We start from the raw sequence: 57,439 nt of genomic DNA, 5'->3' as shown, positions 1-57,439 counted from the left end.
TACACGGTCACCGGCCCGGCCGCCAATTCGGCGGCCAGTGCGTCGATGTCGGTGGACTGCGCGACCAGGCCGCGCGATGCGAGCTCGTCGAGGATGCCGTTGGTGGTCACGGTGTCGATCTTCCCGTACTAGTCGCTGTCCCCCGGCGCGGGTGCACGAGGACTTCGCCGGTAGGCCGACACCTCGGGTGTGTCCCCCAGCCAGAAGCGCCAGGGTCGGTCGGCAGCTTTGCTGACACCGACCCGCGGCCCTGCCATGCCGACACATTCGTCGCCGAGGATCAGCCGGACCGGCCCGGACACGTCGAACAAGTCGATTCCGTTGTACGACATCGTGATTCCCAATGCAGAACACAGGTTTCCCGGACCACGCGCCAACGCCGCCTGCTTCACCGCGGGGCCGCGCCGAACGGCGGCGACCTCGACGCCCGATTCGATCACCGCGGCCCGCAGCAGTACCGCTGCGGCCACCTCGTCCTCGGCGCACACCACGTTGGCGCACACGTGGATGCCGTGGCTGCGATAGGCATACAGCCGCCCGGGTGGGCCGAACATGACCCCGTTGCGGGGACCGGGACCGCGATAGGAGTGCGCAGAGGCGTCCGGCCACGGCCCGCCGGGTGGCCCGCCGTACGCCTCCACCTCGACGATCCGCGCGGTGACATCGCGCCCGATCAGCGTCGCGCCGAGGAGGCGCCGCGCCGCGGTGACCGGGTCGACCGCGAGCACCTCGGCGGAGGGCGATTGTCGGACCATCGCTCGCATCCTACGAAGTCCTTGACGCGGCACCGTACCGCGGAGCATTATTCATCACATGATGAGTTCATCGCGCGATGAATTATCGGCGGGCACCGACGCCGCGGTGCTGATCGAGGGACTCCGAGTGGTCCGTGGCGACCGGCCGGCGATCGACGACCTCAGCGTGACGATCGCCGGCGGCACCATCACCGGCCTCCTCGGACCGTCCGGATGCGGGAAGACGACGCTGATGCGCAGCATCGTCGGAACGCAGATCATCACGAGCGGCACGGTCACGGTGCTCGGCCATCCCGCGGGCTCGGCCCCCCTTCGCCACCGGGTCGGATACGTCACCCAGTCCGCGACCATCTACGACGATCTGCGGGTGCTCGACAACGTCCGCTACTTCGGTGCGCTGTACGGCGCCGATGCCGACGACGCCGACACCGCGATCGCCGCGGTCGGGCTGGAGGATCATCGAATGGCCCTGTGCGGCAACCTGTCCGGCGGCCAACGCACCCGGGTGTCGCTCGCGTCGGCACTGGTGTGCCATCCAGATCTACTGGTTCTCGACGAACCGACGGTGGGCCTCGATCCGGTGCTGCGCGTCGAACTGTGGCAGCAGTTCCACGCGCTGGCCAAGGCCGGCACCACCCTGGTGGTGTCCAGTCACGTCATGGACGAGGCCGACCACTGCGACGACCTGCTGCTGATGCGCGACGGGCGCCTGCTCGCCCACACCACTCCGGCACAACTACGGGAGGACACCGGATGCACGTCACTGGAGGAAGCGTTCCTGTCCGTCATCCGGCGCAGCACCGAACGAAGAGCCGAAACCGGATAGCCGGACAGGCGTATCTCGCGACCACCGCCCGGATCCTGCGGCAACTGGCCGCCGACCATCGCAGCGTGGCGATGATCCTGGTGGTGCCGAGCCTGGTCATCGCGCTGATGTACTTCATGTTCCAGAACGCGCCGCACCCTCCCGGCAGCCCGTCGCCGTTCAACAACGCCTGCCTGATCATGCTCGGCGTGTTCCCGCTGGTGCTGATGTTCCTGATCACGTCCATCACGATGCAGCGCGAACGGGTGTCGGGGACGCTGGAGCGCATCCTCACCACTCCCCTGCGCCGGCTCGATCTGCTCGCGGCCTACGGCACCGCCTTCTCGGTGGCCGCCGCGGCCCAGGCGGTGCTGGCCTGCGTCGTCTCGTTCTGGTTGCTCGGCTTCGACACCGCAGGCAGCCCGCTGCTGGTGTTCGCCATCGCGATCGTCAACGCCGTGCTCGGCGTCGGCCTCGGCCTGCTCTGCAGCGCGTTCGCCCGGACCGAGTTCCAGGCCGTCCAGTTCATGCCCGTGGTGATCGTGCCGCAGCTGCTGCTGTGCGGGATCATCGTGCCCCGCCCCCTGCTACCCGAATGGCTGCAATGGATCAGCAACGTGCTGCCTGCCAGCTACGCCCTCGAAGCGCTGCGCGAGGTCGGCGCCCATCCCGACCTGACGGCCACCGCAGCGCGCGACATCGCCGTGGTGATCGGCTTCGCCGTCGTCGCGATGTGCCTCGCCGCGGCGACCCTGCGGCGAAGGACACCGTGACGGCTGACGACCGCGCAGGCGATCGCAAACGGCCGGGACGGCCCGCCGGGCCGTCGGACACCCGCGACCGGATACTGGCCAGCGCACGGGAACTGTTCGCGCGCAACGGCATCAACAACACCTCCATCCGCTCGATCGCGGCAGGCGCCGATGTCGACCCGGCGCTGGTGCATCACTACTTCGGCAACAAGAAGCAACTGTTCGCCGCCGCGATCCGGGCGCCGATCGATCCGATGGACATCATCACGCCGCTGCGTGAGGTCCCGGTCGACGAGATCGGCCATCTGTTACCCAGGCTGCTGCTACCGCTGTGGGATTCGGATGCCGGCAAGGGGTTCATCGCGACACTGCGGTCGCTGCTCGCCGGTTCGGAGGTCAGCCTGCTGCGCTCGTTCCTGCAGGAGGTGATCGCCGTCGAGATCGGCCCCCGGGTCGACGACCCGCCGGGCAGCGGACGGATCCGCATCCAATTCGTGGCATCGCAACTGGTGGGTGTGATGTTGGCCCGGTACATCCTCGAGCTCGAACCGTTCGCATCGCTGCCCGTCGAGCAGATCGCCGAGACCATCGGCCCCAACCTGCAGCGGTATCTGACCGGCGACCTACCAGGACTGGATCAGCCCTGAGCCCGGTCCAGCAGACGCTGGTGTTCTGCGTCGTCGGTGACGTCGGCCGCCTCGTCCACCAGCAACACCGGAATGCCGTCCTCGATGCGGTAGGCGCGCCTCAGCCGAGGGTTGTAGAGGAGCTCCTGGTCGATCAGCAGCAGCGGTCCGCGGTCCTGCGGACACACCAGGATGTCGAGCAACTTTTCGTCGACCATGCTGTCCGTCAGTTGTAGGGGTTGATGTCCCAGCCGGGAGTGAACTGGTTGCGGTCGTCATCGCCGCGCGGCGGTGCCCAGGCCGGGGCCTTGTTCGTCGGGCCGGCGCCGGGCTGGGTCGCAGCGGCATTTTGTGCCATCAGTTTGCGCTGGTAGGACAGCGTCTGCTGCAGCGCCGCCACCAGCGGTGCCTGATTCGGTCGGTGGCTCAACGCCTCCTGGATCGCCACCTTGTTGGCGTTGGACGGCATGAATCCCCGACCCCGGAGCGTCATGACGTCATCGACCAGCTTGGACAGTTGTCCTCCCCCGTCACCGAGGGCGTACTCGTTGTGGATGATCGCCAGCGCCTGGTCTGCGGTCATCGTCGGCGCTGCTTCGGCCTTCTTGCAGTCCTCACCGGTGCAACTCTTCGGCCCGTCGGCGGGCTGCGCCGACGCTGTCTGCGCCGCGACACCGGTCAGCAGGCCGGCGGCCAAAGCGCCACTGGCGATCCCGCTGATGACGATGCGCTTGACAGCGCTGCTGGTCAGCGACTTCATCGATCCTCCAGTACGCCTGCTGTGACGACGATCTGCCGTCATCGGGAGCCTAACAGTGTGGTGGTCGTGGGGCGCGGTGCGATCCGTGAGGTCACTGCTGCGCCCGGGGTTCGTTCTCCGCAGTACTGACATCATCGCCCGGTGCCCCCTGTCCTCCGGTCAATTCGGCACGCACGGCCACCGTCAGCCGCTTGTAACTGTTGGTGTCGGGATCGAGGTACCAGGCGTTACGGCGCGACGGCCTCGGGATGCCCGCGGCGCGCAACTTGCTGACCATCGGCCGGTACGTCGCGCTGAGCGTCAAGTCCGCGACGACGTGGACGACATCGGGCGGATTGCCCACCGGCAGGTTCAGCAGCGCCTCGGAGAGATCGGCCGTCGGGACGCTGCCGCCGGGTCTCAGCGTGAGCGCGGTGACCGCCAGCAGCTGGCCACCGGCCTCGACGCCGTAGGTCACCGCCAGGTCGACCGCGCCGAGCCGGGCGGCCGCCTGGTTGACGGTCGCGGCGAACACCGGCCCGCGGGCGGTGTGGATGATGGCGCTGCGGTTGTCCACGAGCCAGAAGTCGCCGTCGTCGTCGCGGCGGAACAGGTACTCGGTGGACACCCAGGTGTCGGCCGGAGCGAACACGCCCCGCTTGATCGAGGCGGTCGGATCCACCGGGCCGCGCGGATGTGCGAGCAGCACACCCACCTCGTTGGGGCGGGCCCGTCGCACGAAGCCCCGCTCGTCTTCGAGGATGAGGTCGTCCTCGGGGTCGTAGGCGGCCAGCTCGACGTGGCCACCGCCGGGCAGTGGCCGTCCGCTGCTGCCCACCTTGGAGCCCGAGACGTTGGCCAGCACAGCCTGCCCGTCAGTGGTGGCGAAGAACTCGACGACCCGGGCGGGCTCGAACACCTCCACCACCCGCCGCCACACGCCCGCGGGCATGCCCGAGCCGATGAACAGCCGCACCGGGTGGCTGCCGTGCAGCGCGAACGACGGGTCGTCGATGACTTCGCGCAGCATCGCCCAGGTGTAGGACACCACGGTCACGCCGTACTGGCGGATCTCCTGGACGAACCGGTCGGGCCGCAGGCCGCGCGACAGCGCGATCCTCGATCCGCCGACCACGGCGCCGCCGAGACTGACCAGCAGGCCCGACTGGTGATGCAGCGGCGTCAGGCAGTACACGGTGTCGCCGCGTCCGAGGTTCGCCGCCGACGCCGTGCCGAACGCCGAGAGCGCCCACCGGTAGTTCGTGATCTGGCGGGCGATGAGCTGCCCGCCGACGGTGCTGAAACCGACGAACGCGAGATCGCGTGCCAGCGCGGGGTTCGGCCGGTACCAGCCGGGCAGCTCGACGACGTCCGGGTCGATCTGCTCCATGTCGACGACGTCGACCTCGTCGGCCAGTTCGAGGTCGCGCGACTCGCCGCCGCCCAGCACGAGCACCCGCAGCGAGAGCCGGCGCGCGGCCTCGAGGTGGGTGGGATCGGTGATGACGTCGGAGACGGCCCCCAGCCGGGCCGCCATTCCGAGGTCGACGTCGGGCGGCATCAGCACCGCGACCGCGCCCAGCCGCGACAGCGCGGCGATGGCGACCAGCGCGCTCGGCCGGGTCTCCATCAGCACGCCGACGTGCGTGCCCTGGCGTACGCCGACCGCTATCAGGCCGCGTACGACGTTGTCGACACGACGGTCGACCGCCTCGTAGGTGTGCACGCGACCGTCGAACAGCAGGAACTCGCCGTTGGGTGCACCGCGGGCCTGCTCGGACATGATGCGGCCGAGCGAGATCCGGGTGTGGTCGTTGATCTGGCCGAGCCGGGCCAGCCTGGGCAGCGTGCGGACGGTCTCGACCGCCAGCGTCCGCGCCGACTTGTTCGCGGTGACCACGGCGCCGGCCGCCGAGCGCGCAAGGTCGAACGCCATCTCGGTGGCGGCCGTCGCGGTGTGCGTCACCCGTGAGCTCAGGGAGACACCGCTCTCGGCGTGTTCGGCGGGTTGCAACGCCATCGGGATGACCAGGTCGGGCATTTCGCCGTCGCCGTCGAGCCACTTCACCCAGGCCGCGACGGTCGGCCACGTCTGCGTCGCCGCCTTGGAGCCCACGACGAGGCCGAAATGTCCTGTCCGGATGTCGTATTCGTACACGTCGGCCTGTGGGGCTGCCCGCTTGATGCCCCGCACCGACGCGGGCTGGCCGATGTCGTCGACCTCGCCCACCACGGCGAGCACGGGGCAGTCGATGTCCGACAGCGTCACCAGGTCACCGCGGATGGAGAAGCCGCCGCTCATCATCCGGTTGTGCGCGATGAACTGCTTGAGCAGTTCCGCGATCGCCGGGCCGGACCAGGCGATCCAGCCCTCGGATGCCAGGAACCGGCGCTGCTGTTCGCGCGAGAGCAGCGCCTCGCGGTCGTGCAGCTGGCGCAGGAAGTCCAGCCGCGACTGTGCCGTCTTGACCGGGTCGAGCATCTGGAAACCGGTGCGCGCCAACCATCCCGGGATGTCGATGCGGCTGAACACGTGATCGGCCATGAAGTCGGCGGCCGCGGGGGCGAGGCTGGCGGGCAGGTTCATCGGCAACGCGGCGAGGGTGTCGACCGGCGCACCGAACGCGACGATGCTTGCCAGGTCCTTGGACCGGCGGTACGCCGCGGTCTGGTAGGCGAACATGCCGCCCTGGGAGTAGCCGGCGAGGTGGACGTCGCGCCCGCTGACGTCTTTGACGACGTCGATGGCCTCCGACAGCGCGACGACGTGGTCGGCGAGGTTGCGCTGCATGCCGCCCTCGACCTTGTCCGGCGACCCGAAGTCGATGACCCACGGATCGATGCCGGCCTTGTGCAGGATGCCGACGGCGCCCTCGTCGCGCGTGACGTCCCACATGTCGGCCGACATCATCATCGGGTGCACCATCAGCACCGGCGCTCCGGGCGGTGTGGCGCCGGGCCGGACGTCGGGCGGGAAGTAGCGGCGCAGCCGGTACATCGGCACGCTCTGCACGATCTGGAAGGGCGAGGGGACGGCGCCGGTCTCCAGGCCGCCGTACCGCAGGACCTCGAGACCGTTCTGCGCGGTGGCCACCAGACGCCCTATCGGTCTGGTGAACGCCGAGAGGTCAACCACCGCACACTCCCCTTTTCGCTGCCCATACGCGGCCCGTGCCCCCGAGTCGCCGACCGTGGTGCCCGTCATCATGGCACAGCGCACCCCTATCATCGGCGGCTGATGGCAAACCTGATCAACGTCGAACGAGCGACCGTCGCCCACGGCACGCGCACCCTGCTGGACGCCGTGAGCCTGGGCGTCGACGAGGGCGATGCGATCGGCGTCGTGGGACGAAACGGCGACGGCAAGACCACCTTGCTGAGCATCCTGACCGGCGTCGCCGACCCCGACTCCGGACGTGTCACCCACACGTCCGGCCTGTCCGTGGGCTATCTGCGCCAGGGTGACGACTTCGCCGAGGGCGCCACCATCCGCGAGGTGATCGTCGGCGGCAGGCCCGACCACATCTGGGCGGCCGAACCGGACACCCGCGCCGTGGTCGAGCATCTACTCGCCGACGTCGACCTCGACGCCCCGGTGGGCCGGCTGTCGGGTGGCGAGCGCCGGCGGGTGGCGCTGGCCGCGGTGCTCATCGCTGGGCACGACGCGCTCGTGCTCGACGAGCCCACCAACCACCTCGACGTGGAGGTGATCGGGTGGCTCGCCGGCCACCTGTCGTCGCTCAAGGCGAAGGCACTGGTGGTGGTCAGCCACGACCGCTGGTTCCTCGACGCCGTCTGCACCAGGACCTGGGAGGTGCACGACGGAGCCGTCGACGCCTACGAGGGCGGGTATGCCGCGTATGTGCTGGCCCGCGCCGAACGCATGCGGATCGCCGCGGGGACGGAGTCGCGGCGGCGCAACCTGATGCGCAAGGAGCTGGCGTGGCTGCGACGCGGTCCGCCGGCCAGGACCTCGAAGCCGAAGTTCCGCATCCAGGCCGCCAACGACCTGATCGCCAACGAGCCCGAACCGCGGGACTCCCTGTCGCTGCAGCGCTTCGCCATCGCTCGACTGGGTAAGGACGTGTTCGATCTGCACCGCGTCGATTTGGTGCTCGGCGAGCGGGAGATCCTCACCAAGCTCGACTGGTCTATCGGGCCCGGCGCGCGCATCGGCCTGGTCGGCGTGAACGGCACCGGCAAGTCGTCGGTGCTCAAGCTGTTGGTCGGCGAGCTGGAACCGACCGCGGGCACGGTCAAGCGCGGCAAGACGTTGAAGATCGGCTATCTCAGCCAGGCGCTGGTCGAGCTGGACGGGAGCCTGCGCGTCCTCGACGCGGTCGAGAAGGCGCGTCGCATCACCGAGCTGGCCGGTGGACGGGAGGTGAGCACCTCGACGCTGCTCGAGGACTTCGGCTTCACCGGCGACAAGCTGACCACGCGGCTGGCCGACCTCTCCGGCGGAGAGCGGCGGCGCTTCCAGTTCCTGCGCCTGCTGCTCGACGAGCCCAACGTGCTGCTCCTCGACGAGCCCACCAACGACCTGGACATCGACACCCTGACAGTGATCGAGGACTACCTGGACGGGTGGCCGGGGACCCTTATCGTCGTCACGCACGACCGCTACTTCCTCGAGCGGGTGGCCGACGTGACCTACGCCCTGCCCGGCGGCGGGCGGTGCGTGATGCTGCCCGGCGGCATCGAGCAGTACCTCGCCGAACGGTCCTCGGCGCCCACGCCCGTCACCCGCGCGGAGCCCGCCAAGGGCGAGACGGCTGCCGCCCGGGAGCGCCGCACCGGAAAAGAATTGGGGCGCATCGAGAATCAGCTCGGCAAGCTCGACGAGCGGATCGCCGCGCTGCACGAGAGGATGGCCGACGCGGCGGCCGACCACGTCCGGCTCGGTGAACTCAACGGCGAACTGAACGATCTGCAGGCGCGCAAGGACGAGCTCGAAGAGGCGTGGCTCGCGGCGGCCGAGGATTAGCCGACGACGTCGGTACAGTCGTCGTCATGGCCGAACTGTCCGACTTCACCGGACTGATATCCCGCGAACAGGGCTTGTGCGTGTTCAGCACGCTGCGGCGGGACGGCAGCATCCAGTCCTCGGTGGTGAACGCCGGAGTGCTGGCGCACCCCGTCACCGGTACTCAGGTGGTCGGACTCGTCGCCGTCGGCGGCTCACTGAAACTGCGCAATCTGCGCGCCGACCCGAGGGCGACCGTCGTCGCCCGCGCCGGATGGCAGTGGGCCGGCGTCGAGGGGCGTGCCGAACTCATCGGGCCCGACGACCCGCACGACGACATCGACGGCCCCGGTCTGCAGACCCTGTTGCGCGACGTGTTCACCGCCGCGGGCGGGACTCACGACGACTGGGACACCTACGACCGTGTCATGGCCGAGGAACGACGGACCGCGGTGCTCATCGCGCCACAGCGGGTGTACACCAATCCGGGCACGGGATGACTACCGGCGCAGTGCGATCCGCAGCCGGTCGGCGGTGTCGCGCACGACGTTGAGCTGCTTGGCGACCTGAACGGGCGCCGTGCCGCCGCGGGCGTCCCTGGAGTTCACCGAACCCTCGATCGTCAGCACGTCGCGGACCTCGCCGGTGAGCTCGGGATGGATGCCGCTCAGCTCGGCGTCCTCGAGCTCCTCGAGGCCGACACCGCGCGCCTCCGCGGCCCGCACTGCGGCACCCGCGGCCTCGTGCGCCACCCGGAACGGGACGCCGCGCCGCACCAGCCACTCCGCGACGTCGGTGGCCAGTGTGTAGCCCAGCGGCGCCAGTTCGGCCATCCGGTCGACGTCGAAGCGCAGCGTCGAGACCAAGCCCGCCATCGCCGGCAGCAGCAGTTCGAGTTGGGCCACCGAGTCGATGACCGGTTCCTTGTCCTCCTGCAGGTCGCGGTTGTAGGCCAGCGGCTGCGCCTTCAGCGTCGCCAGCAGACCGGTCAGGTTGCCGATCAGCCGACCGGATTTGCCGCGGGCCAGCTCCGCGATGTCGGGGTTCTTCTTCTGCGGCATGATCGAGCTGCCCGTCGACCAGGCGTCGTGCAGGGTGGCGTAGCCGAATTCGGTGGTGCTCCAGAGGATCAGGTCCTCGGCCAGCCGGGACAGGTCGACGCCGATCATCGCGAGCACGAAGGCCGCTTCTGCGGCGAAGTCGCGGGCGGCGGTGGCGTCCACGGAGTTGTCCGCGGCGGCGGCGAAGCCCAGTTCCGCGGCGATGGCGTCGGGATCGAGACCGAGCGACGAGCCTGCCAGCGCCCCGGATCCGTACGGAGACACGGCGGCTCGCCGGTCGGCGTCGATCAGCCGGTCCACGTCGCGCAGCAACGGGTGGGCGTGTGCGAGAAGGTGGTGAGCGAGCAGGATCGGCTGCGCCGACTGCAGATGGGTCTTGCCCGGCAGGATCGCCGTCGGGTGGGCGGCGGCCTGCATGGACAGTGCACCGACCACCTCAAGTGCGCCGTCGGCGACACGGCGGATCGCGTCGCGCAGCCACATCCGGAACAGGGTGGCCACCTGGTCGTTGCGGGACCGGCCTGCACGCAGCCGACCGCCGAGGTCGGCGCCGACGCGGTCGATCAGTCCTCGCTCCAGTGCGCCGTGCACGTCCTCGTCGGTGACCAGCGGGCCGAAGCTGCCGTCCGCGACGTCGTCGGCCAGGCTGTCGAGCCCGACCAGCAGCCCGTCGCGCTGCTCCTCAGTCAGCAGACCAGCCGAGAACAGCACGCGGACATGGGCTTTGGACGCCGCCACGTCATAGGGCGCCAGCACCCAGTCGAAGTGCGTCGACTTGCTCAGCGCGGCAAGCGCGTCGGCGGGCCCGTCGGCGAACCGTCCGCCCCACAGCGATCCCTCGTTGGTGCCGCCCCCGTCTCCGGGCGTCACTTGATGCCCAGGTCCCGGCGGGCGGAGATGCTCGACGACAACCCGTGCACGTGCACGAAACCCTTGGCCGACGACTGGTCGAACGTGTCGCCCTCGTCGTAGGTGGCGAGGTTGAAGTCGTACAGCGACTCGGCGCTGCGGCGGCCGTTGACGGCGATGTGCCCACCGTGCAGCACCATCCGGATTTCGCCGGTGACGTGCTGCTGAGTGTGGCCGACGAACGACTCGAGCGCGATCTTCAACGGCGAGAACCACAGCCCGTCGTAGACCAGCTCACTCCACTTCCGGTCGGTGGTGCGCTTGAACCGGCCGAGTTCACGCTCGAGCGTGACGTGCTCGAGTTCGGTGTGTGCGGTGATCAGCACCATCGCGCCGGGCGCCTCGTAGATCTCACGGCTCTTGATGCCCACCAACCGGTCCTCGACGACGTCCAGACGTCCGACACCCTGTGCGCCGGCCCGCCGGTTGAGCTCCTCGATCGCCTGCAGCACCGAGACCGGCCTGCCGTCGATGGAGACGGGTACCCCCTTGTCGAATCCGACGATGACCTCGTCGGGACTGCTCCAGTTGATCGTCGGGTCTTCGGTGTAGTCGTAGACGTCCTTGGTCGGGGCGTTCCAGAGGTGTTCGAGGAAGCCGGTCTCCACCGCGCGACCCCACACGTTCTGGTCGATCGAGAACGGCGACCGCTTACTCACGTTGATCGGGATCGCGTTCTCCTCGGCGAAGGCGATGGCCTTCTCCCGCGTCCAGGCGTAGTCGCGGACCGGCGCGAGCACCTCGAGATCCGGTGCCAGCGAAGCGAACCCGACCTCGAAACGGACCTGGTCGTTGCCCTTGCCGGTGCAGCCGTGGGCGACGATGCCGCCGCCGTGTTCGCGGGCCGCCTCGACGAGGTGCTTGACGATCAGGGGCCGGCTCAGCGCCGAGACCAGCGGGTAGCGGTCCATGTAGAGGGCGTTGGACTGGATCGCCGGCAGGCAGTACTGCTCGGCGAACTCGTCGCGGGCGTCGACGACGACGGCCTCGACGGCGCCGCAGTCCAGTGCGCGTTGACGCACCACGGACATGTCCTCACCACCCTGGCCGAGGTCGATGGCGACCGCCACCACCTCACGGCCGGTCTCCTTGCCGATCCAGCTGATCGCCACGGACGTGTCAAGACCGCCGGAGTACGCCAGGATGACGCGTTCGGACATGGGTGTGTGCTCCTCTTATCGCAGGTTCTCGATGGTGGTGGCCAGCTCGGCACCCGTCATGGGTTCGCGGGCCACCAACAGGATGGTGTCGTCACCGGCGACGGTGCCGACGATGTAGGGCAGCGCCGCGCGATCCAGGGCGGCCGCGAGGTAGTGCGCCGCGCCCGGCGGTGTGCGCAGCACGGCCAGGTTGCCGCTGGCGTCGGTGGACACCAGCAGGTCACCGAGCAGGCGGGTGACACGTTCGGTGCCGCCGGACACCCCCCGCACCGGGCTGCCGTCCTCGGGGACGACGTAGACGCCGACGCCGCCGTCGGCGCCGCGCAGCTTGACCGCGCCGAGCTCCTCCAGGTCCCGCGACAGCGTGGCCTGGGTGACGTCGATGCCCTCGTCGGCCAGCATCGCCGCCAGCTCGCCCTGGCTGCTCACCGAATTCGACGACAGGATCGTCACGATGCGGGCCTGACGGCCTGCCCGGGTCGCGGCGGACGTCATGAATGCGACCTCATCGCGACTTCTCCAGCAGCCACACCAGCAGTGCCTTCTGGGCGTGCAGCCGGTTCTCGGCCTCGTCCCACACCGCGCTGTGCGGCCCGTCGATCACCTCGTCGGTGATCTCGTGCCCACGGTGGGCGGGCAGGCAGTGCAGCACCACCGCGTCGGGGTCCGCGCGGTCCACGAGTGCCTCGTTGATCTGGAACGGCCGGAACGGCCGCACCCGGTCGAGGCCGTCGTTCTCCTGACCCATCGACGTCCACGTGTCGGTGACCAGCACATCGGCGCCGTCGGCCGCCGCGTGCGGGTCGGCGGTCACGGTGACCGTCGCGCCGGTCTGCTCGGCCCGCTCTCTTGCGGCCGCGGTGAACATCGGGTGCGGCTCGAACCCCACCGGCGCGGCGATCGTGACGTGCATGCCCGCGGTCACGCCGCCCAGCATCAACGAGTGCGCCATGTTGTTGGCGCCGTCACCGAAGTAGGACATCCGCAGCCCCGGAAGCGATCCGCGGCGCTCGGCGAGGGTCTGCAGATCGGCGAGCACCTGGCACGGATGGAACTCGTCGGACAGCGCGTTGACCACCGGCACGTCGGCCCCCGCGGCCATCGCGGTCAGCCGCTCCTGGGCGAAGGTGCGCCAGACGATGGCATCGACATAGCGCGACAACACTTTTCCGGTGTCCTCGAGGGTCTCCTCGCGTCCCAGCTGGGTGCTCCGCCCGTCCACGACCACGGCATGGCCGCCGAGCTGGGCGACGCCCACCTCGAACGAGAACCGGGTCCTGGTCGAGTTCTTGTCGAAGATCACCGCCACGCCGCGCGGACCCTCGAGCGGGCGCCGCGACATCGGGTCCTTCTTGAGCTCGGCGGCCAGGGTCAGCACCTCGGCCTGCTCGTCGGGGGTCAGGTCGTCGTCGCGCAGGAAGTGCCGGGTCATCTCGTCGCCTCCCCGCCGGTGTCGAGCACCGCGGGAAGTGCGGTGAGGAACTGTTCGATCTGCGCGTCGGTGACCACCAGCGGCGGCGCGAGCCGGATCACATCGGGCGCGGCGGCGTTGACCAGGAACCCGGCGTCACGTGCGGCGGCCTCGACCGCCTTGCCCGCGGGCGCGGTGAGCACGATGCCGCACAGCAGTCCGCGGCCCCGGACATGGTCGACCAGAGGGTGATTCAGCGACCCGATGCCGTCGTGCAGCGTCTTGCCGAGCTGGCCGGCGCGTTCGACGAGGTGTTCGTCGGCGAGAGCCTTCAGCACCGCCAGCGCCGCGGCGGTGCACACCGGGTTGCCGCCGAAGGTGCTGCCGTGCAGGCCGGGGGTGAGCAGGTCGCCCGCCGCCCCGACCGCCAGGCAGGCGCCGATGGGCAACCCGCCGCCGAGTCCCTTGGCGAGGGTGACGATGTCGGGGGTGACACCGTCGCGCTGGTGGGCGAAGAACGTCCCGGTGCGGCCCATCCCGGTCTGCACCTCGTCGAGCACCAGCAATGCGCCGTGCTGATGGGTGAGATCACGTGCCGCGGTCAGGTAGTGCGGTCCGGGGTCGACGACGCCGCCCTCCCCCATGATCGGTTCGAGGAACACCGCCGCGGTGTCGTCGTCGATCGCCGCGGCGAGCTCGTCGATGTCGCCGTAGCGGACGTGGGTCACGTCACCCGGCAGCGGCGCGAACGGCGCCTGCTTGCTCGGCTGGCCGGTCAGTGCGAGAGAGCCCATCGTCCGGCCGTGGAAGGCACCCTGCGCGGCAACGATTTTGGTGCGTCCGGTCAGCCGCGTCATCTTGAACGCGACCTCGTTCGCCTCGGTGCCGGAATTGCAGAAGAACACCCGCGCCGGCGCGCCGAGCAGCCGGACCAGTTCCTCGGCCAAGGTGATGCCGGGTTCGGTGGCATACAGGTTCGACGTGTGTCCGAGCGTGTCGAGCTGGCGGGTGACCGCCTCGATGACCGCGGGATGGCGGTGTCCGAGCACGTTGACCGCGATCCCGCCGAGCAGGTCGACGTAGGTCTTGCCGTCGGCATCGGTGACCACCGCGCCGTCGCCGCTGACGAGCGCCAGCGGCGGCGTGCCGTAGTTGTCCATCATGACCGCAGACCACCGCTCCTGCAGACTCTGCTGGGTGCTCATGCCGGTACCACCTTCGTGCCCGTCCCCTCGTCGGTGAACAACTCGCCCAGCACGCAGTGCTCCACGCGGCCGTCGATGACGTGCGCGCTGGGCACGCCGCCGGCGACGGCGCGCAGACAAGCCTCGATCTTGGGCACCATCCCGGCCTCCAGCCTGGGCAGCAGTTGGGTGAGTGACGCGGCGTCGATCTCGGAGACCAGCGAGTCCCGGTTGGGCCAGTCGGTGTAGAGGCCCTCGACATCGGTGAGCATCAGCAGCTTCTCGGCGTGCAGCGCCTCGGCCAGTGCCGCGGCGGCGGTGTCGGCGTTGATGTTGTGCACCACGCCGTCGACGTCGGGTGCGATGGTCGACACCACGGGGATGCGTCCGGCGCCGATCAGGTCGAGCACCGCGTCGGTGCTGACCTTGTCGACGTCGCCGACCAGGCCGATGTCGGTGTCGACACCGTCGACGAGCACGCTGCGCCGCACCGCGGTGAACAGGTGGGCGTCCTCGCCGGTGATGCCGACGGCGTAGGGACCGTGCGCGTTGATCAGCCCGACCAGTTCACGACCCACCTGGCCGAACAGCACCATCCGCGCGATGTCGAGCACCTCGGGGGTGGTCACCCGGAAGCCACCCTTGAAATCGCCTGGCACGCCGAGCCTTTTCAGCATGGCACTGATCTGCGGTCCACCGCCGTGCACCACCACCGGGTGAATGCCGCAGTTGCGCAAGAACACCATGTCGGCCGCGAACGCCGCCTTGAGCACGTCGTCGGTCATGGCGTTGCCGCCGTACTTGACCACGACGATCTTGCCGTGCAGTTGCTTGAGCCACGGCAGCGCATCGGCCAGCACCCGTGCCTTCACCGGCGTCTCCAGCGGGGCGACGTCAGGAGTGGTCATGAGCTGTAGGCCGAGTTCTCTTCGACGTAGCCGTGCGACAGGTCGGTGGTGCGCACCGTGGCGGCGCCGCCACCCAGCGCGAGGTCGATGACGACGTCGATCTCCTCGCCGGACAGATCGACGTCGCGAGCGCCCGGTGCACCGGCCCCGTCGACGCATGTCGGAAAACCGTTGAAGGACACGGTGATCCGATCCGGATCGATGACGAACGGCACCATGCCCACCGCTGCGAGCACCCGGCCCCAATTCGGGTCGGACCCGAACAGGGCGGTCTTGACCAGGCTGTCGCGGGCGACCAGCCGTGCCGCGGTCAGAGCGTCGGCCTCGGTGGGCGCGCCGGTGACGGTGACCGCCACCCGCTTGGTCACCCCTTCGGCGTCGGCCTGCAGCTGCGCGCACAGGTCGTCGCACACCCGCAGCACGGCGTCGTCGAGTTCGCTTTGCGTGGGGGTGATCTCACTGGCCCCCGAGGCGAGCAGCAGGACGGTGTCGTTGGTGGAACAGCTGCCGTCGACGTCGAGCCGGTCGAAGGTCAGCGCGGCGGCGCGGTGCAGTGCGTCGCGCAGGGCGTCGGAACTGGCCACCGCATCGGTGGTCAGCACGCACAGCATGGTGGCCAGTGACGGCGCCAGCATGCCTGCGCCCTTGGCCATTCCGCCCACGGTCCACGTGTCGGGGTGGTGCAGCGCCACCTGTTTGGGCACCGTGTCGGTGGTCATGATGGCGCGCGCCGCGTCCTCGCCGCCGCTCAATCCGCCCGCGAGTTCGTGCACCGCCTCGGTGACGCCGGCGAGCACCCGGTCCATCGGCAGGCGGTCACCGATCAGGCCGGTGGAGCACACGGCGACCTCGATGGCGCCGGTCTCGGTACCCCAGTCCGAGAGCGCCGCCGCGACGCCTTCGGCGGTGGCGTGGCTGTCCTGGAAGCCCAGCGGGCCGGTGCACGCATTGGCGCCGCCGGAGTTCAGCACGACCGTGCGTACCCGGCCGGTGGTGAGCACCTGGCGGGTCCACAGCACGGGCGCGGCCTTGACCTGGTTGCGGGTGAACACACCCGCGGCCGCGTGGTCGGGGCCTTCGTTGAACACCAGCGCCAGATCCGGTGCGCCGGACGCCTTGATGCCCGCGGCGATGCCGGTGGCACGAAAGCCGGCGGGCGCCGTGATGCCCTGGGTGCGCAGCAGCCGCGTCGTCGTGTCGTTCGTGGTCGTGGTGTCGTTCGTGGTCGTCGTGTCGTTCGTGGTCACGGCGCCACCCCCACGATCGACAGACCCTCGGTCTCGGGCCAGCCCAGCGCGAGGTTCATCGACTGCACCGCGGCGCCGGCGGTCCCCTTGACCAGGTTGTCGATGGCGGCGATGGCGATGAAAGTGTGCGCGTCCTCGTCGACCGCGACGGCCAGCTGCGCGGCGTTGCTGCCGATCACCGAGCCGGTGGTGGGCAGCCGGCCCTCGGGCAGCAGGTGCACGAACGGCTCACCGTCGTAGGCCTTCTCGTATGCCGCGCGCAATTCGGACAGCGGCGCGTCGGTACGCGCGGTGCAGGTGGCCAGGATTCCGCGAGAGGTGGGGATCAACACAGGGGTGAAGGACACCGTGACGTCCCTGTCGGTGACGGCTCGCAGACCCTGGGCGATCTCGGGGGTGTGCCGGTGCCTGCCGCCGACGTTGTAGGCGCGCGCCGAGCCGATGACCTCGGCGCCGAGCAGGTCGGTCTTGGCCGCCCGGCCCGCGCCGGATGTGCCGCTGACGGCGACGACGGTGACGGCGGGATCCACGAGATCGGCGGCGACGGCGGGCAGCAGGGCGAGCAGCGCTGCGGTCGGATAGCAGCCGGGGACGGCGATGCGCCGTGCGCCGCGCAGCCGGTCACGCCCGCCGGGCAGTTCGGGCAGACCGTAGGGCCAGCTGCCCGCGTGGGCGGACCCGTAGAACCGGACCCAGTCGTCGGCGTCGGTGAGCCGGAAGTCGGCGCCGCAGTCGACGATCAGCGTGTCGTCGCCGAGTTCGTCGGCCAGGGCGGCGGAGTGGCCGTGCGGCAGGCCGAGGAAGACGACGTCATGGCCGGCGAGCGCCTCGGCCGAGGTCGCCTCGAGCACCCGGCCGGCCAGCGGCAGCAGATGCGGATGGTGTTCGGCCAGGCTGGTGCCGGCACTGGCCGCCGCGGTCAGCGCACCGATGGTGAGCCGGCCGTCGGCGTAGGCCGGGTGCCCGAGCAACAGGCGCAGGATCTCCCCGCCGGCGTACCCGCTGGCCCCGGCGACCGCCACAGAAGTCATGCACGAAGCATGCATGGTTATGCAGTCGAATGCAAACCAATTCTGCCACGGGTGCTACGCCATCGCCAGCGGCGGCGCGGAGGGCAGCGTACCGCTCATACCCGTGATGGCCTCCTGGGCGGCCCGCTCTCCGGAACGCACGGCGCCGTCGACGAAACCCATCATCACGTCGGCCGACTCGGTGCCCGCCCAGTGGATCAGGCCGCAGGGTTCGCGCAACGCATGGCCGAACTCCGTCAGGACCCCGGGCGGCGCGTGACTGATCATGCCGCCGCCGGAGTACCGCTCCACCGTCCAGTTCTGTTCGGTGTAGTCGACGGGCGCATCGGCTCTGCGCCCGAATCTCGCGGTCAGCGTTTCCAGCACGGCCGACCGGCGATCGGCAACGGACATCCGGCACAGTTGCCGGGCGTGCGGACCCTCGGCGATCACGCACATCACCCCGGGCCTGCCCTCGTGCGAGCACGCGTCCAGAGTCACCGGGGCGGCGGTACCGGGAGCGGCGGACTGGCCGGTGAGCCCGTCGTCGCGCCAGAAGGGCTCGTCGTAGATGACATGGGTCTTCAGTACTGCGCCTGTCGGCATCCGTTGGTGCAGCAACGACCGGTCGATGGGCAGCATCGGCTTGTAGTCGATGTGGCTCGCGATGGCCAGCGGCACCGTGACGATCACCCGCTTCGCCCGCACCGACGACCCGTCGGAACGGACCGTCACACCGTCGGCATCCTGCCGGATCGAGCGGACAGGCTGCTCGAGGTGGATGTCGCCGGCGACGTCGGCGGCGACCGCGCGGTAGATGGCACCCATGCCGCCGACCGGGCGGGCGTCCTCGGCCCCGTTCTGGACCCCGAGGACGAAGTCGGGACCGCCCGCGGAGGCCAATTGAGCGACGACGAACAGCATCGAGATCTCCGACGCCGCCGAGGTGTAGGTGCCGGCGAGCGCCATCTCCAGCAGTTGCCGGGCCTGGCGCATCGGCACCGTGCGGTCGAGCCACTGTGCCAACGTCGTGCGATCCCACCTGTCGGCCTTCGGCGCCGACCACGGCGCGTGCACCGGAACGGCTCGGCACATGCGCCTCAGTTCGAGGAAGGCCGCACCGAGATTGACCGACACCAACGGGTTCATGTTCCACGGAATGGTTCCGCTGTAGCGGTACTGCCTGCCGTCGACGATCATCATCGCCTCGCCGTCGACGAACTGCTTGAAGGCTGGGACGCCGAACTCCTTCATCAGCGCGTACACCCGGTCCTGGCCGGGGCCGACCCAGGTGCCGCCGTGGTCGAGGTAACTTCCGTCGTCGCGTTGCTCGGTGAAGGTGCGGCCACCGATCCGGTTGCGCGCCTCGAGCACGGCCACCGAGTGACCCGCCTGCTCGAGGCGGCGTGCCGCCGTCAGACCGGCGAACCCGGCACCCACCACACAGACGTCCACATCCGGCATGGCCCGCTCCTCACCCAGATTCGCGGGACGCTACGCCTGAATTACCGCAAACGTCAATAGTTCTTGAATGGGCGAAGAGCGGGCGCGAATCTCGTTCTACCGGAGCGCGATTCGAAGTTCGGACCAGTTCGGCATGCCGCAGATACTTCGCTCGGCAAGCATCGCCAGAGGGGACCGGCCGTCACCCCAGCCGGAGGCCTGGCGCCAGCGCTGGTCGGGTGCACGTGTACACGGCGTCGGCCGGCTGGCCGCCGGGGTGGAGCCGGTGCTCACCAGCAATCGCCATCCGTCCATCGCGCCGTACGGGGTGTTCGGGTGTGCAGACGCCGATATCGTGATCGCCGTCGGGTCGGAGTCGCTGTGGCGCAGGTTCGCGCCGATCGTGGACCTCGACGCCGACCGGACCGGCGACCAGGACGAGGTCTTCGCCGGCTACGCACCCTCGGGAGGATGCCGATGACCCAACGGACGGCCGTGATCGGCGGCGGCATCGTCGGTGCCGCCGTCGCGCGCGAGATCATGGCCCGCAGGCCCGACGCCGAGGTCACGGTGTTCGACAAGGAGGACCGCCTCGCGTCGCACCAGACCGGGCGCAACAGCGGCGTCGTGCATGCGGGGCTGTACTACCAGCCGGGCTCGCAGAAGGCGCTGCTGTGCCGGCGCGGGGTGCGCCTGCTCGAGGACTACTGCGCCGAGCGCGGGATCCGCCGGATCACCTGCGGCAAGGTGCTCGTCGCGCTCGACGAGGCGGAACGGGCCCGGCTGTCCGGCATCGAGGACCGTGCCCGCGCCAACGGCGTTCCCGGGATCCGGATCATCGGCCCCGGCGAGCTGCGCGATCTCGAACCGCACGTCCGCGGCGTCGCCGCACTGCACTCGCCGTCGACGTCGATCGTCGACTTCGCCGAGGTGACCCAGGCGCTCGCCGCCGATGCCGTCGCCGCGGGCGCCAAGATCCTGCTGGGCCACGAGGTCACCGGGATGCAGGTCCAGGGAGCCGAGGTGGTCCTGACCACGCGGACCGCAGGCGGAACCGACCGCACCGCCTTCGACCAGGTGTTGGCGTGCGGCGGCCTGCAGAGCGATCGGTTGGCCGAGATGGCCGGCGACGGCCCCGATCCGGTGATCATGCCGTTCCGCGGCGAGTACTACGCACTCAAACCGGAGCGTCGCGGACTGGTCAACGGCCTGGTGTATCCGGTGCCCGACCCGCGCTACCCGTTCCTCGGCGTGCACGTCACGCCGCGGGTCGACGGTGAGGTGCTGATCGGTCCGAACGCGGTGCTCGCGCTGGCGCGCGAGGGCTACACGTGGCGCCACGTGTCCCCGGCCGACCTCGCGGGCGTGGCCCGCACCCCGGCGTTCTGGCGATTCGCCCGGCAGCACTGGCGCACCGGCATCCGCGAGATGTACGGCTCACTGAGCAAGCGGCGGTTCGTCGCGGCCGCCCGGGCCTACGTCCCCGAACTCGACGACGACGATGTGGTCCCGGGCCGGGCGGGGATCCGCGCGCAGGCACTCGACGCCGACGGCGGACTCGTCGACGACTTCCGGATCAGCATCCGCGACCGCATCGTGGTGCTGCGCAACGCGCCCTCGCCCGCGGCCACCTCCGCGCTCGCCATCGCCGAGCACGTCGTCTCCACCCTCGAGGGCCGCCCGTGACCGACGTCATCGCCGGCGGCCTCTGGGGAGTGCTGGCCACCCCGTTCGACGACCAGCTCGACATCGACCTGGAATCGCTGCGCAACGAGGTCGCGTCGTTCGCCGAGGACGGCTGCGGCGGCCTGGTCGCGCTCGGCGTCTTCGGCGAGGCGGCGTCGCTGCGACCCGACGAGGCCGACGCCGTGGCGCAGACCGTCGCGGCGGCCACCGACCTGCCGTACGTGCTGGGGCTTTCCGAACGGGACCCCGACGCCGTGGTCACGCAGGCGCAGCGGCTGCTCGGGGCGGTGCCCCGGCCGCCGGTGGCGCTGATGGCCCAGATTGGCGACGCCGCCCCCGCCGTGGCCGCCGACGCCATGCGGCGGCTGTACGACGGCACCGGTATCGGTGTGCTGGTACAGGACTACCCCGTCGTGTCGGGCATCCGCGTGACCGACGAGCAGGTGGTGGAGCTGGTGCGGGCGTGCCCCTTCGCGGTCGGCGTGAAATCCGAGACGCCGCCCACGTCGGTCGCGATCGCCCACCTGGCGCCCCGGCTCGACGTCCCGGTGTTCGGCGGGCTCGGCGGTGTCGGACTGCTCGACGAACTGGCCGCCGGTTCGGCAGGCGCCATGACGGGCTTCAGCCATCCCGCCGCGCTGGCGGCGGTGCTGCGCGCCCACCGCGACGGCGGATTCCGCGCCGCCCGGGAGGCATGGGCGCCGTGGTTGCCGCTGGCCAACTTCGAGGGGCAGCTGCGCGTAGGCCTGGCGATCCGCAAGGAACTGCTGCGCCGGCGCGGGGTCATCGCTTGCGCGCGCGTCCGGCCACCCGCCACACCGCTGCCCGCATCGCTGGTGCCGCTGCTGGAACAGCATCTGAGCAGTGTGCCCGCAATCCAATCCGCGCCTCGCTGAAGGGAATTCGACATGGATCTCGGCATCACCGGACGCACCGCCCTGGTGCTCGGCGGCAGCGGCGGGTTGGGCGGCGCGATCGCCGTCCGTCTCGCCCAGGAGGGCGCGAACGTCGCGGTCACCGGTCGTTCCGAAGAAGCCCTTGCCGCCACCGCCGCGAGGGTCGAGGAAGCCGGCGTCAAGGCGCTGCCCCTGGTGTGGGACCTCGGCGACGCCGACCGGCGGGAGCCCACCGTGGCCGAGGTGGAACGCACCCTCGGGCCGGTCGACATCCTGGTCAACAACACCGGCGGACCGCCGCCCACCCCGGTCGCCGGCCAGGACGACGCCACGTGGCGGGACAGCTTCGAGAAGATGGTGCTGTCCGTCATCGCGCTGACCGACCGGGTGGTGCCGGGCATGCGGGAACGCGGCTGGGGCCGCATCCTGACCTCGACGTCGTCGGGCGCGCTGAGCCCGATCCCGAACCTGGGGCTGTCCAACACGCTGCGCGCGAGCCTGCACGCCTGGTCGAAGACCCTCGCCGACGAGGTCGGGCGCGACGGCATCACCTCGAATGTGATCGTGCCGGGCCGGATCGCCACGGACCGCACCCAATTCCTCGACGAACGCCGGGCCGCCCGCGAGGACCGCAGCGTCGAGGACGTCGCACGCGACAGTGCCGCCACCATGGCGCTCGGCCGGTACGGCAGGCCCGACGAGTACGCCGACGTGGCGGCATTCCTGTGCAGCGACCGCGCGTCGTACATCACCGGCGCGGTGATCCGCGTCGACGGCGGCCTGATCCGCAGCGTCGTCTGACCAACCACAACACTTCGTCCGAGGGAGTTCCGTTGCGCCTCCGTACTGTTCGACTCGACGACCGACCTACCGCCTGCGTCGCACTGGCCGACGGACGCCTGGCCCGGGTGGACCGTGTGCTGCGCGGCGCACCCGGCGACCTGATGGCGCTGCTCGAGGCGGGCGCACTGGACGCACTCGCCGCCGCCGTGGCCGCCGGTGTCTCCGACGACGCGTGTGCCGACCCCGCCGCGCCGGTGCTCGCGCCGTGGACACGCCCCCGCAAGATCCTCGGCATCGGGCTGAACTACGGCGCACACGCCGGCGATCTCGGCGAGCAGGCGCCACGCACGTCGCCGGCGTCGTTCATCAAGGGCGACCACACCATCGTCGGTCCGGGAGAGCCCATCGTCGTGCCGCCCGGGATCGGCAAGGTGACCTCGGAGGCGGAACTCGGACTGGTGATCGGGCGGACGTGCTACCAGGTGGGGGTCGACGAGGCGCTGTCCTACGTGGCGGGCGTGGTGCCGGTGCTCGACCAGACCGCCGAGGCGGTGCTGCTGGAGAACCCGCGCTATCTGACCCGGGTGAAGAACTACCCGAGCTTCTTCGCCTTCGGCCCCGACCTCATCACCATGGACGAGCTGCTTGCCCACGGGCCGCTGGAGGACCTGCGCGTCGCCACGATCCACAACGGAGCGGTGCACCGCAAGGACACCGTGTCGGGGATGACGTTCTCCCCCGCCGAACTGCTCAGCTTCCACAGCCAGGTGATGCCGTTCTACCCCGGCGACATCCTGTCGACCGGCACGCCCGGCGCGGTCGGCATCCAGGCGGGCGACGTGGTGCGCTGCGAGCTCGGCGACGGACTGGCCGACCTGACCAACCCGGTGCAGTAGCCGCACCCACTCCCGCTCAGCAACTTCTTGAGTCGTCAAGCGGTCCCGTCCCCTTCTGTCCATTGCGGGCCGCCGACCGTCGGCCCGGCCGGACAATGGGGGCGACGGAGGAGGCGCCATGGCGACATCGGTCGACCTGACGGGGTCGTTCACCACCGACCTGCACGGGGTGCTGCGCGAGGCGGCTCGGCAAGGGCCACTGGCCACCGACGAGATCACCGGAGCGACCGTCGTCATGCGCCAGCACGACGTCGAGGCGCTCGCACATGACCAGCGGCTCAATGGAATCGGACTCACGCTGTTCGATGTCATGGGGATCACCGACGGTCCACTGCGCGATTGGTACGGCCGGTTGATGTTCACCACAGAAGGCGACTACCACCGGCGCATCCGCTCCCTGGTCTCACATTCCTTCACACCGCGTTCGGTCGCGGCGTTGCGTTCCACCGCGACCGCAATGGCCGAGGAGGCGGCCGGCACGGTGCGCGACGGCGGAGACCTCGTCGCGGCGTGCTCGCCACTGGGCACCCGGCTGATCTGCCGGCTGCTCGGGGTGCCCGACGCCGATGTGGCGGTGTTCGCGCGATGGGCCGACGCGCTGAGTCCGGTCTTCTTCGTGATGACCGCCGAGCAGGTCGCGGCCGCGACGACCGCCATCACCGAATTGCACACCTACGTCGACGAATTGACGGCCCGCCGGGCGCAGGACCCGGGGCCCGATCTCATCACCGCCCTGCTGGCCGCGGAGGCCGACGGTGAACGCCTCAGCCACGACGAGACGGTCACGATGATCGCCAATCTCCTGGTGGCCGGCCACGACACCACCGGCAGCCAGATCCCGTGCAGCCTGCTGGTGGCGCTGCAGCACCGCGATGCGATAGCGCAAGACGACGATGGCTTGATGGCGAGCGCGGTCACCGAGACGATCCGCATGGAGCCCAGCATCGCACTGATCCCTCGCACCGCCGTGGCGCCGATCGAGCTGCATGGGACGTCGCTCCCGGCCGGCTCGATGGTCTTCCTCTGCATCGCCGCCGCGTGTCGCGACGAGACGGCCTGGCACCATGCCGATCAGTTCGACGCCGCCCGCTTCACCCGGCCGGACACGCCCAAGCTGGTGAACTTCGGTGCCGGGGTGCACTACTGCCTCGGTACGGCGCTGGCGAAGGTGACGGTGCACGAGTGTGTGAAATCGGTTCTCGCCGTTGATCCGCCGCTGCGGCTGACTGAAGCGCCGGAGGAGATTCCGTGGCGACAGGTGCTGGGCCGCAGCCCGGCGCGGCTGCTGGTGGCCTGACACGGGGCGGCGGCGCCTTGGTATGGGACCTGACCGGAATCCCGGTCATCATCGCAGGCGGTGTCCTGCTGCACTTCTGCTTCGACTGGTCCGGCCGACGCCGTCTGTTGGCCGTGTTCGCACCGGTGAACGAAAGCGTCTGGGAGCACCTAAAGATGGCCTACTGGCCGCTGCTGGTGCTGACCGGCGTGCAGCGCCTCGCCGGTGCCGACGAGCCGGGACTGTCCGAGGTTCGACGGGGGCACGTTAGAGGTCGGTGACCACCGGTCCCCAGTTCGCCCGAAAGCACCGAACCCCGAACGCCTGCACCTAGGGTGAGATCGTCCCCTTTCCCCGGAGGGTCAGATGGTGCCGCGATCATGCCGAGCCTGCGGCCTGCTGCTGCGCGAGAGCGCCCGATTCTGCGACGGATGCGGAGCACGGGCGCCCGGCGCAGGCGACCCCGAGTACAAGCACGTGACAGTCTTGTTCGCCGACGTGGTGCGATCGATGGACATCGCCGCAGCGGTCGGCGCGGAGCGGCTGAGCGAGATCATGGCCGCCCTGATCCGCCGATCCGCGGGCGTGGTCAACGGCTACGGCGGCGTCGTCAACCAGTTCACCGGCGACGGGCTGATGGCGGTGTTCGGTGTACCGAATGCTCTGGAGGATCACGCACTGCTCGCCTGCCTTGCCGCGTTGCGGATCCGTGACGAGGCACGCGCACTCGCCGTGGATCTGCAGGAGCGTGACGGCATCGTGTTCCAGGTGCGTATCGGACTCAACTCCGGTGAGGTGGTCGCAGGCGAAATCGGCTCAGGAGCACTGGGCTACACCACGATCGGGGAACAGGTCGGTCTGGCACAGCGGATGGAATCTGCGGCGCCGCCCGACGGCGTGATGCTCAGTGCGACGACGGCCCGCCTCGTCGAGGACGTCGCCGCACTCGGCCCGCTTGACGCGGTGACCGTGAAGGGCCGAGAAACCCCGGTGCAGGCGCGCCTCCTCCATCGGATCGCGACCGAGAACCCCCACCACCGCGCACGGCGCGACCCTGCATTGGTCGGACGGATGCCGGAGCTCTCCACCGTGGTGACGCACATCGACAGGTGCCGCAACGCCGGTGGATCGACGGTACGACTCGTCGGGCCTGCGGGCATCGGGAAGAGCCGTCTGGTCGATGAAACCCGCCGACTGGCCGCGCAGCGCGGCGTCCCCTCCTATACGACGTTCTGCGAATCCCATACCCGCGGCGTGCCCTACCGCGCAATGAGACGTCTTCTCCGGGCGGTGTTCGCGGTCACCGGCGTGCCACCCGAGGTTGCCCGGGCGAGTGTGCGCTCGGAGATGGCGGTCGACGACGTCGACGACCTGCTCCTCCTGGAAGACCTGCTCGGAATCGGCGATCCGTCGGCCGCGGCCCCCGAGATCTCCCCCGAGGCGAGGCGGCGTCGCTTGACCTCTCTGGCGAGGCGGTTACTGGAGCAGAGCACCTCAACGCTCTTCGTCGTCGAGGACGCCCACTGGATCGACGAGGCGAGTGAGGCGATACTCGCCGAACTCGTCGAGGTGCTGCCTCGGACGCGCTCGTTGCTGCTGATCACCTACCGACCGGACTACCGCGGAGCCTTGGCGCAGACGCCTGCCGCGCACAGCGTGGTGCTCACTCCGCTGACCGAGCCGGACGCGGCGACGTTGGTCACCGAACTACTGGGATCTGACCCATCTGTGAAGCTGCTGGCCAACCGGATCGTCGGGAGATGTTCGGGAAACCCCTTTTTCATCACCGAGACAGTGCGTGATCTCGCAGAGCGTGGCGTCCTCGCCGGCCTGCGTGGACTGTACCGCTGCGCTGACGAAGCCGCGGACATCACCGTGCCGCCCACGCTGCATGCCACGCTCGCCGCCCGTATCGATCGGCTCGGGCCCTCGTGCAAGTCGGTGCTCTACGCGGGTGCAGTCATCGGCATGCGCTTCAGCACCGATCTTCTCGAAGCGGTGCTGCACGACGTCGATGGCCTCTCCCTGGCGCTTGCCGATCTCAGCGACGCAGAAATGATCGACGCCGTTTCCTCCCCGCCAACGGCGTACGTGTTCCGGCATCCGCTCCTTCGAGCAGTGGCCTACGAATCACAATTGAAAGCCGCGCGGGCGGAGAAGCATCGCCGAGTCGCCGCCGCCATCGAGGCAGCGGACGCCGATGCCGTGGAGCAGAATGCCGCGCTGATCGCCGACCATCTGCACCGGGCGGGTGACCTTCGCCAGGCCTTCGACTGGCACATGCGCGCCGGCAGCTGGCTCAACGAGCGCGACCGCATCGCCGCGTGGGCGCGCTGGCAGCGGGCGCGCGAGGCGGTGACTCATCTGCCCGTGGCGGATCCGGACCGAACTCTGCTCGAGACCGGGGTTCTGACCAGACTGTGCAGCGAGGTGTGGAAGACCGGCGGGGACATCGCCACGACGGGATACGACCAGCTGCGGCGGTTGTGCGAGGAGTCCGGTGACCGACGATCACTGGCGATCGCGACGGCGGGCGTCGTGATGGCGATGAGCGGCCAACATCGGCACCGCGAGGCGATGGATCTCGTCGGCGAGCTGATGACACTGCTGGAGCTGATCGACGAACCGACTCTGCGCTGCGCCCTGCTGCTGGCCGTGTCGTACGCGAAGTCCGAAGTCGGCGAACTGGGCGAAGCGCTGCACCTCGTACAGCGGGTCATCGACCTGGCGGACGGCGACCTGGCCAGAGGCAGAGTCCTGTTCGCCTCGCCGTTGGCCGGCGCGACCCGCATGCGGGGCCTGTACCGGTTGTGCCTCGGCGTGAAGGGTTGGCGTGCCGATGGTGACGCCGGGGTCGCGATGGCCCGCGGTCTCGATCCGACGAGCCGCGTCAGCAGCATCCTGTACAAGTACATCCTGGCTGTTCCGGCGGGCGCCCGCCGGGTCGACGAGCAGGCGAGGTGCGAGACGGCCGACGCGTTGCGGGTCGCCGAGCAGGCGGGCGACGAGCACTCGCTGACCCTGGCCCGCACCGGAAGGGGTCTGGTGCTCGTGTACGGGAACGATCCGGGCCAGGAGGGCATCGACCTTCTCGAGCAGGCACACGACACCACCCTGCGCCGCCGGTTCACGATGAACGCCGCGACGCTGATCGACCCGGCGAAGGCGAGGTACCGAGCAACGCACGGCGATGTCGACGGGGCGATCGACCTCGCCCGGGACGCGATCGCCAGGATGGCCACCAATGGCGAAGTGCTCTCCAGGGGCATCGCGACCACCGTCCTGGTCGAATCACTGTTGGCACGGGGCGACGCGGACGACCTCGCGGAGTCTGCGGCCGCCGTAGACCGTCTCGCCGCCGCCGGCGCCGACAGCGGGCTCATTCTCGACGAGCTGCCGCGGCTACGGCTGAGCGCACTCATCGCCCGACGTCGAGGCGACGCCGTTGCCGCAGAGGAATTCAGGCGGCGCCACCACATCGCCGCCGTCGCAGCGGAATTCGATCTCGCCGATCAACAGGCCTAGGGACTCAGCGGCGTTGTACCGCGCCGACCCTCTCGGCGGCCACCGCCACGGCGGCGTCGCGGGCCGCGCTGGCCTCGTCCTCGGTGAGCGTGCGGTCGGTGGCGCGGAATCGCAAGGCCAGCGCCAGCGACTTGTGGCCCTCGCCGACCTGCGGGCCGGTGTAGACGTCGAACAGCCGGACGTCCTCCAGCAGCGGGCCCCCGCCGGCACGCACCGCAGCCACCACGCTCTGCGCCGCGACGTCTTCTCCGACGATCAGGCTGACGTCCTGGAACACCGCCGGGAACGGCGACACCGACGGCGCGGGTAGCGATTCCACGATCGGCACGGCATCGAGATCGAGTTCGACCGCACAGGCACCCTTGGGCAGGCCGGCCCGCTCGATCACCGCGGGATGCAACTGACCGGCGTGGCCGACGACCACGCCCTCGCTGCCGTCACCGATCAGGATTTCGGCACACCGGCCCGGATGCCAGGGCAGTCGCTCACCGGACCGCAGCGCGAACTCCACACCGGCGGCCCGTCCGATGGCCCGCACCGCCTCGAACGCATCGGCCGCCTCGACCGGCCTGCCGAGACCCCACGGGCCCGCAGGTTCCCGCAACCCGGCCAGCACGACGGCGACGTGCTCGGGCTGGCGGGGCAGCGACGCGTCGAGGACCGCGATCTCCTCGGCGGTGGGCCGCCGGTCGGTGGGGATGCGGTCGACCGCGCGGGTGTTCTCCGTCGGCTCCACCACCTGGGCGACGGCGAACAGCCCGACGTCGACGGCACCGCGGGACACGTTGCGGCTCAACGTCTCCAACAGGGCAGGAAGCAGGGTGGTGGCCAGGTGCGGCCGGTCGGTCTCCAGGGGGTTGAGCACCTCGGTGGTGCGCCGCCGCGGATCGTCGGCGGGCAGCCCCCATTGGTCGAACACTCCGGCGGGCAGGAACGGTGACGGCAGGATCTCGACGTATCCGGCTAGCGCGAGCGACGTGCCGACCGCTCGGCGCCGCTTCTGGATCGGCGTCAGGCCGCGGCCGGGCGGCGCGGCGGGCAGCACCGAGGGGATCGCCTCCAGACCCTCCAGCCGCAGCACCTCCTCTACGAGGTCGGCGGGTTGCTGCAGGTCGGGCCGCCAGCTCGGCGGGATCGCGGTGAGCCGATCGCCGTCGACGGTCACGTCGGCGCCCACCTGGATGAGCCTGCGCCGTGTGGTGCCCTCGGCGTAGTCGACTCCGGCGATGCGATCGGGCAGGTCCACCGCCATGCTCACCGCGGGCTGGGCCCAGTCGTCACGCGGCGGATCACCCCGCCAGTCGGTCAACCTGGGTTCCACTGTGCCGTGCGCGATCTCGGCCAGCAGCGCGGCGCACCGGTCGAGCGCGGCGACGGAGATCGCCGGATCGACCGAGCGTTCGTAGCGCCGGCCGGCCTCGCTGGCCAGCCGGAGCCGGCGCTGGGTCCGTGACACCGCGGCCGGGTCCCACACCGCGGCCTCGAGCAGCACGTCGGTGGTCGTGTCGCGAACCTCGGTGGTGCCCGCACCCATCACGCCGCCGATCGCGGCGGTCGCCGCGTCGTCGACGATCAGCACGTCACCGGCGGCGAGGGTGCGCTTCACGTCGTCGAGGGTGACCACCGTCTCCCCCGCGCCGGCCACCCGGACCTCGAGGCCGCCGTTGATCAGGCTGCGGTCATGGGCGTGCATGGGATGGCCCAGTTCGAGCATCACGTAGTTGGTGACGTCGACCGCGGGCGAGATGGCCCTGATCCCACAGAGGATCAGCCGGCGCTGCAGCCACCACGGCGACACCGCCGCCGGGTCGATACCGGTGACTGGACGCAGACCGAAGCGCACCACGCCGGTGCCGGGCTGGACGGTCAGCGGCCACGCCTCACCCTCGACGGGCAGCGCGGGCACGTCGGCGGGATCGGCGTAGGCCAGGTCGTGGGCGCAGGCGATCTCGCGGGCCATCCCCCGGATCGACAGGCAGTAGCCGCGATCGGGTGTGATCGCCAGGTCGAACACCACGTCGTCCAGGCCCAGCAGCTCGACGGCATCGGCTCCGGGCGCCGCCGTACCCGGCGGCAGCACCAGGATTCCCGCCTGGTCGGCGCCGAGCCGCAGTTCGGCGGTCGAGCAGATCATGCCGTCCGACGTCCGGCCGTAGGTCTTTCGGGTGGCGATGCTGAAGTCGCCGGGCAGCACCGTGCCGGGCAGCGCCACCACGACGAGGTCATCGACGGCAAAATTGGTTGCGCCGCAGACGATGTCGCGCAGCTCCGGCTCTCCGACATCGACCTTGACGGCCCGGATCGGCTTCTTGAACTCGGTGAGCTCCTCGATCTCGGCGACACGGCCGACGGTGAGCGGACCCGTCACCGGTCCGACCGGGATGATGCCCTCGACCTCGTGACCGATCCGGATGAACGTCTGCTCGAGTTCCTCCGGTGAGGCGTCCCAGTCCGGGGCACCGGCGCGGACGACCTCACGCAGCCAGCTGTACGGGATGCGCATCAGATGCCGACCCCGAACGGCAGGGAGAACCGGACGTCACCCTCGACCATGTCGCGCATGTCGGGAATGCCGTTGCGGAACTGCAGGGTGCGCTCGAGCCCCATGCCGAAGGCGAACCCCGAGTAGACGTCGGGGTCGATCCCGCAGGCGCGCAGCACGTTCGGGTTCATCATGCCGCAGCCGCCCCACTCCACCCAGCCGGCGCCGCCCTTCTTGCCCTCGAACCACACGTCCACCTCGCCGGAGGGTTCGGTGAACGGGAAGAAGTGCGGCCGGAACCGGGTGCGGCCCTGCGGCCCGAACAGCGCCCTGGCGAATGCGTCGAGGCTGCCGCGCAGGTGCGCCATCGTCAGCCCCTTGTCCACCGCCATTCCCTCGACCTGGTGGAAGACCGGGGTGTGGGTGGAATCCAGCTCGTCGGTGCGGAAGGTGCGGCCGATCGAAATGATGTACACCGGGAGCTCGCGTTCCAGCAGCGCCCGGACCTGCACCGGCGAGGTGTGCGTGCGCAGCACCTGACGCGAGCCGTCCGGCGCGATGTGGAAGGTGTCCTGCTCGCTGCGCGCGGGATGGTCGGGCGGGAAGTTCAGCGCGTCGAAGTTGAACTGCTCGGTCTCGACCTCGGGCCCCTCGGCCAGTTCCCAGCCCATTGCGACGAAGGTGTCGGCGATGTGGTCGCCCAGGATGGTGATCGGGTGCCGGGCGCCGATGGGCTGCCGCGTCGAGGGCAGCGTCACATCGATGCGCTCGGCGACCAGGACCGCGGCGTCGCGTTCGGCGCGCAGCACGGCGAGACGCTCGTCGTAGCTGCGCTGCGCTTCGGTCCGCGCGACATTGACCCGCTTGCCCGCGTCGGCGCGGTCGGTCTTGGGCAGTCCGCCGAGTGCCTGGCGGGCCAGCGCGATCGGCGCCCGGTCGCCGAGGTGTTCGGTCTTGGCCCTGGCCAGCGCGTCGAGGTCGGCGGCGAGCCCGAAGGCGTGCCGAGCAGCGCTGACCGCCTCGGTCAGCGCTTCTTCGGACAGGGTTTCGGCCACGTGATCGGGCTGCTCGGCCACCCGGCGATCATAGGGGATCACCGGATTCGCCTCCGCGCCCGTCAGGCGCGACCGCTGCGCCGCCGTCCGGTCAGTCGTCGGCCGATTCGTCGGCGGGTTCGTGGCCCCTGCGGCTGCGCAGCCGGTACATGGACAGATCCGACGGGACACCGTCCGGCTTGGTGGTGAAGATGGGCCTGCGCTGGCGTTTGACCGTGACACCGAGTGAGTCGAACTCGTCGTCGGGAATCCGCTCCAGCGTGGTCTGCGAGACGACGAGTCCGCCGCGGGTCGCCCGGTCCATCGCCCGCGCGGCGATGTTGACGTCCACCCCCAGCCAGTCCGAGCCGATGCGTTGGGGCCTGCCGGTGTGCACGCCCGCCCGCATCCGCGGGGTGTAGCCGTCCACCTCGACGGCCCTGGCCGCCTCCATCGCCGTGATCGTCGCGCGCACCGCCACGACGGGATCGGAGAACACCGCCATCATGCCGTCGCCCATCCGCTTGACGATGTGACCGCCTGCCTCGAGCAGCGGCGGCTCGGCGACCTGCGCGACACGACGCAGCAGCCGCAGCGTCGCGTCGTCGCCTGCGCGCAGCGACCACGGCGAGAAGCCGACGAGATCGGTGAACACCAGCGTGACCTCGCGGTTCGCCGGTTTACCCGACACCCGTTCGGTCAGCGCCTGCCACACCTGCAGCGCGCCGAGGCTCACCTCCCGCGAGGCGGCGTCGCGGTCGAGCAACCGGTCCGCGACCCGCGCGGCGGCGCGGGGGCCGCCCACGCCCGCGGCCGACAGCGGATCGCCGAACTCGGGATCGCCGGGCAGCGCGCGCCGGGTGCGCTTCACGAAGTTGATGAGACCCGGGCTGTGGTTGGTCCTGCGCAGCCATCCGCCCGGTCCCGAACTGCCGTCCGATGAGGGATTGGGCACCCGTTCGATCTCACCGTTTCGGCCGGATCGTTCCTCGAACGATTCGACATTCACGGCGCCAGCCTAGGTGGCGGTTTCGGAGCCCGGCAATCGACCGAAGGCGAAACGTCGGGCCACTATGCGCACGATCACTGCGGAGCTGCCCCGGTCAGGGCGCCACGCAGCACGTCGGCCCCGTGCGCGAATCGGCCGGTCACGGCCGTGCGCCGAGTCGATAGCAGCTGTGTCACAGGGCTCTTCGACGCCCGCGTCAAGCATCGACAACACGCGTTGTCAGCACTATCGTGAGGACATACCGTGGGTTTGGAGTCAGCGAGGACAGATGGCCACGACATCCGATGATCTCGGCGGCAGAACGGTCGCCGCCCGCTTGCACCATCGCGCCAGGACGCCCGCGCCGCTCGGACCCGAGTCGCTGACCTGGAAGTACTTCGGCGACCTGCGCACCGGGATGCTGGGCGTGTGGATCGGGGCCATCCAGAACATGTACCCCGAGCTCGGTGCAGGCGTCGAGGACCACTCGGTGCTGCTGCGCGAGCCGCTGCAACGCGTCGCACGCTCGGTCTACCCGATCATGGGCGTCGTCTACGACGGGCCGCGGGCCACCGACACCGGTGAACAGATCAAGGGCTACCACACCACCATCAAGGGCATCGACGGCGCCGGGCGCCGCTACCACGCGCTCAATCCCGAGACGTTCTACTGGGCGCACGCCACCTTCTTCATGCTGATCATCAAGACCGCCGAGTACTTCTGCGGCGGGCTCACCGAGGCCGAGAAGCGCCAGCTCTTCGACGAGCACGTGCAGTGGTACTCGATGTACGGCATGAGCATGCGACCGGTCCCGAACACCTGGGAGGACTTCTGCGAGTACTGGGACCGCAAGTGCCGCGAGGAACTCGAGATCAACAAGGCCACCCTGGACATCTTCGACATCCGGATCCCCAAGCCGCGGTTCGTGCTGATGCCGACGCCGCTGTGGGATCAGCTGTTCAGGCCGATGGTGGCGGGTCAGCGCTGGATCGCCGCCGGCTTGTTCGACCCGGCGGTCCGGGAGAAGGCCGGCATGCGCTGGACCCCCGGCGACGAGGTGGTGCTGCGGCTGTTCGGCAAGTTGGTCGAGCTGGCCTTCGTCGCGGTGCCCGACGAGATCCGGCTGCACCCGCGCGCACTGGCGGCTTACCGGCGGGCGCAGGGCCGGCTGCCCGAGGACGCGCCGCTGGTCGAGGCGCCGGCGTTCATGGGGCCGCCGCGTGACCGGCGTGGGCTGCCGATGCACTACGTGCCGCGCGGCAAGACGATCCTGGACCGGGCCGGTTCCCTGGTGCACACCACGTTCTCACTCGCCGGTCTCCGCCCGGCCCGTGCCCGCCGCACGGCGGCCTGAGCGACCTCTGGGAGACTGACGCCATGCTGGACTGGTCAGACGTGGACATCGCCGTGCGCGACGCCGTGCGGGAATTCGTCGACAAGGAGATCCGGCCGCACGTCGACGCGCTGGAGAGCGGCGAGATGGAGCCGTACCCGATCATCCGGAAGTTGTTCGCGGCGTTCGGGATCGACGCGATGGCACGCGAGTCGCTGGACAAGCGGCTGGCCCGGCTGCGCGACGGCGGCGGCGAAGGAGGCCGTGGGGGCGCCTCGGGCGGCATGTTCGGCGGCGGGGCCGACCAGGCGGGTATGGGATTCGTCCTGGTCAGCGAACTGTGCCGGGTGTGCATGGGCATCGTCGCGGGAATGGGCGTGAGCCTGGGCCTGACGGTGCCGACCATCATGAGCCGGGGCACGCCGGCGCAGCAGGAGCGCTGGCTACCCGGCCTGGTGACCTACGAGAAGGTCGGCGCATGGGCGATCACCGAACCCGACTCGGGTTCGGATGCGTTCGGCGGCATGAAGTCCTACGTGGTGCGCGACGGCGACGACTACATCCTCAACGGGCAGAAGACCTTCATCACCAACGGCCCCGACGCCGACGTGGTGGTCGTCTACGCCAAGCTCGACGAGGGCGACCCGAGTGTGAGCAAGCGCGACCGCAAGGTCCTGACGTTCGTGCTCGACCGCGGCATGGAGGGCTTCGTTCAGTCGAAGCCGTTCCGCAAGATGGGAATTCACAGTTCGCGTACCGGTGAGCTGTTCTTCAACAACGTTCGCCTGGGCCGCGACCGGCTGCTCGGCGAGAGTGAGCACAGCGAGAACGGTGACGGCCGCGCCAGCGCCCGGTCGAACTTCTCCGCCGAACGCATCGGGGTGGCCGCGATGGCCCTCGGCGTCATCGAGGAGTGCCTGCGGCTGTGCGTCGACTACGCGAAGACCCGCACCCTGTGGGGCCAGGAGATCGGGCAGTTCCAGCTCATCCAGTTGAAGCTGGCGAGCATGGAGGTGGCTCGGATCAACGTGCGCAACATGCTGTTCCGTGTCATCGAGGCCGCGCAGACCGGCACGGCGATCTCCCTGGCCGAGGCGTCGGCCATCAAGTGGTACTGCTCGCAGGCCGCCACCGACGTCGCCATGGAGGCCGTCCAGGTGTTCGGCGGCAACGGCTACATGACCGAGTACCGGGTGGAGCAGCTGGCGCGCGACGCGAAGTCGCTGATGATCTACGCAGGGAGCAACGAAGTGCAGATCACCCACGTGGCGCGCGGGCTGCTGGCGTAGATCCACCACCGGACCCCCGCAGACGGGCGAAGGGATAGCCTGGTTTCACCGACGACCGCAGGAGCGCCAGGTGGACCTCAGCAACGACACCGCATTGATCACCGGCGCGAGCGGAGGCATCGGCGAGGAGTTCGCCGTCCAGCTGGCGCGGCGCGGAACCGATCTGGTGCTCGTCGCGCGGCGGGAGGACAAACTCGCCGCGCTGCGCGACACGCTGCTGGCGGCCCATCCGGGGTTGACGGTCGACGTGGTCGCGGCCGACCTGTCCGAGCCGGGCTCCGGCGCCCAACTCGAGGCGAAGGTCCGCGAGCTCGGCCGGAGGGTCGACGTGCTGATCAACAACGCCGGCATCGGCCTGCACGGGGCGTTCGCCGGCCAGCCGCCCGAGCCGAACGCCGCCCAGATCCAGTTGAACTGCGGCACGCTGGTCGATCTCACCGCGCGCTTCCTGCCGTCGATGACGCAGCGGGGCCACGGCGTGGTGGTCAACGTGGCGTCCACCGCGGCGTTCCAGCCGACACCCGGGATGGCCGTCTACGGCGCCACCAAGGCCTTCGTGCTGTCGTACACCGAGGCGCTGTGGCAGGAGTGCAAGGGCACCGGTGTCCGGGTGCTCGCGCTGTGCCCCGGCGCGACGGAGACGGAGTTCTTCGCCCGCACCGGCGAGGAGTTCCTCACCAGCGGTAGGCAGACCTCCAAGCAGGTGGTGGACACCGCGATGTCCGCGCTGGACAAGTCCACCCCGACCGTGGTGTCCGGCTGGAAGAACTCGCTGCTCGCGACCGGGTACCGGTTCACTCCCCGGACGCTGATGCTGCAGGTGTCCGAGCGGCTGCTGAAGTCGAACTAACGGGCCCGGGCGAGCGCCCGCGCGCTCTGATACAGGCAGATCGACGCCGCCGATGCGACGTTGAGGCTCTCGGCGTTGCCCGGCATCGGGATGTGCACCCGGTGGTCGGCCAACGCGGCCAGTTCGGCGGGCAGTCCGTGGGCTTCGGGGCCGAACAGCCACGCGGTCGGCGCGGTCAGGGCGGCGTCGAGGTCCGGCGCGTCGAGGCCGAGTTCGCCGTCGACGGTGGTGGCCAGCACCTGCAGCCCGGCGGTGGTCAACTCCCCCACCACGGCCACCGCGTCGGGATCGGAGATCACCGGGATGGTGAAGATGCTGCCCGCCGAGGCGCGCAGGCACTTGCCGTTGTAGGGGTCGACGCTGTGCCCGGCGAGCACCACGGCGTCGGCGCCCATCGCGTCGGCGATGCGGATCAGCGTGCCGGCGTTGCCGGGCTCGGAGATCTCCACCGGAACCGCCACCAGCCGCGGCCCGTCGGCCAGTACGTCGGCCAGGGTCACGGTGGGCAGCTCGCACACCGCGACCAGTCCGACCGGGGTGACGGTGTCCGACAACGCCTTCGCCGCGCGTTCGGTGACCAGGTGCACCGGCGCGCCGTCGAGCAGGTCGCCGAAGCGCTCCGCCGCGGACTCCGTCGCGAACACCTCGGAAACCACTCCGCGCCGCAACGCTGACTCGACGAGATTGGGTCCCTCGGCGAGAAAACGTGCGGCGCGGCGGCGGCCGACGTGTCGGTGCAGTTTGATCGCTGCCGCCACCCTGGCGGAGCGTTCAGACAGTGTCAGGCGGCCTCTCCGGCCGACGGCGCGTTGACGTCCTCCGGCAACGCGGCCCTGGCCACCTCGACCAGCGCGGTGAACGCGGCCGGGTCGCTGATGGCGATCTCGGAGAGGTTCTTGCGGTCCACCTCGACGCCTGCGGCCTTGAGGCCCTGGATCAAGCGGTTGTAGGTGATGTCGTTGGCGCGTGCGGCGGCGTTGATGCGCGAGATCCACAGCTTGCGGAACTCGCCCTTGCGGGCGCGGCGGTCGCGGTAGGCGTAGTTCAGCGAATGCAGCTGCTGTTCCTTGGCCTTCCGGTACAGGCGTGACCGCTGTCCGCGGTAACCCTTGGATGCTGCCAGGATGGTGCGCCGCTTCTTCTGGGCGTTGACTGCGCGCTTAACGCGTGCCATGGGTGATTCCTATTCTCGTGCGGGCTGGGAAGTGTCAGGACGGCGTGGAGCGCGGTGGCGCACTCAGCCGTTCAGCATCTTGTTGACGCGTTTGGTGTCGTTCGCCGCCACCGTGGTGCGGCCCTCCAGCCGGCGGGTGCGGTTGCTCGGCTTGTGCTCCATGAGATGCCTGCGGTTGGCCTTCTGGCGCACGATCTTCCCGGTGCCGGTGCGGCGGAATCGCTTCGATGCACCGCTGTGGGTCTTGGCCTTGGGCATGTCGTCCTCTGTTTCTCGTGTTCGGATCAGGTGGGGTTGGGCGGCTCGGCCGGCTCGGCGCTCGCGCGCTGCGCGGCAGGCGCGTCGGCGTCGTGCGCCGCCTTGGCGCGGGTCTTCGCGCCGCGATGCGGTGCCAGCACCATCGTCATGTTGCGGCCGTCCTGCTTGGCGGACGTCTCGACGAATCCGTAGTCGGCGACGTCGGCGCCGAGGCGCTGCAGCAGTCGGTAGCCCAGTTCGGGCCGGGACTGCTCACGTCCGCGGAACATGATGGTCACCTTGACCTTGGACCCCGCCTCGAGGAAGCGGACGACGTGACCCTTCTTGGTCTCGTAGTCGTGCGGGTCGATCTTGGGACGCAGCTTTTGTTCCTTGACGACGGTCTGCTGCTGGTTCTTGCGAGACTCGCGCGCCTTCTGAGCCGTCTCGTACTTGAACTTGCCGTAGTCCATGATCTTGCACACCGGCGGTTTGGCGTCCGGTGCAACTTCGACAAGGTCGAGATCGGCGTCCGCGGCGACGCGGAGGGCGTCTTCGATGCGCACGATGCCCACCTGCTCACCGCCCGGTCCGATCAGGCGGACCTCAGGTACGCGGATGCGCTCGTTGACGCGGGTCTCAGTGCTGATGGGGCCTCCTATAGTTGTCTACCTATGAGGAGCCCACGCCATCAGCGCCTCTGCCCGTGAGACAGAGAAAGCCCTGCTCGCAGCAGGGCCCAAGCCGACCAGAACAGACATCTGCCGATGTCCGACCGGACCGCTGAGCCTTCGGAAATCTCCGTGGCCAACGGTGGGAGTGGGACTCCACTTGCTGTCCCTGGCGTAAGCCGGGACGGTCGCGCATGCCAGTCTAGCAGGCATGACCGAGGTTCCTGCATTCGACGAAGGGGCGGCCACACCGCCGGTCCGCGAGCTCGCCGAGATCCCCGCCGTCGAGGTGATCACGCGGTCGGCCGTGATGCTGATGAGCGCGGCGGCCGAGAAGCTCGGGCTCTCCGCCGAAGACCCCGATGACAGCCCGCACCGCGATCTCGACGAGGCGCGCCGGCTGATCACCGCGCTTGCCGGCCTGGTGACGGCGTCGGTCGAATACCTCGGTCCGCACGCCGGACCGGTGCGGGACGGTTTGAAGTCGCTGCAGTTGGCGTTCCGCGAAGCCAGCGCGGCGCCCGACGAGCCGGGGCACGGTCCAGGGGAGAAATACACCGGCCCCGTCTGGTAGTTCTTGCCAACCATTTGCCCGGGTGAGCGCATATCCTCGCGGCCTATGACCCTCACCAATACGCCGAGGGCGCGGTCGACCACCCGATATCCCTGGGTTCCCGCCGCCGCCGGGTGGACCGTCGGAATCATCGCCACGCTGTCGCTGCTGGCGAGCGTCTCGCCCCTGGTGCGATGGACCATCCGGGTCCCCCGCGAGTTCGTCAACGACTACATCTTCAACTTCCCGGACACCAGCTTCGCGTGGGCGTTCGTGCTGGCGTTGCTCGCCGCCGCGCTGGCCGCCCGCAAACGCATCGCGTGGTGGGTGCTGCTGATCTACATGGTCGCCGCGGTCGGCTGGAACGTCGTCGACCTGCTGACGGGCGACGAGTCGATCATCGAGGAGATCGGCGAGGTGATCGGCCTGGCCTTCCACGTCGCCGCGATCGCGTTCCTGCTGCTGGCCCGCCCGGAGTTCTGGGCCCGGGTCCGGCGGGCGGCACTGGTCAAGGCCGTCGGAACGCTGGCCGCCGGCATGGCGCTGGGAATCCTCGTCGGCTGGGCGCTGGTGGAACTGTTTCCCGGCACGCTCGAGCGGGACTATCGACTGGCCTACGCCGCCAACCGGGTGGTGGCCTTCGCCGGCGTCGACTCCGCGGCGTTCGACGGGCAGCACTCCCACGTGCTCGTCAACGCGGCGCTCGGCCTGTTCGGCGCGCTCGCGCTGATGGCCGCCGCGGTGGTGCTGTTTCAGTCGCAACGCGCGGACAACGCGCTGACCGGCGAGGACGAGTCGGCGATCCGGGGACTGCTCGAGCTCTACGGCAAGAACGACTCGCTGGGATACTTCGCCACCCGCCGCGACAAGTCGGTGGTCTTCGCGCCCAACGGCCGGGCCGCGATCACCTACCGCGTCGAGGTCGGGGTGTGCCTGGCCAGTGGTGATCCCGTCGGCGATCCGAAGGCATGGCCGCAGGCCATCGCCGCGTGGCTGCAGCTGTGCCAGACCTACGGCTGGGCACCGGGCGTCATGGGCGCCAGCTTCACCGGTGCCGCGGCCTACCGCGAAGCGGGCCTCAACGCATTGCAACTCGGCGACGAGGCGATCCTGCACCCGGACAGTTTCCGGCTGTCCGGACCGGACATGCGCGCGGTCCGACAGGCCGTCACCCGGGCCCGCCGGGCCGGCGCGTCGGTGCGCATCCGCCGCCACCGCGACCTCAGCGCCGAGGAGATGGCCGAGGTCATCGCCCGCGCGGACGCGTGGCGCGACACCGAGAGTGAACGCGGCTTCTCGATGGCACTGGGCCGGCTCGGCGACCCGGCGGATCGCGACTGCCTGCTGGTCGAGACGGTGCAGGGCGGCACCGGCGGGCCGGAGCGGAGCGACCCGGGAAACAGCGAGGTGGTGGCGATGCTCTCGCTGGTGCCGTGGGGCACCAACGGGGTGTCACTCGACCTGATGCGCCGGTCGCCGACGTCACCCAACGGCACCATCGAGCTGATGGTCAGCGAGCTGTGCATGCAGGCCGAGGGCCTCGGTGTCACCCGGATCTCGCTGAACTTCGCCATGTTCCGGTCGGCCTTCGAGCAGGGCGCGCAGCTCGGCGCCGGACCGGTGGCGCGGTTGTGGCGCTGGCTGCTGGTGTTCTTCTCCCGGTGGTGGCAGCTCGAGACGCTGTACCGCTCCAACATGAAGTACCAACCCGAATGGGTGCCCCGCTTCGCCTGTTACGAGGACGCCCGGCTCGTCCCGCGGGTCGGCGTCGCGTCGGTGATCGCCGAAGGCTTCCTGGTGCTGCCGTTCTCCCGGCGGAACAAGCAGCACACCGGCCACCACGTGTCGGCGCCCGACGCCCTGATGGCCAGTGGACTGCTGCACCACGACGGCAGCGCCCCCGATGTGTCCGGACTGCAGGCAGGCATGGCCGACGAGGCCGCCGTGCCCCGGCTGCCCGAACAGGTCCGGGTGCGGATGGCCAAGCTGAAGGCGCTGCAGGACAGCGGTGTCGACGCCTACCCGGTGGGCCGGGCGCCGAGCCACACGGTGGCCCAGGCGAACGACGCCGCCGACGACACCGCGGTGTCGGTGGCGGGCCGGGTGCTTCGCATGCGCGACTACGGCGGCGTGCTGTTCGCCCAGTTGCGCGACTGGTCCGGCGAAGTGCAACTGCTGCTGGACAATGCGCAGCTCGAACACGGGACTTCCGCCGACTTCACGGCCGCCCTCGACCTGGGCGACCTCATCGAGGTGTCCGGCGTGATCGGCTACAGCCGCAAGGGCGTGCGGTCACTGCTCGTGCACAGGTGGCGCCTGATCGGCAAATGCCTTCGCCCGCTGCCCGACAAGTGGAAGGGACTGACCGACCAGGAGGCGCGTGTCCGGGCCCGCTACGTCGACCTGGCCGTCAACACCGAGGCGCGCGACCTGATCAAAGCACGCAGCGGCGTGCTGCATGCGATCCGGGACACGTTGTATCACAAGGGTTTTCTCGAAGTCGAGACACCGATCCTGCAGCAGATCCACGGCGGCGCCAACGCCCGGCCCTTCATGACCCACATCAACGCCTACGACCTGGACCTGTACCTGCGGATCGCACCCGAGCTGTACCTCAAGCGGCTGTGCGTCGGCGGCGTCGAGCGGGTCTTCGAACTCGGCCGGGCATTCCGCAACGAGGGCGTCGACTTCAGCCACAACCCCGAATTCACGCTGCTGGAGGCCTATCAGGCGCACGCCGACTACAACGTGTGGATCGACGGCTGCCGCGAGCTCATCCAGAACGCAGCCCTGGCCGCCAACGGTGAGCAGGTGTTCCTGCGGCCCCGCGAGGACGGCACACTCGCCCCCGTCGACATCTCCGGCGAGTGGGCGGTCAAGACGGTGCACGGGGCGGTGTCGGAGGCACTGGGCGAACACGTCGACATCGACACCGAACTGCCGGCCCTGCGCCGGTTGTGCGATGCGGCGCACATCCCCTACCTCACCCACTGGGACGCCGGTGCCGTGGTGCTCGAGATGTACGAGCACCTGGTCGAGGACCGCACCGAGCAGCCGACGTTCTACAAGGACTTCCCGACGTCGGTGTCGCCGCTGACCCGCCCGCACCGCAGCATCCCGGGCGTGGCGGAGCGGTGGGATCTCGTCGCGTGGGGTGTCGAGTTGGGCACCGCGTACAGCGAGTTGACCGACCCGGTGGAACAGCGCAGGCGCCTGCAGGAGCAGTCGATGCTGGCCTCGGGCGGCGACCCGGAGGCGATGGAACTCGACGAGGACTTCCTGCAGGCGATGGAGTACGCGATGCCGCCGACCGGCGGCCTCGGCATGGGCGTGGACCGGGTGGTGATGCTCATCACCGGGCGCAGCATCCGCGAGACCCTGCCGTTCCCGTTGGCCAAACCGCGGTAGGCCGACCCTGGCCGAGAACCGATTTCCGATCACGGTCGCCGAAACCCGTGACAACGCGGCATCGAGGCCGTCAGCTACCTGCATGCCCGACGACGCCGAACCACGACAGCAGCCCGCCCGTGTCGTCGTCGTGGGCGGCGGCTTCAGCGGGACGATGACCGCGGTGAACCTGGCGCGGCTCGCCGAGGTCCCGATCGACCTGACGGTGCTCAACGAGCGCGAGCCCGTCGGCCGGGGCATCGCCTACCGGCGGCGGCGCCCGGAGTACCTGCTCAACGTCGCGGCGCGCAACATGTCGGCGTTCCCCGACGAACCCGACCACTTCCTGCGCTGGGTCAGCGCGCAACCGCAGTTCGAGGCGGTGCCGTTGATCGACCTGCGCGAGCGGTTCATCGCCAGGCAGACCTACGGGGACTATCTGCGCGCCCTGACCCAGCGCTACCTGAGCGCCGGTCCGGCACCGGCCAGGCTGGTCGTCGGCACAGCGGTGGACGTCGAACCCGGCGACTTCGGCTGCTCCGTCCGCCTCGCCGACGGAACCGCGATCGAGGCCGACCGGGTCGTGCTGGCCACCGGCAACGAGACACCGGCGGCCCTGCCCGGCGCCGAGAGCCTCACCGACCATCCCGCCTGGGTCGGTGACCCGTGGCAGGCCTGGGAGGAACGCCTGCCCGAGCGGAACTCGACCGTCGTGGTGCTCGGCACGGGACTGACCGCCGTCGACGCCATCATCACCCTGCGCACCATCGGGTGGCGCGGCGACATCCACGCCGTGTCGAGGCACGGCTGGCTGCCGCACGGACACTTCCGCGGCATCGAGTACCCCGAGTTCCCGCCTCAGGACGTCGATCTGACCACGCTGGGCCTCGACCGGCTGGTGGCCCTCGTCCGCGCGCACTGTGCGGAACTGCACGAGCGCAACGCCCACCCGGCGATCATCGTCGACAAGCTGCGCGCACAGACCCAGCGCATCTGGAGCAGCTTCAGCACAGCGGAGCGCCTCGCGTTCGCGCAGCACCACGCAGCGCGATGGAATGTGTTCCGCCACCGCATCTCTCCGGACATCCACGCGCAGCTGACGCATCTGCAGCTGACGGGGCAGCTGCGGGTGCGTGCCGCCGGGATCGAGAAGCTCGAGGATCACGGCGCGCAGATCCGCGTGCATCTGGCCGATGGCGAGACGCTCACCGGCGACGTGGTGATCAACGCCACCGGCCCCTCGACGAAGCTGACGGGCACCAGTTCGGTACTGCTGCACAACCTTCTGCGCCGCGGCCTGATCGCGCCGGACGCGACGAACATGGGGGTCGCCGTGGACCCCGACCACACCGCGCTGACCGCCGACGGCGACCGGTCGGCGTGGCTGCTGGCGCTGGGTCCGCTGCTGCGCGGCACGTTCTGGGAGACGATCGCCGTGCCCGAGCTGCGCGGGCAGGCACGGCGGGTCGCGGAGACCATCCTCGACCGTCCCCGCGCCGACGAGGCGGAGGGGCCGGCCCAGCTCGAGTACATGGTCTGATCCGTCTGACAGTGGACCCACAGCGGCCCGTAAGGATGGTCGGCCACGATGGCAGCCGTGACCCTGGCCGATTCGCTGCGCCACAACCTGTCGTTGATGCACGGGTGGATCCCGGTGACGGTGCAGATCCTCGCGGGCGTCGCGTTGTTGGCCGCGGTGAGCCGGCGCTCTCGGCGGTGGCGAATGACGTGGCTGCCGTGGGCGGTGTTCGTCGGGGCGACCCTCGCGGTGTGCGCGTACTGGTACGTCGCGGCCGAGGGACTGGCCGGCGAACCGGCGCCGCAATCACTGTGGCTGTGGACCGGCCTGTCCGGCGCCGCGGTCGCCGTGCTCGTCACCGGGTGGCGCGCCACCCGCTGGTGGCAGCGCGGGGTGGCGGTGCTCGCGGTACCGCTGTGTGCCCTGTCGGCGGCACTCGCGCTCAACCTGTGGGTGGGGTACTTCCCCACCGTCGGGGTGGCATGGAACCAGTTGACCGCGGGCCCGCTGCCCGACCAGACCGACCAGGTGACGGTCGCGGCGATGCAGCGGCAGGGCAAGATCCCGGCCAGGGGCACCGTCGTCACCGTCGACATCGCCGACACCGCTTCGGGTTTCCGGCATCGTGGCGAACTGGTCTACCTGCCGCCGGCCTGGTACGCCACCGATCCCCCGCCACCGCTGCCGACGGTGATGATGATCGGTGGCGAGTTCAACACGCCTGCGGACTGGCTGCGTGCGGGCGACGCGGTGAAGACCGTGGACGACTACGCCGCAGCGCACCGGGGTTTCGCGCCGGTGCTGGTGTTCGTCGATTCCGGCGGCACCTTCAACAACGACACCGAATGCGTCAACGGCAGCCGGGGCAACGCCGCCGACCACCTGACCAAGGACGTCGTGCCCTACATGGAGCATGCATTCGGGGTGAGCGCCGACCGCACCCGCTGGGGCATCGTGGGCTGGTCGATGGGCGGCACGTGTGCCGTCGACCTCAGCGTCATGCACCCCGAGATGTTCAGCGCGTTCGAGGACATCGCGGGAGACCTCGGACCGAATTCGGGCGACCGGCAGCAGACCATCGCGCGGCTGTTCGGTGGCAACGAGGCGGCGTGGGCCGACTGGGATCCCTCCACGGTGATCACCCGGCACGGCGGCTACAACGATGTGGCGGGCTGGTTCGACATCAACACCGCGGCGAACGATCAATTGGCGGCGGCGAACTCGCTGTGCGGCCTGGGTACGGCGCACGGCATCGCGTGCGCGGTGCACGTCCAGCCCGGCAAGCACGACTGGCCGTTCGCCGCGCAGGCGTTCTCGGCGGCGCTGCCATGGCTGGCCGGACAACTCGAGACACCCGGATCGCCGCCGTGGCCCATGCCCGCGGCGGCGACCGGCGCGACGCACGTACAGCCCGTCGCCCGCTGAGTCAGTAATCGGCCTCCGCGGTGAGGATCTCGGCGAGGAACGCGTCGGCACCGGGCTGCGCCAGCCGCCGCCGCGCCACCGCCCTTGCCCGGTCCCGGGTCTCCCGGGTCTCGTTCACCGCGGCAGCCGGGCCTGCCCCCACCGACACCACCGTCGGCTGCCAGTCGTGGTCCCACGCCGCACCGGCCGACAACGCGACGCCGGCCCCGTCGTACAGCGGCACCGTCGCGTGGCCGTCGGCGTCCAGCGCACCTGTGCCAGACACCGGCCCCGACGACACGCGCACCGGCAGCCCGGCCGGAGAGGCCGCTCCCAGCAGCGCCGTCTGCACCTCGGCCCGAACCTGCTCCGCGGGCGGCCCGTCGCCGCCCACACTCCAGTACACCGAGTCCTCGGCCCCGTCGAAGACCCCTGGCGGCACCGCGCTCCAGACGATCGGGCCGACACCGCGGGCGATCACACCGGTGCCCGCCCCACGGGTGTCCGCTCCGGCCACCAACGCGTAATCGTCACGGCCGCCCGTGGGCACCGCGATGTCGGCGGTCGGCAGCGGCCATTCGAGTCCGGCGACCCCGAGGTCCTCGGCGAGTTCGGCGCAGCGGGCCACGATGTCGAGCACCCGCGGGTCACCCTCGCGCGCCAGTCCGACCAGGTCGCTGACATTGGGTTGCAGGAATTCGGCGGCGTCGGAGTCGACGGTGTCATCGGTGAAGAAATCCTCGGCCGCCGCGGTCAGCAGGGCGATCTCGGCGTCGAGCAGCGCACGGTCGAGACCGGCGATGCCGTCGAGCCTGCTGGCCGGCCACCACCGGCGAAGCCAGTGGCCCACCGCCAGCCGCCGCAGCGGCGCCACCGCCGCGGCGGGCATGTCGGCCTCGGCCACCTCGAGCAGTGCGCCGTCGTCGGGGCTGTCGGCAGCGGCCGCCAGCAGCGCCGCATGCCCGGTGTCGCCGACCACCCGCCACAGCCAGTCGGCGCGCGTGACGTCGGTGAACGCGACGTGCGCCGGGGCGTCCTGCTCGTCGACCGGCCACGACAGCACAGCGCCGCTCACCTCGAGCACCGCGGTCAGCGGCGTGGCGACCGCGGGCGAACCGGTGCTCCAGAGCCCTTCTCCAGCAATGAGTCTCATGCGGCTGCCTGCACTTCCAACATGGCTTTGATGCGCTGCCGGTGGTCGAGGCTGACCGACCTGGCCACGCCTTCGAGCAGGGCCCGCACGTCGTCGACGTCGTCGCACGGTTCCTGCCAGACGTCGCGCCCGTGCAACCTGGCCCACAACCGGCTGAGATAGGGCCGGGCGAATGCGGCGAGGTCGTCGACCACCTGTTGCTGGCGCGGGTGCAGTGGCGCGGTGTCCAGCAGGCACCGCCGGGCGTGCAGCACGTAGGCCTCCCTGCGCAGCCGGGCCTGGATCTGGGCCGCCAGGTCGTATCGCGTCGCCGCGGCGTCGTGCAGGGGCGACAGTTGCATCGCGATCTCGATACCGGCCACCAGCGCGGCCTGCTTGTCCTCGGCCATCAGGCCCCATGGCGCACAGGCGCGGTCGACCTCCTCGGCGCACAGCAGCGGGATGTCGGGTAGTTCGTCGCGGTCGAGCGCGCGGCGCAGCGTGGCGCGCACCCGGTCGAGCACGGTCCGGTCCAGCGGCCGGTCACTACCGGGGTCCCCGCCGACCTGTGGTGGGCGTTGCGGCACCGACGACGACAACCCGGCATCGACGATCGACCAGGGCAGGCTCGCCCTGTCGCCGCGGGCCAGCGCACCGAGGTTGTGCGGTGTCGCATCGGCGATCAGCGCGGTCCACACCCGCTGCCGCGCAGCCGCGGCACGGTGCCCCTCGGCGGGTCCGAGCACCGTGGTCAGCCCGCTGAGGAACGGTCCGGTGATCGCGTCGTCGGCCCGCACGTCGGCCCAACTGCGCTCGAGCTGCTGCGTCAGCCGGGCGACCACCCGTGGATCGGCGGCGTAGCGATTGAGCACCTCGATGCCGGTCCGGTCGCGTTCACCGTGCAGATCCGCCAGCACCGCGCCCGCGGCCTGCACGCCGTCGGCCTGCGGCGCGCCCCGAGTGACGGCCAGCTCGAAGCAGACCGGGAAGTACAGCTCCTGGGCGTTGCCCGCGGTGATGCGCAGCCGCCGCCGCTCGGCCTTGAGCAACGCGAACCATTCGGCGGCCGCGCGCAACCGGTCGGCCTGCCCGACGATCGCGTCGTGCATCGCGGCCGCGACGTCGGCGCTCAACACCGGGGCGGAGTACTCGGGATTGGCCCGCAGCCGCAGCACCAGCGGATCGAGGATGCGTTTCACGGTGCGCCGCAACGGCCCGCCGTCGTCGCCACTGAGCACCTCGACGCCGGGGCCGATCGCGCGCCATGCGCGGTCGACGACCGAGCGGCGCGGGTGCATCAGCGCCACCTGCGGCGCGGTCTCCGGGCTCGTGGTCATTGGCACAGGATAGGAGTTGTCGGCGGTGAGGGACAGCGCAGAAGTTGGGTTCGGTAGCGCGTGTGGTGGCCGAACCTTCAATGCATGTCCACCACGTTGTTGATTCCGAGCGTGGGCGCCCTCTGTGTCGCCGTCGCTGCCATGTTGCTCCCCTCCGGATCGCGCCGCCCCGCCGGCTGCCGCTGCGCCGAACCTCCGGCGGAGTCCGAGGAGCGTCTCATCTCGGTCGACGAGATCGACACGGTGTGTGCGGCATTCGATCAGATGCTGATCGACAAAGGGCTGCTCACGACCGACCAGTTCGACACCATCCGGCGCGGCACCAGGTCCCGCGGTGTGGTGACGGCCATGCGCACCACCGGGGAGGCCCGCGAGGACTACCGCGAGGTGGAGCTCGACCTGATGGTCAGCAGGCGCGACGGGGGTCAGTTCCCGGTGCAGGAGACGACCCTGGTGCCCGCCAGCTCCCTGGACCGGGTCAGCCCGGGCAGTGTCATCGTCACCTATTACCGCGACGAGTCGTCGGTGGCGGTGTGCGTGCCACCGGCCTGACCGTCACCGGGTTCCGTCGACCGCGAATGTGACCAGGGCGCCCCAGTACAGCGGGTGCGCACCGGCGTCGCCGTCGCGCCAGCGGCGCATCTGTTCGCGCTGCCAGCGGTTCACCGCGCACCCGGCGGCGTCCTCCTGATGTGCTCGATCCACCGCGATGATCACCTCGGACATCGGATCCGCCGCTGCGGCAGGCTGATCGGCGGTGAACTGGCGGTAGCCGCGGGTGGTGGGCAGCGACCACAGCGTCGCCGTCACGGTCTGCGCACCGCCGAGCACCATCGCGGCCACCAGTCCGGTCGCCTCGTCGAACCGGTAGTCGGCTCCGGATGCGCACGCCAGCAACGCCACTCGCGGCGGTAGCGGCAACGCCGCGGTGATCACGTCGGCGGCGGTGAGCGGGTCGGCCTCGGCCAGGTGCAGCGCGGCGCGGTCGGCGCGGCCGCTGTCGTCGTCGGCGGCGGTCGCGTGGCCGACGAACACCAGCCGCCCGGGTTCGCGCCGCAGCTGCTCGGCCAGCCAGTGCCGGTCGGCGTCGGTCCGCCGGAACAGCTCCACCGCGCCTGCCACCTCGGGCAGCACCGGTCGCCGCCCCATCAGGTCGGCGAAGTGGCCGACCACGGGCATGTCGCCGGACGGCCTGCCCAGCACCGATCCCAGCGCGGAGTCCGGACGCTGGCCGGGCACCCTCGGGTCGAGGACCAGCAGCACCGGAGCGTCGCGGCGGTCTTCCCAGCGAGCCGGGAACCGGGGCGCCGCGACGATGTTGGGCGGCACCGTCATCAGCACGTCGACGAGTTCCATCAGCCGGTGGCCGTCGGTGTGTTCGGTGACGTCGGTGAGCTGCCAGGGGATCCGGGCCGCCGTCGGACCGGTCCGCGTCATCGCCTCCGACCGCGCGTGCACCAGCTCGCGGGCGGTCGGGCCCGACGTCGGCATGGCCAGCAGCCCCCACGGCACCCGCGCGAGCCGTGCGCTCGGCGAGACGAACAGCGTTGCCCGCGGGTCTGATACGCACTCGCTGAGCAGCTGCCAGGCCGGCGCGGCGATCAGCAGCACACCCAGGATGTAGGCGAGGGTCAGCTCGTCCCGCGGCGTGGCGAACGGACTCCGCCGGACCGCGCGTTCGAGAGCGTCGCCCGCGGTCTCCCCCGGCCGGGCGTCCGGCAGCGCGTCGGCCAGTTCCTGCAGGGCGGCGAGCAGGATGGGTACCTCGACTACCCAGGTGACCGTCCGCTCGGGCCTGCCGACGATGCGCAGGCTGGCGTACGTGGCGATGCCGACGTCGGCGAACCGCAGCACCAGCCGGGGCGGCCCGGTCACGGCCATGTGCGCCACACCGGCTCGTCGGCGGTGACGGCGCGGCCGTACCGCTGCTGGGCGAGCGCGCGGTAGTGGGCAAGCACCGGCGCCGCCCCCGGTTCCATGACGAGCGGCGGCAGGGGACGCAGACGCAGCAGCGGATCACCACCCGGCGCAGGCGGCTGACCGCCGCCGGCCACCAGCGCCGGCGCGTCGACGTCGTCGAGCGGCACCGCCACGGTCGCCGCATCGGGCATCCCGGACCCGCCTGCGGCGTCCACGGCTACTGTGAAAGCGCCTCGTGCGCTGTGGTATTCGATCAGCTCGCTGAGCAGGGCGGTGTTCTCCCACTCCCAGACCACGGCGAAGGCGCCCGCCAGCATCGGCGCCGAGACGGTGGACGCCCACCGGTTGCGGGCGTCGGGGTCGGCGAGTGCGTACCGCACCGAGTCGACCGCCAGTGCGGCAGGCAGTTTCAGTTCGGCGGCCTGCTCCAGCTTCATCACCGCACTGCGCTGCCGGTCGGCCGGTGCGTCGGCGTCGATGACGCCGAGTGAGGCGACGTGCCGCTTCTCGACCTCCTCCAGCGTGTCGTCCGGATCGCCTGCGGCGTCGAAGCCGAGATCGGCGAGCGCGTCGGCCCGCCACACCGTGCCCAGGTGGTCGTCCAGGCGGGCGTACTGCAGCCAGCTGCTCCGGTTCGACGCGTCGAGCCACTCACGGGCCTGGGCCACCAGCTCCACGGCTTCGGCGTAGCGGCCCCAGAAGATCGGTATCCAGCTGCGCTGCAGGATGATCCGGTGGATGCGCAGCGGCCTGCCCGAGTCCCGCCAGTGCTGCTCGGCCCTGGTCCAGCAGTCGTCGGCGACCGCCAGTTCCCCCAGCGCCATGCGGGCGAACCCGTAGTACAGCAGGCACCGCGCGACGTCGTCGGCGTGGGCGTGTTCGGCGAGCACCGGCTGCGCCTCGGTGACCAACTGCTCGGTGGCCTCGTGATCGCCGGCCGCCCATGCGGCGGCGGCACGTTCGAGAACCGTTCTCGCCGAAGCCAACCGCCAGCCGCGGGCGTGGGCTCGCGCCCCGGCCCGCTGCAGCCACGGCTCGGCCTCCGGCAGCCGCCCGGTCTCGACGCAGAACCGTCCGTAGCCGGTGCCACCGGTGACCAGCAGGTGATCGGCCGCCTCGCCGTCACCGGGTCGCGCGATCGCTTCGAGGACGCGCTGCCACAGTGGGATGGACCGCGCGTGCAGGTCGTCGTCGCACAGCGCTGCGGCGCACAGCATCAGTGCACGGGCGCGAAGGTAGCCGAGCTCGTCGGCCAGGTCCGGATCGTCGGCTGTGGAGCTCTCCTCACCTGATCCGGCGACGAATTCCTCGAGCTGCTCCGCGGCACGCTCGTGCTCGCCTGCCGCCGCCGCCAGTCCGATGTCGAGGTAACGGGCGCGCCGGGTGTAGCGCACCATCATCCGGCGGATGTCGGCGTCGGCCATCGTGACCGGGACGTCCGGCCCGTTGCCGGCGAGGATCGCCGCATAGACCGCAAGGCAGTCCCGGATCCGGCGCACGCATTCGGTCACGCCGTCCTCGGCGCCGCGGATCAGGTAGATCTCCCCCAGCTGGGCGAACACCTCGAGCATCAGGTCGTCGCGGTCGGCGCGCTCGATGTCCGGCATCAGCGACAGCAACAGGTCACGGGCCGCCGCCTCGTCTCCCGCGAAGGTGAGCGAGCGGGCCTGCGCCAGACCGGAGCCGATGGTCACGGTCGAAGCATAGGGAAGCGGCGGGCGCGCCAGGCCGAATGGCCCAGTACGCCCGCCGCCGCGGTGCGGATGACTCAGCTGCACGTCACCGTGACGGTGAACGGCTTGGAGATCATTCCGGCCATCGGGTTCTTCATGTCGGCGCCGCTGGCCTCGCCGCTGATCGTGTAGGTGGCGCCGTCGACCTTCACCTCCGCCGAGCCGACCTTGGCGCCCATCATGTTGTTGACGGCCAGCGCGTTCCCGTCGACGACCAGCCCGAGGGTCTCGACCTTCGGGGTGGCCTCGTCGGTCATCACGATGCCGAGGCCCTGCTGGCCGCCCACGGCGCCGCTGCCCACGGTGATCTTGCCGCCCTGCTTCACGCAGGTGACCGAGTTGGTGTCCAGACCGGCGAGGTCGTTTCCTTCGACCTTCACCTCGGTGCTGCCACCGTTGCTCAACTGCGTGCCCGGCGCGGCGGCCGGCTTGTCGTCCGAACAACCCACCAGCACAGCGGTGGCTGCGGCCAGACCGATCACACCAGCGACAACTCGCTTCATCGTTTTCTCCCTCATTCGCGCGCCGCCCCGATGGCGTCGTCGTGGCACAAGTGAAATCCGGCCACATCGCTACCGATCCCAACTAGCTCGGACCGTCGCCATCGCCGAGTACGGTGACCACCATGTCCGACGAATCCACCCCCGAGCCGGAAACCGCTGCCCCGCCGCCGCCCCCGCCGCCGGCGGAGGCCCTCGACACCGGCTACACGCCGGGCGGGGTGCCGACGTTCGACGCGGTACGGGAGAAGATCGAGAACCGGTTCGGCACATCGGTCGGCGCCTCCGAATTGGCGGCCGAGACCCCCGAGGGCCGTGCGGCCGACGAACTCTACGAGGAGCGACAGCGGGCCGCAGCCGAGCGGCTGGCGCAGATCCGGGAGTCGATGCGCTCCGAATCCGATTGACCGTTGCGCTCGTTCACGCCCGACGAGCGACGGGCCAGACTCGCGCGGCGACACTTCCTGTGCCCCGGTGACGCCGCGGCCTCCGGCGCCGACGTCGCGGCCCGGCTGATCGGTCTGCACGCCACCGACCCGGCCACCCCGTACCTCTCGCTGTGGGCCCGGATCCCCGGGTTCGCCGTCGCCGATCTGCAGCGCGACCTCTACGACGAGCGGACGCTGGTCAAGCACCTCGCGATGCGCCGCACACTGTGGGTGATCCGGGCGACCGACCTACCCGCGGTGCAGTCCGCGGCCAGTGACCGGGTGGCCGCCACCGAGCGCAGGCGGTTGATCGCCGACGCCGAGAAGGCGGGGCTGCCGCCCGACGGCGAGACCTGGCTCGACACCGCTTGCGCCGCGGTGCTGGCCCACCTCGCCGAACACGGCGCCACCAGCGCGCGCGATCTGCGCATCGCCCTGCCCGAGCTCGCAGGCCGGTACGACTACGCGCCCGGTCGACCGTGGGGCGGTGAGAGCCCGCTCGCGCCAAGGGTTCTCACGGTTCTTGGCGTGCGGGGCGACATCGTCCGCGGACCCAACGACGGCGCATGGACGGCCAGCAGGCCACGCTGGACGCCGACAACGAACTGGCTGGACTCCGTCGGCGACCCCGTCCCGGCGGCTGCGGCGGCCGCGGATCTGGTCCGGCGCTGGTTGTACGCGTTCGGCCCCGCGACGCTGAACGACGTGAAGTGGTGGTTCGGGAACACCCTGACGTGGGCGCGCGCCGCGCTGCGCGACGTCGGCGCCGTGGAAGTAGGACTCGGGGACGGCGGCGGTGCCGACACCACGGGCTGGGCGCTGCCCGACGACCTCGAACCCGAACCTCCTGCGCCACCGTGGGCAGCGCTGCTTCCCGGCCTCGACGTCACCCCGATGGGGTGGTTCGACCGCTCCTGGTATCTCGGCGAACACCGGCCCCACGTCTTCGACAGCAACGGCAACGCCGGCCCCACCGCATGGTGGGACGGTCGCATCGTCGGCGGGTGGGGCCAGGATTCCGACGGCCGGGTGGTGTTGCATCTGCTCGACGACCTCGCCCGGGACGGCCGCCTCGCCCTCGAGCGCCGGGCCGCCGAACTGACCGAGTGGCTGGCCGGCGTCCGGATCAGCCCGCGCTTCCCGTCGCCACTCATGAAAGCCAGTCGGAGCGAAGTCCCGTCCACTCGTACTACCGACCGGTAACCTACCGTCTCGTGGACGAGGAGGTCTCGACGTGACCCATGTGGCGATCGCCATCATCGGCAGCGGCTTCTCCGGACTCGGCGCGGCGATCCGCCTCGACGAGGCCGGCCACCGCGACTTCCTGGTGTTCGAGCGCGGCGACGATGTCGGCGGAACCTGGAGGGACAACACGTATCCGGGCGCTGCATGCGATGTCCCGTCACATCTGTACTCGTACTCATTCGCCCTCAACCCGGACTGGACGCGGTCGTTCTCCACCCAGCCGGAGATCGAGGGCTACCTGCGCGGCGTGGCGCAGCGCGCGAACGTGCTCGACCGGCACGTCTTCGGATGCGAGGTGCGCCGGACGGCGTGGAACGCCGAGAGAAAGCACTGGGAACTGGCGACCGCCAGGGGCGCCTACACCGCCGACATCCTGATCGCGGGATTCGGCTCGCTCGCCGAGCCGTCGCTGCCCGCCATTCCGGGCATCGAGTCCTTCGCAGAGGCGGGTGGCGACCTGTTCCACTCCGCCCAGTGGGATCACGACACCGATCTCGCCGGCAAACGCGTCGCGGTCATCGGCACCGGCGCGTCGGCCATCCAGATCGTGCCTGCGATCGTCGACCGGGTGACCCACCTCGACGTCTACCAGCGCACGGCGCCGTGGCTGCTGCCCCGCTTCGACCGCGCCTTCACCGCACCCGAGCGGTGGGCGTTCCGCAACGTGCCGGGCTTCCTGCGGCTGGCTCGCGCGGGGATCTACGCAGGCCGGGAGACGCAGGTGGTCGGGCTGGCCAAGAACCCGAACCTGATGAAGGGTTTCGAGCTGATCTCGCGGTCCAAGATCCGCAGCGAGATCAAGGATCCCGAGCTGCGGCGCAGGGTGACGCCGAACTTCCGGATCGGCTGCAAGCGCATGCTCATCTCCAACGACTGGTATCCCGCACTCGACCGCGACCACGTCGACCTGATCACCGACGGCATCGAGCAGATCGACGGCCGCCGGATCGTCACCGCCGACGGCACGTCGCGCGAAGTCGACGCCCTGGTGGTCGCCACCGGCTTCCACGTCACCGATTCACCGATGTTCGACACCGTCTGCGGCGCCGACGGTGCGAGCCTGACGCAGAAATTCGCCGACAAGGGGATGCGCGCCTACAAAGGCACCACGATCGCCGGATACCCGAACATGTTCGTGCTGGTCGGTCCGAACACCGGCCTGGGCCACAGCTCGATGGTCTACATGATCGAGTCGCAGATCAACTACGTCGTCGACGCCGTCACCACCATGCGCCGGCGCGGCCTGCGGACCGTCGAGGTCAAGCAGCACGCGCTGGACACCTACAACGACCGGCTGCAGAAGGCGCTGGCGGGATCGGTGTGGATGAACGGCAAGTGCGCGAGCTGGTACCTCGACGCGCACGGCAACAACACCACGCTGTGGCCGGACTTCACCTTCCGGTTCCGGCGCCAGACCCGGCAATTCGACCTGGACGCCTACGAGACCACGCCCGCCTGACGGCGGTCAGGCACTCACCTTGCGCCGCTTACGCGTCGGGGCGGGCAGGTCGAGCATCTCGGCGAGGAAGTGGCCGGTGTAGCTGTCGCGGTTCACCGCGACCTCCTCGGGCGTTCCCTGCGCCACGACGGTGCCGCCGCCCGCGCCGCCTTCGGGACCCATGTCGATGATCCAGTCCGACGTCTTGATGACATCGAGGTTGTGTTCGATGACGATCACCGAATTGCCCTTGTCGACGAGGCCGTTGATGACCTTGAGCAGTTTGCGGATGTCTTCGAAGTGCAGCCCGGTGGTCGGCTCGTCGAGGATGTACACCGTGCGCCCGGTGGACCGCTTCTGCAGTTCGGCGGCCAGCTTGACGCGCTGCGCCTCACCACCGGAGAGGGTCGGCGCGGGCTGCCCGAGCCGCACATAGCCGAGGCCGACGTCCACCAGGGTCTTGAGGTACCGGTGGATCGAGCTGATCGGTTCGAAGAACTCCGAGGCGTCCTCGATGGACATGTCGAGCACCTCGGACACGGTCTTGCCCTTGTAGTGCACCTCGAGGGTCTCCCGGTTGTACCGGGCGCCGTGGCACACCTCGCACGGCACGTAGACGTCGGGCAGGAAGTTCATCTCGATCTTGATCGTGCCGTCGCCCGAACACGCCTCGCAGCGGCCGCCCTTGACGTTGAAGGAGAACCGGCCCGGCTGGTAGCCACGGACCTTGGCCTCGGTGGTGGCCGCGAACAGGGTGCGGATCTTGTCGAACACGCCGGTGTAGGTGGCCGGGTTGGACCGCGGAGTCCGTCCGATCGGCGACTGGTCGACCCGCACCAGCTTGTCGAGCTGGTCGACGCCGTTGATCCGGGTGTGGCGGCCCGGCACCTGCCGGGCCCCGTTGAGCTTGTTGGCCAGCACCGAGGCGAGGATGTCGTTGACGAGCGTGGACTTCCCTGACCCCGAGACACCGGTGACCGAGGTGAGCACGCCCAGCGGGAATGCGACGTCGATGTCTTGCAGGTTGTGCTCGCGGGCGCCGACGACGGTGAGCTGCCGCTTCCTGTCGATGGGCCGCCGCAGCGCCGGGACCTCGATGCTCTCCTTGCCCGACAGGTAGGCACCGGTGAGCGATTCGGGATTGTTCAGAAGGTCGGCGTAGGAGCCGCTGTGCACGATCCGGCCGCCGTGCTCACCCGCGGCCGGGCCGATGTCGACCACCCAGTCGGCGTGCGCGATGGTGTCGAGGTCGTGCTCGACGACGATGAGCGTGTTGCCGAGGCTCTTGAGCCGCAGCAGCGTGTCGATCAGCCTGCGGTTGTCCCGCTGGTGCAGTCCGATGGACGGCTCGTCCAGCACGTAGAGCACGCCGACGAGGCCCGACCCGATCTGGGTGGCCAGCCGGATCCGCTGCGCCTCACCGCCGGACAGGGTGGCCGCCGCCCGTGACAGCGACAGGTAGTCCAGGCCGACGTCGAGCAGGAAGCCCAGCCGCGACTGGATCTCCTTGAGCACCTGCCCCGCGATGGCCTGCTCGCGATGCCCGAGGGTGAGCGCGTTCAGGAAGTCGGCGCAATCGCCGATCGACAGCTCGGCCACCTCGGCGATCGACTTCGCGCCGTGGTCGCCGGCGGCCATGGTGACGGCCAGGATCTCCGGCTTCAGCCGGGTGCCCTCGCAGACCGGACACGGCACGTCGCGCATGAATCCCTCGTAGCGCTCCTTCATCTGCTCCGAGTCGGTCTGTTCCATCCGGCGCTGCAGGAACGCCATCACGCCTTCGAAGTCCGCGTAGTACGACCGGGTGCGGCCATACCGGTTGCGGTAGCGGACGTGCACCTGCTCGTCGCAGCCCTCGAGGATCGCTCGGCGCGCCTTGGCGGGCAGCTTCTTCCACGGGGTGTCGACGTCGAAGCCCATCGACTCGCCGAGACCGGCCAGCATCCGGGTGAAGTACTCGGCCGTCTGCCCCATCGACCACGGTGCGATCGCGCCCTCGGCAAGGGTCATGTCCGGGTCGGGGATGACCAGGTCGGGGTCGACCTCCTTGCGGATGCCGAGACCGGTGCACTCCGGGCAGGCGCCGTAGGGAGAGTTGAAGGAGAACGACCGCGGCTCCAGGTCGTCGACGGCGAGCGGATGTCCGTTCGGGCAGGCGAGCTTCTCCGAGAAGCGCTGCTCGCGGTGCGGGTGGTCGTCGTCGCGGTCGACGAACTCCAGCACCAGGATGCCGTCGGCGAGGCCGAGCGCCGTCTCCACCGAGTCGGTGAGCCGCTGCTTGGCGGTGGCCTTGACGGTGAGGCGGTCGACCACCACCTCGATGTCGTGCTTCTCCTGCTTCTTCAGCTTCGGCGGGTCGGTCAGCGGATACACCACGCCGTCGACCCGGACCCTGCTGTAGCCCTGCGTGTTGAGCTTGTCGAACAGGTCGACGAACTCGCCCTTGCGGGTGCGCACCACGGGGGCCAGCACCTGGAACCGCAGTCCCTCGTCCATCGCGAGCACCTGGTCGACGATCTGCTGGGGCGTCTGGCGGGCGATGCGCTCGCCGCAGACCGGGCAGTGCGGGGTGCCTGCCCGGGCATAGAGCAGCCGCAGGTAGTCGTACACCTCGGTGATGGTGCCCACGGTCGACCGCGGGTTGCGGTTGGTGGACTTCTGGTCGATCGACACCGCGGGAGACAGGCCCTCGATGAAGTCGACGTCCGGCTTGTCCATCTGCCCGAGGAACTGGCGCGCGTAGGCCG

The 57,439-nt window shown here is 70.2% G+C and carries 51 protein-coding genes (2 of these 51 cut by a window edge); 24 read left to right on the top strand and 27 right to left on the bottom strand.

Features of this window, described 5'->3' with window-relative positions; genetic code table 11:
• Positions 1-110, bottom strand: partial view of a tyrosine--tRNA ligase gene (gene tyrS / locus AB0K11_RS19825; protein WP_364980368.1) — the start only. Its footprint begins 1,168 nt before the window's first position; 110 of the gene's 1,278 nt are visible here — the first part of the coding sequence; the start codon lies at positions 108-110; its stop codon lies off the left edge, out of view.
• Positions 111-128: 18 nt separating this feature from the next.
• Positions 129-755: a DNA-3-methyladenine glycosylase gene (locus AB0K11_RS19820; protein ID WP_364980365.1), complete on the bottom strand. Its 627-nt coding sequence runs from the start codon at positions 753-755 to the stop codon at positions 129-131.
• Positions 756-813: 58 nt separating this feature from the next.
• On the opposite strand from AB0K11_RS19820, the gene AB0K11_RS19815 reads away from it, so the two are divergent.
• The 3 genes from AB0K11_RS19815 to AB0K11_RS19805 are packed head-to-tail and all read left to right on the top strand — an operon-like array spanning position 814 to position 2,959.
• Positions 814-1,581: an ABC transporter ATP-binding protein gene (locus AB0K11_RS19815; protein ID WP_364980362.1), complete on the top strand. Its 768-nt coding sequence runs from the start codon at positions 814-816 to the stop codon at positions 1,579-1,581.
• Positions 1,509-2,333, top strand: coding sequence for an ABC transporter permease (locus tag AB0K11_RS19810; RefSeq protein ID WP_364980359.1), 825 nt, complete (start codon positions 1,509-1,511; stop codon positions 2,331-2,333). Before AB0K11_RS19815 ends, AB0K11_RS19810 begins: the two co-directional genes overlap by 73 nt.
• Complete coding sequence (locus AB0K11_RS19805; protein WP_364980356.1) at positions 2,330-2,959, top strand: TetR family transcriptional regulator; 630 nt, start codon at positions 2,330-2,332, stop codon at positions 2,957-2,959. The genes AB0K11_RS19810 and AB0K11_RS19805 overlap by 4 nt, the downstream gene beginning before the upstream one ends.
• Here AB0K11_RS19805 and AB0K11_RS19800 read toward each other — a convergent pair.
• The 3 genes from AB0K11_RS19800 to AB0K11_RS19790 all read right to left on the bottom strand — a co-directional run bounded on the left by AB0K11_RS19800 (position 2,950) and on the right by AB0K11_RS19790 (position 6,813).
• A complete protein-coding gene (locus tag AB0K11_RS19800; RefSeq protein ID WP_364980353.1) occupies positions 2,950-3,156 on the bottom strand; it encodes a Trm112 family protein in 207 nt (68 codons plus the stop codon). The genes AB0K11_RS19805 and AB0K11_RS19800 overlap by 10 nt on opposite strands.
• An 8-nt stretch (positions 3,157-3,164) precedes the next feature.
• Positions 3,165-3,698 carry a hypothetical protein gene (locus AB0K11_RS19795; protein ID WP_364980350.1) on the bottom strand — a complete coding sequence of 178 codons (534 nt, stop codon included), beginning with the start codon at positions 3,696-3,698 and terminating at the stop codon, positions 3,165-3,167.
• A gap of 91 nt (positions 3,699-3,789) precedes the next feature.
• Positions 3,790-6,813, bottom strand: coding sequence for an acyl-CoA synthetase (locus AB0K11_RS19790; RefSeq protein ID WP_364980347.1), 3,024 nt, complete (start codon positions 6,811-6,813; stop codon positions 3,790-3,792).
• Between the two features lie 102 nt (positions 6,814-6,915).
• Here AB0K11_RS19790 and AB0K11_RS19785 point away from each other — a divergent pair, with 102 nt between their 5' ends.
• Both AB0K11_RS19785 and AB0K11_RS19780 read left to right on the top strand, forming a co-directional pair.
• Complete coding sequence (locus AB0K11_RS19785; RefSeq protein ID WP_364980344.1) at positions 6,916-8,664, top strand: ABC-F family ATP-binding cassette domain-containing protein; 1,749 nt, start codon at positions 6,916-6,918, stop codon at positions 8,662-8,664.
• Between the two features lie 26 nt (positions 8,665-8,690).
• On the top strand, positions 8,691-9,143 hold the full coding sequence (locus AB0K11_RS19780) for a TIGR03618 family F420-dependent PPOX class oxidoreductase (RefSeq protein WP_364980341.1): 453 nt from the start codon (positions 8,691-8,693) through the stop codon (positions 9,141-9,143).
• On the opposite strand, the gene argH is transcribed toward AB0K11_RS19780, so the two are convergent.
• Genes argH through AB0K11_RS19735 form a run of 9 tightly spaced genes read right to left on the bottom strand, consistent with a single transcriptional unit; the run spans position 9,144 to position 18,997 of the window.
• Positions 9,144-10,574 carry an argininosuccinate lyase gene (gene argH, locus AB0K11_RS19775; protein WP_364980338.1) on the bottom strand — a complete coding sequence of 477 codons (1,431 nt, stop codon included), beginning with the start codon at positions 10,572-10,574 and terminating at the stop codon, positions 9,144-9,146.
• The gene (locus tag AB0K11_RS19770; RefSeq protein ID WP_364980335.1) at positions 10,571-11,773 is read right to left on the bottom strand and encodes an argininosuccinate synthase; all 1,203 of its coding nucleotides are present in this window, start codon (positions 11,771-11,773) and stop codon (positions 10,571-10,573) included. Before AB0K11_RS19770 ends, argH begins: the two co-directional genes overlap by 4 nt.
• 15 nt (positions 11,774-11,788) lie before the next feature.
• Positions 11,789-12,268, bottom strand: coding sequence for an arginine repressor (locus tag AB0K11_RS19765; RefSeq protein ID WP_364980332.1), 480 nt, complete (start codon positions 12,266-12,268; stop codon positions 11,789-11,791).
• Between the two features lie 10 nt (positions 12,269-12,278).
• The gene (gene argF / locus AB0K11_RS19760) at positions 12,279-13,205 is read right to left on the bottom strand and encodes an ornithine carbamoyltransferase (RefSeq protein WP_364980329.1); all 927 of its coding nucleotides are present in this window, start codon (positions 13,203-13,205) and stop codon (positions 12,279-12,281) included.
• Entirely contained in the window at positions 13,202-14,389 is a 1,188-nt protein-coding gene (locus AB0K11_RS19755; protein WP_364980326.1) for an acetylornithine transaminase, read from the bottom strand. The genes argF and AB0K11_RS19755 overlap by 4 nt, the downstream gene beginning before the upstream one ends.
• The gene (gene argB / locus AB0K11_RS19750) at positions 14,386-15,276 is read right to left on the bottom strand and encodes an acetylglutamate kinase (RefSeq protein WP_364980323.1); all 891 of its coding nucleotides are present in this window, start codon (positions 15,274-15,276) and stop codon (positions 14,386-14,388) included. Before argB ends, AB0K11_RS19755 begins: the two co-directional genes overlap by 4 nt.
• Positions 15,273-16,523, bottom strand: a complete 1,251-nt coding sequence (gene argJ, locus AB0K11_RS19745; RefSeq protein WP_364980320.1) for a bifunctional glutamate N-acetyltransferase/amino-acid acetyltransferase ArgJ — start codon at positions 16,521-16,523, stop codon at positions 15,273-15,275. The genes argB and argJ overlap by 4 nt, the downstream gene beginning before the upstream one ends.
• The gene (gene argC / locus AB0K11_RS19740) at positions 16,520-17,569 is read right to left on the bottom strand and encodes an N-acetyl-gamma-glutamyl-phosphate reductase (protein WP_364980317.1); all 1,050 of its coding nucleotides are present in this window, start codon (positions 17,567-17,569) and stop codon (positions 16,520-16,522) included. Before argC ends, argJ begins: the two co-directional genes overlap by 4 nt.
• A gap of 39 nt (positions 17,570-17,608) precedes the next feature.
• Complete coding sequence (locus tag AB0K11_RS19735) at positions 17,609-18,997, bottom strand: FAD-dependent oxidoreductase (protein WP_364980314.1); 1,389 nt, start codon at positions 18,995-18,997, stop codon at positions 17,609-17,611.
• A gap of 133 nt (positions 18,998-19,130) precedes the next feature.
• On the opposite strand from AB0K11_RS19735, the gene AB0K11_RS19730 reads away from it, so the two are divergent.
• From AB0K11_RS19730 to AB0K11_RS19695, 8 genes are all read left to right on the top strand, one after another.
• A complete protein-coding gene (locus AB0K11_RS19730; RefSeq protein WP_364980311.1) occupies positions 19,131-19,457 on the top strand; it encodes a CoA transferase in 327 nt (108 codons plus the stop codon).
• A complete protein-coding gene (lhgO, locus tag AB0K11_RS19725; protein WP_364980308.1) occupies positions 19,454-20,662 on the top strand; it encodes an L-2-hydroxyglutarate oxidase in 1,209 nt (402 codons plus the stop codon). The genes AB0K11_RS19730 and lhgO overlap by 4 nt, the downstream gene beginning before the upstream one ends.
• Complete coding sequence (locus tag AB0K11_RS19720) at positions 20,659-21,558, top strand: dihydrodipicolinate synthase family protein (protein ID WP_364980305.1); 900 nt, start codon at positions 20,659-20,661, stop codon at positions 21,556-21,558. The genes lhgO and AB0K11_RS19720 overlap by 4 nt, the downstream gene beginning before the upstream one ends.
• Before the next feature lie 12 nt (positions 21,559-21,570).
• A complete protein-coding gene (locus AB0K11_RS19715) occupies positions 21,571-22,359 on the top strand; it encodes an SDR family oxidoreductase (protein ID WP_364980302.1) in 789 nt (262 codons plus the stop codon).
• A gap of 32 nt (positions 22,360-22,391) precedes the next feature.
• Positions 22,392-23,237: a fumarylacetoacetate hydrolase family protein gene (locus AB0K11_RS19710; protein ID WP_364980299.1), complete on the top strand. Its 846-nt coding sequence runs from the start codon at positions 22,392-22,394 to the stop codon at positions 23,235-23,237.
• Positions 23,238-23,355: 118 nt separating this feature from the next.
• On the top strand, positions 23,356-24,534 hold the full coding sequence (locus tag AB0K11_RS19705) for a cytochrome P450 (protein ID WP_364980296.1): 1,179 nt from the start codon (positions 23,356-23,358) through the stop codon (positions 24,532-24,534).
• Positions 24,486-24,794, top strand: a complete 309-nt coding sequence (locus tag AB0K11_RS19700) for a DUF6512 family protein (protein WP_364980293.1) — start codon at positions 24,486-24,488, stop codon at positions 24,792-24,794. Before AB0K11_RS19705 ends, AB0K11_RS19700 begins: the two co-directional genes overlap by 49 nt.
• A gap of 85 nt (positions 24,795-24,879) precedes the next feature.
• On the top strand, positions 24,880-28,038 hold the full coding sequence (locus AB0K11_RS19695; protein ID WP_364980290.1) for an adenylate/guanylate cyclase domain-containing protein: 3,159 nt from the start codon (positions 24,880-24,882) through the stop codon (positions 28,036-28,038).
• A gap of 4 nt (positions 28,039-28,042) precedes the next feature.
• Here AB0K11_RS19695 and pheT read toward each other — a convergent pair whose 3' ends face one another.
• The 3 genes from pheT to AB0K11_RS19680 form a co-directional block, all read right to left on the bottom strand.
• Entirely contained in the window at positions 28,043-30,541 is a 2,499-nt protein-coding gene (gene pheT / locus AB0K11_RS19690) for a phenylalanine--tRNA ligase subunit beta (protein ID WP_364980287.1), read from the bottom strand.
• Positions 30,541-31,575 (bottom strand): phenylalanine--tRNA ligase subunit alpha, encoded by a 1,035-nt coding sequence (gene pheS / locus AB0K11_RS19685; protein WP_364980543.1) that lies wholly within the window; start codon positions 31,573-31,575, stop codon positions 30,541-30,543. The genes pheT and pheS overlap by 1 nt, the downstream gene beginning before the upstream one ends.
• Before the next feature lie 91 nt (positions 31,576-31,666).
• Positions 31,667-32,509, bottom strand: coding sequence for an adenylate/guanylate cyclase domain-containing protein (locus AB0K11_RS19680; protein ID WP_364980540.1), 843 nt, complete (start codon positions 32,507-32,509; stop codon positions 31,667-31,669).
• A 322-nt stretch (positions 32,510-32,831) separates the two neighbouring features.
• Here AB0K11_RS19680 and AB0K11_RS19675 point away from each other — a divergent pair, with 322 nt between their 5' ends.
• The 3 genes from AB0K11_RS19675 (at position 32,832) to AB0K11_RS19665 (ending at position 36,014) form a co-directional block, all read left to right on the top strand.
• Positions 32,832-33,896 carry an oxygenase MpaB family protein gene (locus AB0K11_RS19675; RefSeq protein WP_364980284.1) on the top strand — a complete coding sequence of 355 codons (1,065 nt, stop codon included), beginning with the start codon at positions 32,832-32,834 and terminating at the stop codon, positions 33,894-33,896.
• Between the two features lie 23 nt (positions 33,897-33,919).
• The gene (locus tag AB0K11_RS19670) at positions 33,920-35,164 is read left to right on the top strand and encodes an acyl-CoA dehydrogenase family protein (RefSeq protein WP_364980282.1); all 1,245 of its coding nucleotides are present in this window, start codon (positions 33,920-33,922) and stop codon (positions 35,162-35,164) included.
• A 70-nt stretch (positions 35,165-35,234) separates the two neighbouring features.
• Complete coding sequence (locus AB0K11_RS19665) at positions 35,235-36,014, top strand: SDR family oxidoreductase (RefSeq protein WP_364980279.1); 780 nt, start codon at positions 35,235-35,237, stop codon at positions 36,012-36,014.
• Here the strand turns inward: AB0K11_RS19665 and AB0K11_RS19660 are convergent.
• The 4 genes from AB0K11_RS19660 to infC form a co-directional block, all read right to left on the bottom strand.
• Positions 36,011-36,772, bottom strand: a complete 762-nt coding sequence (locus AB0K11_RS19660) for an RNA methyltransferase (protein ID WP_364980276.1) — start codon at positions 36,770-36,772, stop codon at positions 36,011-36,013. The two genes, AB0K11_RS19665 and AB0K11_RS19660, sit on opposite strands and share 4 nt — an antisense overlap.
• Positions 36,773-36,795: 23 nt before the next feature.
• Positions 36,796-37,188 carry a 50S ribosomal protein L20 gene (rplT, locus tag AB0K11_RS19655; RefSeq protein WP_264013400.1) on the bottom strand — a complete coding sequence of 131 codons (393 nt, stop codon included), beginning with the start codon at positions 37,186-37,188 and terminating at the stop codon, positions 36,796-36,798.
• A gap of 63 nt (positions 37,189-37,251) precedes the next feature.
• A complete protein-coding gene (gene rpmI / locus AB0K11_RS19650; protein ID WP_364980272.1) occupies positions 37,252-37,446 on the bottom strand; it encodes a 50S ribosomal protein L35 in 195 nt (64 codons plus the stop codon).
• A 26-nt stretch (positions 37,447-37,472) separates the two neighbouring features.
• Positions 37,473-38,075, bottom strand: a complete 603-nt coding sequence (gene infC, locus AB0K11_RS19645; protein ID WP_264013448.1) for a translation initiation factor IF-3 — start codon at positions 38,073-38,075, stop codon at positions 37,473-37,475.
• 232 nt (positions 38,076-38,307) lie between these two features.
• On the opposite strand from infC, the gene AB0K11_RS19640 reads away from it, so the two are divergent.
• The 4 genes from AB0K11_RS19640 to AB0K11_RS19625 all read left to right on the top strand — a co-directional run bounded on the left by AB0K11_RS19640 (position 38,308) and on the right by AB0K11_RS19625 (position 44,980).
• Entirely contained in the window at positions 38,308-38,670 is a 363-nt protein-coding gene (locus AB0K11_RS19640; protein WP_364980269.1) for a DUF1844 domain-containing protein, read from the top strand.
• 45 nt (positions 38,671-38,715) lie between these two features.
• Positions 38,716-42,057: a bifunctional lysylphosphatidylglycerol synthetase/lysine--tRNA ligase LysX gene (gene lysX / locus AB0K11_RS19635; protein WP_364980266.1), complete on the top strand. Its 3,342-nt coding sequence runs from the start codon at positions 38,716-38,718 to the stop codon at positions 42,055-42,057.
• Positions 42,058-42,139: 82 nt separating this feature from the next.
• Entirely contained in the window at positions 42,140-43,576 is a 1,437-nt protein-coding gene (locus AB0K11_RS19630; protein ID WP_364980263.1) for an FAD/NAD(P)-binding protein, read from the top strand.
• Between the two features lie 48 nt (positions 43,577-43,624).
• A complete protein-coding gene (locus AB0K11_RS19625; RefSeq protein ID WP_364980260.1) occupies positions 43,625-44,980 on the top strand; it encodes an alpha/beta hydrolase-fold protein in 1,356 nt (451 codons plus the stop codon).
• A 1-nt stretch (position 44,981) separates the two neighbouring features.
• On the opposite strand, the gene AB0K11_RS19620 is transcribed toward AB0K11_RS19625, so the two are convergent.
• Positions 44,982-46,112, bottom strand: coding sequence for a hypothetical protein (locus AB0K11_RS19620; protein ID WP_364980257.1), 1,131 nt, complete (start codon positions 46,110-46,112; stop codon positions 44,982-44,984).
• Complete coding sequence (locus AB0K11_RS19615; protein ID WP_364980254.1) at positions 46,109-47,428, bottom strand: hypothetical protein; 1,320 nt, start codon at positions 47,426-47,428, stop codon at positions 46,109-46,111. The genes AB0K11_RS19620 and AB0K11_RS19615 overlap by 4 nt, the downstream gene beginning before the upstream one ends.
• 84 nt (positions 47,429-47,512) lie before the next feature.
• Between AB0K11_RS19615 and AB0K11_RS19610 the strand changes: the two genes are divergently transcribed.
• The gene (locus AB0K11_RS19610; RefSeq protein ID WP_364980251.1) at positions 47,513-47,980 is read left to right on the top strand and encodes a hypothetical protein; all 468 of its coding nucleotides are present in this window, start codon (positions 47,513-47,515) and stop codon (positions 47,978-47,980) included.
• Between the two features lie 3 nt (positions 47,981-47,983).
• Here the strand turns inward: AB0K11_RS19610 and AB0K11_RS19605 are convergent, their stop codons facing one another.
• The 3 genes from AB0K11_RS19605 to AB0K11_RS19595 form a co-directional block, all read right to left on the bottom strand.
• Positions 47,984-49,309: a CHAT domain-containing protein gene (locus tag AB0K11_RS19605; protein ID WP_364980248.1), complete on the bottom strand. Its 1,326-nt coding sequence runs from the start codon at positions 49,307-49,309 to the stop codon at positions 47,984-47,986.
• Positions 49,300-51,042 (bottom strand): hypothetical protein, encoded by a 1,743-nt coding sequence (locus tag AB0K11_RS19600; protein WP_364980245.1) that lies wholly within the window; start codon positions 51,040-51,042, stop codon positions 49,300-49,302. The genes AB0K11_RS19605 and AB0K11_RS19600 overlap by 10 nt, the downstream gene beginning before the upstream one ends.
• A gap of 74 nt (positions 51,043-51,116) precedes the next feature.
• Positions 51,117-51,584, bottom strand: a complete 468-nt coding sequence (locus AB0K11_RS19595; protein WP_364980242.1) for a lipoprotein LpqH — start codon at positions 51,582-51,584, stop codon at positions 51,117-51,119.
• Positions 51,585-51,706: 122 nt separating this feature from the next.
• On the opposite strand from AB0K11_RS19595, the gene AB0K11_RS19590 reads away from it, so the two are divergent.
• From AB0K11_RS19590 to AB0K11_RS19580, 3 genes are read left to right on the top strand one after another with little or no spacing between them, the layout of a single operon-like run.
• A complete protein-coding gene (locus AB0K11_RS19590; protein WP_364980239.1) occupies positions 51,707-51,988 on the top strand; it encodes a hypothetical protein in 282 nt (93 codons plus the stop codon).
• Between the two features lie 3 nt (positions 51,989-51,991).
• Complete coding sequence (locus AB0K11_RS19585) at positions 51,992-53,212, top strand: winged helix DNA-binding domain-containing protein (protein WP_364980236.1); 1,221 nt, start codon at positions 51,992-51,994, stop codon at positions 53,210-53,212.
• Positions 53,213-53,252: 40 nt separating this feature from the next.
• Positions 53,253-54,713, top strand: coding sequence for an NAD(P)/FAD-dependent oxidoreductase (locus tag AB0K11_RS19580; protein ID WP_364980536.1), 1,461 nt, complete (start codon positions 53,253-53,255; stop codon positions 54,711-54,713).
• Positions 54,714-54,719: 6 nt separating this feature from the next.
• Here the strand turns inward: AB0K11_RS19580 and uvrA are convergent, their stop codons facing one another.
• On the bottom strand, positions 54,720-57,439 hold the 3' portion of the coding sequence (uvrA, locus tag AB0K11_RS19575) for an excinuclease ABC subunit UvrA (protein WP_364980233.1). It continues 175 nt past the right edge of the window; the window shows 2,720 of its 2,895 coding nt (coding positions 176-2,895); its start codon lies off the right edge, out of view; it ends in the stop codon at positions 54,720-54,722.

It is taken from the genome of Mycobacterium sp. NPDC050551 (assembly GCF_040674075.1).
Taxonomy (GTDB): domain Bacteria; phylum Actinomycetota; class Actinomycetes; order Mycobacteriales; family Mycobacteriaceae; genus Mycobacterium.
This window is presented reverse-complemented; position numbering and strand designations above follow the sequence as displayed.

Excerpts from the sequence above, each read along its gene's own strand:
- AB0K11_RS19820 (WP_364980365.1), bottom strand. The coding sequence starts at position 755 with ATGGTCCGACAATCGCCCTCCGCCGAGGTGCTCGCGGTCGACCCGGTC.
- AB0K11_RS19815 (WP_364980362.1), top strand. The coding sequence starts at position 814 with ATGATGAGTTCATCGCGCGATGAATTATCGGCGGGCACCGACGCCGCG.
- AB0K11_RS19810 (WP_364980359.1), top strand. The coding sequence starts at position 1,509 with ATGCACGTCACTGGAGGAAGCGTTCCTGTCCGTCATCCGGCGCAGCAC.
- AB0K11_RS19800 (WP_364980353.1), bottom strand. The coding sequence starts at position 3,156 with ATGGTCGACGAAAAGTTGCTCGACATCCTGGTGTGTCCGCAGGACCGC.
- AB0K11_RS19795 (WP_364980350.1), bottom strand. The coding sequence starts at position 3,698 with ATGAAGTCGCTGACCAGCAGCGCTGTCAAGCGCATCGTCATCAGCGGG.
- AB0K11_RS19785 (WP_364980344.1), top strand. The coding sequence starts at position 6,916 with ATGGCAAACCTGATCAACGTCGAACGAGCGACCGTCGCCCACGGCACG.
- AB0K11_RS19780 (WP_364980341.1), top strand. The coding sequence starts at position 8,691 with ATGGCCGAACTGTCCGACTTCACCGGACTGATATCCCGCGAACAGGGC.
- AB0K11_RS19770 (WP_364980335.1), bottom strand. The coding sequence starts at position 11,773 with ATGTCCGAACGCGTCATCCTGGCGTACTCCGGCGGTCTTGACACGTCC.
- AB0K11_RS19765 (WP_364980332.1), bottom strand. The coding sequence starts at position 12,268 with ATGACGTCCGCCGCGACCCGGGCAGGCCGTCAGGCCCGCATCGTGACG.
- argF (WP_364980329.1), bottom strand. The coding sequence starts at position 13,205 with ATGACCCGGCACTTCCTGCGCGACGACGACCTGACCCCCGACGAGCAG.
- AB0K11_RS19755 (WP_364980326.1), bottom strand. The coding sequence starts at position 14,389 with ATGAGCACCCAGCAGAGTCTGCAGGAGCGGTGGTCTGCGGTCATGATG.
- argB (WP_364980323.1), bottom strand. The coding sequence starts at position 15,276 with ATGACCACTCCTGACGTCGCCCCGCTGGAGACGCCGGTGAAGGCACGG.
- argC (WP_364980317.1), bottom strand. The coding sequence starts at position 17,569 with ATGCATGCTTCGTGCATGACTTCTGTGGCGGTCGCCGGGGCCAGCGGG.
- AB0K11_RS19735 (WP_364980314.1), bottom strand. The coding sequence starts at position 18,997 with ATGCCGGATGTGGACGTCTGTGTGGTGGGTGCCGGGTTCGCCGGTCTG.
- AB0K11_RS19730 (WP_364980311.1), top strand. The coding sequence starts at position 19,131 with ATGCCGCAGATACTTCGCTCGGCAAGCATCGCCAGAGGGGACCGGCCG.
- lhgO (WP_364980308.1), top strand. The coding sequence starts at position 19,454 with ATGACCCAACGGACGGCCGTGATCGGCGGCGGCATCGTCGGTGCCGCC.
- AB0K11_RS19715 (WP_364980302.1), top strand. The coding sequence starts at position 21,571 with ATGGATCTCGGCATCACCGGACGCACCGCCCTGGTGCTCGGCGGCAGC.
- AB0K11_RS19705 (WP_364980296.1), top strand. The coding sequence starts at position 23,356 with ATGGCGACATCGGTCGACCTGACGGGGTCGTTCACCACCGACCTGCAC.
- AB0K11_RS19695 (WP_364980290.1), top strand. The coding sequence starts at position 24,880 with ATGGTGCCGCGATCATGCCGAGCCTGCGGCCTGCTGCTGCGCGAGAGC.
- pheT (WP_364980287.1), bottom strand. The coding sequence starts at position 30,541 with ATGCGCATCCCGTACAGCTGGCTGCGTGAGGTCGTCCGCGCCGGTGCC.
- AB0K11_RS19675 (WP_364980284.1), top strand. The coding sequence starts at position 32,832 with ATGGCCACGACATCCGATGATCTCGGCGGCAGAACGGTCGCCGCCCGC.
- AB0K11_RS19670 (WP_364980282.1), top strand. The coding sequence starts at position 33,920 with ATGCTGGACTGGTCAGACGTGGACATCGCCGTGCGCGACGCCGTGCGG.
- rplT (WP_264013400.1), bottom strand. The coding sequence starts at position 37,188 with ATGGCACGCGTTAAGCGCGCAGTCAACGCCCAGAAGAAGCGGCGCACC.
- rpmI (WP_364980272.1), bottom strand. The coding sequence starts at position 37,446 with ATGCCCAAGGCCAAGACCCACAGCGGTGCATCGAAGCGATTCCGCCGC.
- AB0K11_RS19640 (WP_364980269.1), top strand. The coding sequence starts at position 38,308 with ATGACCGAGGTTCCTGCATTCGACGAAGGGGCGGCCACACCGCCGGTC.
- lysX (WP_364980266.1), top strand. The coding sequence starts at position 38,716 with ATGACCCTCACCAATACGCCGAGGGCGCGGTCGACCACCCGATATCCC.
- AB0K11_RS19630 (WP_364980263.1), top strand. The coding sequence starts at position 42,140 with ATGCCCGACGACGCCGAACCACGACAGCAGCCCGCCCGTGTCGTCGTC.
- AB0K11_RS19625 (WP_364980260.1), top strand. The coding sequence starts at position 43,625 with ATGGCAGCCGTGACCCTGGCCGATTCGCTGCGCCACAACCTGTCGTTG.
- AB0K11_RS19620 (WP_364980257.1), bottom strand. The coding sequence starts at position 46,112 with ATGAGACTCATTGCTGGAGAAGGGCTCTGGAGCACCGGTTCGCCCGCG.
- AB0K11_RS19615 (WP_364980254.1), bottom strand. The coding sequence starts at position 47,428 with ATGACCACGAGCCCGGAGACCGCGCCGCAGGTGGCGCTGATGCACCCG.
- AB0K11_RS19610 (WP_364980251.1), top strand. The coding sequence starts at position 47,513 with ATGTCCACCACGTTGTTGATTCCGAGCGTGGGCGCCCTCTGTGTCGCC.
- AB0K11_RS19605 (WP_364980248.1), bottom strand. The coding sequence starts at position 49,309 with ATGGCCGTGACCGGGCCGCCCCGGCTGGTGCTGCGGTTCGCCGACGTC.
- AB0K11_RS19595 (WP_364980242.1), bottom strand. The coding sequence starts at position 51,584 with ATGAAGCGAGTTGTCGCTGGTGTGATCGGTCTGGCCGCAGCCACCGCT.
- AB0K11_RS19590 (WP_364980239.1), top strand. The coding sequence starts at position 51,707 with ATGTCCGACGAATCCACCCCCGAGCCGGAAACCGCTGCCCCGCCGCCG.